Origin of the sequence: Photobacterium kishitanii (assembly GCF_003026355.1) — a bacterium.
Classification (GTDB): domain Bacteria; phylum Pseudomonadota; class Gammaproteobacteria; order Enterobacterales; family Vibrionaceae; genus Photobacterium; species Photobacterium kishitanii.
In genome coordinates this window covers 1-57,671 of record NZ_PYON01000020.1, presented here as the reverse complement: position 1 = coordinate 57,671, position 57,671 = coordinate 1, and the positions used below count along the sequence as shown (strand labels likewise).

Annotated in this window: 50 protein-coding genes (1 of these 50 running past the window's edge); 31 read left to right on the top strand and 19 right to left on the bottom strand. The window is 37.5% G+C overall.

Annotated elements, in window-relative coordinates; all coding sequences use genetic code 11:
- From adhP to C0W29_RS17980, 10 genes are all read left to right on the top strand, one after another.
- On the top strand, positions 1-305 hold the 3' end of the coding sequence (gene adhP / locus C0W29_RS18025) for an alcohol dehydrogenase AdhP (RefSeq protein WP_036790399.1). Its footprint begins 712 nt before the window's first position; the window shows 305 of its 1,017 coding nt (coding positions 713-1,017); its start codon lies beyond the left edge, outside the window; the stop codon is at positions 303-305.
- A gap of 343 nt (positions 306-648) precedes the next feature.
- On the top strand, positions 649-1,119 hold the full coding sequence (locus tag C0W29_RS18020) for a hypothetical protein (RefSeq protein WP_045044753.1): 471 nt from the start codon (positions 649-651) through the stop codon (positions 1,117-1,119).
- Positions 1,120-1,292: 173 nt separating this feature from the next.
- Complete coding sequence (locus C0W29_RS18015) at positions 1,293-1,952, top strand: hypothetical protein (RefSeq protein WP_373455686.1); 660 nt, start codon at positions 1,293-1,295, stop codon at positions 1,950-1,952.
- Between the two features lie 11 nt (positions 1,953-1,963).
- Complete coding sequence (locus tag C0W29_RS18010; RefSeq protein ID WP_045044751.1) at positions 1,964-2,653, top strand: ABC transporter ATP-binding protein; 690 nt, start codon at positions 1,964-1,966, stop codon at positions 2,651-2,653.
- Positions 2,650-3,909: an ABC transporter permease gene (locus tag C0W29_RS18005; RefSeq protein ID WP_045041297.1), complete on the top strand. Its 1,260-nt coding sequence runs from the start codon at positions 2,650-2,652 to the stop codon at positions 3,907-3,909. Before C0W29_RS18010 ends, C0W29_RS18005 begins: the two co-directional genes overlap by 4 nt.
- Entirely contained in the window at positions 3,902-4,702 is an 801-nt protein-coding gene (locus C0W29_RS18000; protein ID WP_080895353.1) for an outer membrane lipoprotein-sorting protein, read from the top strand. Before C0W29_RS18005 ends, C0W29_RS18000 begins: the two co-directional genes overlap by 8 nt.
- A 2-nt stretch (positions 4,703-4,704) precedes the next feature.
- A complete protein-coding gene (locus C0W29_RS17995) occupies positions 4,705-5,988 on the top strand; it encodes a hypothetical protein (protein ID WP_045044750.1) in 1,284 nt (427 codons plus the stop codon).
- Positions 5,989-6,008: 20 nt separating this feature from the next.
- The gene (locus C0W29_RS17990; protein WP_045044749.1) at positions 6,009-7,013 is read left to right on the top strand and encodes a sensor histidine kinase; all 1,005 of its coding nucleotides are present in this window, start codon (positions 6,009-6,011) and stop codon (positions 7,011-7,013) included.
- Positions 7,014-7,044: 31 nt separating this feature from the next.
- Entirely contained in the window at positions 7,045-7,836 is a 792-nt protein-coding gene (locus C0W29_RS17985; RefSeq protein ID WP_045044748.1) for a LytR/AlgR family response regulator transcription factor, read from the top strand.
- A gap of 98 nt (positions 7,837-7,934) precedes the next feature.
- On the top strand, positions 7,935-8,282 hold the full coding sequence (locus tag C0W29_RS17980) for a hypothetical protein (RefSeq protein ID WP_045041293.1): 348 nt from the start codon (positions 7,935-7,937) through the stop codon (positions 8,280-8,282).
- A 65-nt stretch (positions 8,283-8,347) separates the two neighbouring features.
- On the opposite strand, the gene C0W29_RS17975 is transcribed toward C0W29_RS17980, so the two are convergent.
- Positions 8,348-9,457, bottom strand: coding sequence for a hypothetical protein (locus C0W29_RS17975; RefSeq protein WP_235869048.1), 1,110 nt, complete (start codon positions 9,455-9,457; stop codon positions 8,348-8,350).
- Between the two features lie 239 nt (positions 9,458-9,696).
- On the opposite strand from C0W29_RS17975, the gene C0W29_RS17970 reads away from it, so the two are divergent.
- The 3 genes from C0W29_RS17970 to C0W29_RS17960 all read left to right on the top strand — a co-directional run bounded on the left by C0W29_RS17970 (position 9,697) and on the right by C0W29_RS17960 (position 12,288).
- Positions 9,697-9,978 (top strand): hypothetical protein, encoded by a 282-nt coding sequence (locus C0W29_RS17970; protein ID WP_045044747.1) that lies wholly within the window; start codon positions 9,697-9,699, stop codon positions 9,976-9,978.
- A gap of 243 nt (positions 9,979-10,221) precedes the next feature.
- On the top strand, positions 10,222-11,421 hold the full coding sequence (locus C0W29_RS17965) for an enoyl-CoA hydratase/isomerase family protein (protein WP_045044746.1): 1,200 nt from the start codon (positions 10,222-10,224) through the stop codon (positions 11,419-11,421).
- Between the two features lie 108 nt (positions 11,422-11,529).
- Positions 11,530-12,288 carry an SDR family oxidoreductase gene (locus C0W29_RS17960; RefSeq protein ID WP_045044745.1) on the top strand — a complete coding sequence of 253 codons (759 nt, stop codon included), beginning with the start codon at positions 11,530-11,532 and terminating at the stop codon, positions 12,286-12,288.
- 12 nt (positions 12,289-12,300) lie between these two features.
- Here C0W29_RS17960 and C0W29_RS17955 read toward each other — a convergent pair whose 3' ends face one another.
- Complete coding sequence (locus C0W29_RS17955; RefSeq protein ID WP_036790378.1) at positions 12,301-12,408, bottom strand: hypothetical protein; 108 nt, start codon at positions 12,406-12,408, stop codon at positions 12,301-12,303.
- 170 nt (positions 12,409-12,578) lie between these two features.
- Positions 12,579-12,935, bottom strand: coding sequence for a YibL family ribosome-associated protein (locus C0W29_RS17950; RefSeq protein ID WP_045041289.1), 357 nt, complete (start codon positions 12,933-12,935; stop codon positions 12,579-12,581).
- A gap of 153 nt (positions 12,936-13,088) precedes the next feature.
- On the opposite strand from C0W29_RS17950, the gene C0W29_RS17945 reads away from it, so the two are divergent.
- From C0W29_RS17945 to C0W29_RS17935, 3 genes are all read left to right on the top strand, one after another.
- Positions 13,089-13,451 (top strand): hypothetical protein, encoded by a 363-nt coding sequence (locus C0W29_RS17945; RefSeq protein WP_045044744.1) that lies wholly within the window; start codon positions 13,089-13,091, stop codon positions 13,449-13,451.
- 124 nt (positions 13,452-13,575) lie between these two features.
- The gene (gene cutA / locus C0W29_RS17940) at positions 13,576-13,893 is read left to right on the top strand and encodes a divalent-cation tolerance protein CutA (protein ID WP_036790372.1); all 318 of its coding nucleotides are present in this window, start codon (positions 13,576-13,578) and stop codon (positions 13,891-13,893) included.
- A 260-nt stretch (positions 13,894-14,153) separates the two neighbouring features.
- Entirely contained in the window at positions 14,154-15,167 is a 1,014-nt protein-coding gene (locus C0W29_RS17935) for a methylenetetrahydrofolate reductase (protein ID WP_036790369.1), read from the top strand.
- A gap of 110 nt (positions 15,168-15,277) precedes the next feature.
- On the opposite strand, the gene C0W29_RS17930 is transcribed toward C0W29_RS17935, so the two are convergent.
- The 3 genes from C0W29_RS17930 to C0W29_RS17920 all read right to left on the bottom strand — a co-directional run bounded on the left by C0W29_RS17930 (position 15,278) and on the right by C0W29_RS17920 (position 21,465).
- Entirely contained in the window at positions 15,278-16,753 is a 1,476-nt protein-coding gene (locus C0W29_RS17930; protein WP_045044743.1) for a DASS family sodium-coupled anion symporter, read from the bottom strand.
- 316 nt (positions 16,754-17,069) lie between these two features.
- Entirely contained in the window at positions 17,070-19,367 is a 2,298-nt protein-coding gene (gene pflB / locus C0W29_RS17925; RefSeq protein WP_045044742.1) for a formate C-acetyltransferase, read from the bottom strand.
- A gap of 421 nt (positions 19,368-19,788) precedes the next feature.
- Entirely contained in the window at positions 19,789-21,465 is a 1,677-nt protein-coding gene (locus C0W29_RS17920) for a phosphoethanolamine transferase (RefSeq protein WP_208019746.1), read from the bottom strand.
- A 318-nt stretch (positions 21,466-21,783) separates the two neighbouring features.
- On the opposite strand from C0W29_RS17920, the gene C0W29_RS17915 reads away from it, so the two are divergent.
- A complete protein-coding gene (locus C0W29_RS17915) occupies positions 21,784-23,352 on the top strand; it encodes a phospholipase D family protein (protein WP_235869047.1) in 1,569 nt (522 codons plus the stop codon).
- A gap of 47 nt (positions 23,353-23,399) precedes the next feature.
- Here the strand turns inward: C0W29_RS17915 and C0W29_RS17910 are convergent, their stop codons facing one another.
- Both C0W29_RS17910 and C0W29_RS17905 read right to left on the bottom strand, forming a co-directional pair.
- A complete protein-coding gene (locus C0W29_RS17910) occupies positions 23,400-24,068 on the bottom strand; it encodes a glutathione S-transferase family protein (protein WP_036790361.1) in 669 nt (222 codons plus the stop codon).
- A gap of 85 nt (positions 24,069-24,153) precedes the next feature.
- Positions 24,154-25,878, bottom strand: coding sequence for an electron transfer flavoprotein-ubiquinone oxidoreductase (locus C0W29_RS17905; protein WP_045044739.1), 1,725 nt, complete (start codon positions 25,876-25,878; stop codon positions 24,154-24,156).
- A gap of 581 nt (positions 25,879-26,459) precedes the next feature.
- Between C0W29_RS17905 and C0W29_RS17900 the strand changes: the two genes are divergently transcribed.
- Positions 26,460-27,842, top strand: a complete 1,383-nt coding sequence (locus tag C0W29_RS17900; RefSeq protein WP_036790355.1) for a peptide MFS transporter — start codon at positions 26,460-26,462, stop codon at positions 27,840-27,842.
- Positions 27,843-27,923: 81 nt separating this feature from the next.
- Here the strand turns inward: C0W29_RS17900 and C0W29_RS17895 are convergent, their stop codons facing one another.
- From C0W29_RS17895 to msrP, 7 genes are all read right to left on the bottom strand, one after another.
- Positions 27,924-29,285, bottom strand: coding sequence for an MATE family efflux transporter (locus C0W29_RS17895; protein ID WP_045044738.1), 1,362 nt, complete (start codon positions 29,283-29,285; stop codon positions 27,924-27,926).
- 210 nt (positions 29,286-29,495) lie between these two features.
- Positions 29,496-30,398, bottom strand: coding sequence for a metal ABC transporter permease (locus C0W29_RS17890; RefSeq protein ID WP_045044737.1), 903 nt, complete (start codon positions 30,396-30,398; stop codon positions 29,496-29,498).
- Positions 30,391-31,290 (bottom strand): metal ABC transporter permease, encoded by a 900-nt coding sequence (locus C0W29_RS17885; RefSeq protein WP_045044736.1) that lies wholly within the window; start codon positions 31,288-31,290, stop codon positions 30,391-30,393. The genes C0W29_RS17890 and C0W29_RS17885 overlap by 8 nt, the downstream gene beginning before the upstream one ends.
- 9 nt (positions 31,291-31,299) lie before the next feature.
- Complete coding sequence (locus tag C0W29_RS17880) at positions 31,300-32,124, bottom strand: manganese/iron ABC transporter ATP-binding protein (protein WP_045041276.1); 825 nt, start codon at positions 32,122-32,124, stop codon at positions 31,300-31,302.
- A complete protein-coding gene (locus C0W29_RS17875) occupies positions 32,124-33,038 on the bottom strand; it encodes a metal ABC transporter substrate-binding protein (RefSeq protein ID WP_080888808.1) in 915 nt (304 codons plus the stop codon). Before C0W29_RS17875 ends, C0W29_RS17880 begins: the two co-directional genes overlap by 1 nt.
- 148 nt (positions 33,039-33,186) lie before the next feature.
- Positions 33,187-33,858, bottom strand: coding sequence for a protein-methionine-sulfoxide reductase heme-binding subunit MsrQ (gene msrQ / locus C0W29_RS17870; protein WP_045044735.1), 672 nt, complete (start codon positions 33,856-33,858; stop codon positions 33,187-33,189).
- A complete protein-coding gene (gene msrP, locus C0W29_RS17865) occupies positions 33,858-34,871 on the bottom strand; it encodes a protein-methionine-sulfoxide reductase catalytic subunit MsrP (protein WP_045044734.1) in 1,014 nt (337 codons plus the stop codon). Before msrP ends, msrQ begins: the two co-directional genes overlap by 1 nt.
- Positions 34,872-35,071: 200 nt before the next feature.
- On the opposite strand from msrP, the gene C0W29_RS17860 reads away from it, so the two are divergent.
- The 3 genes from C0W29_RS17860 to C0W29_RS17850 all read left to right on the top strand — a co-directional run bounded on the left by C0W29_RS17860 (position 35,072) and on the right by C0W29_RS17850 (position 37,978).
- Positions 35,072-35,557: a hypothetical protein gene (locus C0W29_RS17860; RefSeq protein ID WP_045041273.1), complete on the top strand. Its 486-nt coding sequence runs from the start codon at positions 35,072-35,074 to the stop codon at positions 35,555-35,557.
- A gap of 90 nt (positions 35,558-35,647) precedes the next feature.
- Entirely contained in the window at positions 35,648-36,781 is a 1,134-nt protein-coding gene (locus C0W29_RS17855) for an acyl-CoA desaturase (RefSeq protein ID WP_045044733.1), read from the top strand.
- Positions 36,782-37,072: 291 nt separating this feature from the next.
- Positions 37,073-37,978: a L,D-transpeptidase family protein gene (locus tag C0W29_RS17850; protein WP_045041271.1), complete on the top strand. Its 906-nt coding sequence runs from the start codon at positions 37,073-37,075 to the stop codon at positions 37,976-37,978.
- Between the two features lie 252 nt (positions 37,979-38,230).
- Here C0W29_RS17850 and C0W29_RS17845 read toward each other — a convergent pair whose 3' ends face one another.
- From C0W29_RS17845 to C0W29_RS17835, 3 genes are all read right to left on the bottom strand, one after another.
- The gene (locus tag C0W29_RS17845; RefSeq protein ID WP_036790326.1) at positions 38,231-38,494 is read right to left on the bottom strand and encodes an Lpp/OprI family alanine-zipper lipoprotein; all 264 of its coding nucleotides are present in this window, start codon (positions 38,492-38,494) and stop codon (positions 38,231-38,233) included.
- Between the two features lie 458 nt (positions 38,495-38,952).
- Positions 38,953-39,546 (bottom strand): SCO family protein, encoded by a 594-nt coding sequence (locus C0W29_RS17840; protein ID WP_107174057.1) that lies wholly within the window; start codon positions 39,544-39,546, stop codon positions 38,953-38,955.
- Positions 39,547-39,722: 176 nt separating this feature from the next.
- Positions 39,723-40,643 (bottom strand): polyprenyl-phosphate transporter, encoded by a 921-nt coding sequence (locus C0W29_RS17835; protein WP_107174056.1) that lies wholly within the window; start codon positions 40,641-40,643, stop codon positions 39,723-39,725.
- A gap of 1,088 nt (positions 40,644-41,731) precedes the next feature.
- On the opposite strand from C0W29_RS17835, the gene C0W29_RS17830 reads away from it, so the two are divergent.
- Positions 41,732-42,154, top strand: a complete 423-nt coding sequence (locus tag C0W29_RS17830) for a hypothetical protein (protein WP_045044732.1) — start codon at positions 41,732-41,734, stop codon at positions 42,152-42,154.
- Positions 42,155-42,230: 76 nt separating this feature from the next.
- Here the strand turns inward: C0W29_RS17830 and nagA are convergent, their stop codons facing one another.
- On the bottom strand, positions 42,231-43,364 hold the full coding sequence (nagA, locus tag C0W29_RS17825) for an N-acetylglucosamine-6-phosphate deacetylase (RefSeq protein WP_045044731.1): 1,134 nt from the start codon (positions 43,362-43,364) through the stop codon (positions 42,231-42,233).
- A 987-nt stretch (positions 43,365-44,351) separates the two neighbouring features.
- Here nagA and C0W29_RS17820 point away from each other — a divergent pair.
- The 9 genes from C0W29_RS17820 to C0W29_RS17780 all read left to right on the top strand — a co-directional run bounded on the left by C0W29_RS17820 (position 44,352) and on the right by C0W29_RS17780 (position 57,280).
- Positions 44,352-48,464, top strand: a complete 4,113-nt coding sequence (locus C0W29_RS17820; protein WP_045066972.1) for an esterase/lipase family protein — start codon at positions 44,352-44,354, stop codon at positions 48,462-48,464.
- A 378-nt stretch (positions 48,465-48,842) separates the two neighbouring features.
- Positions 48,843-49,808, top strand: a complete 966-nt coding sequence (locus C0W29_RS17815; RefSeq protein ID WP_235869046.1) for a tyrosine-type recombinase/integrase — start codon at positions 48,843-48,845, stop codon at positions 49,806-49,808.
- A gap of 7 nt (positions 49,809-49,815) precedes the next feature.
- Positions 49,816-51,471, top strand: a complete 1,656-nt coding sequence (locus C0W29_RS17810; RefSeq protein ID WP_045041266.1) for a hypothetical protein — start codon at positions 49,816-49,818, stop codon at positions 51,469-51,471.
- The gene (locus C0W29_RS17805; RefSeq protein ID WP_045041265.1) at positions 51,468-53,267 is read left to right on the top strand and encodes a site-specific integrase; all 1,800 of its coding nucleotides are present in this window, start codon (positions 51,468-51,470) and stop codon (positions 53,265-53,267) included. Before C0W29_RS17810 ends, C0W29_RS17805 begins: the two co-directional genes overlap by 4 nt.
- Positions 53,260-53,667, top strand: coding sequence for a hypothetical protein (locus C0W29_RS17800; RefSeq protein WP_045041264.1), 408 nt, complete (start codon positions 53,260-53,262; stop codon positions 53,665-53,667). The genes C0W29_RS17805 and C0W29_RS17800 overlap by 8 nt, the downstream gene beginning before the upstream one ends.
- A gap of 134 nt (positions 53,668-53,801) precedes the next feature.
- Entirely contained in the window at positions 53,802-54,563 is a 762-nt protein-coding gene (locus tag C0W29_RS17795) for a hypothetical protein (RefSeq protein WP_045041263.1), read from the top strand.
- A 247-nt stretch (positions 54,564-54,810) separates the two neighbouring features.
- Positions 54,811-55,497, top strand: a complete 687-nt coding sequence (locus C0W29_RS17790; protein WP_045044730.1) for a VC0807 family protein — start codon at positions 54,811-54,813, stop codon at positions 55,495-55,497.
- Positions 55,498-55,653: 156 nt separating this feature from the next.
- Entirely contained in the window at positions 55,654-56,133 is a 480-nt protein-coding gene (locus C0W29_RS17785; protein WP_045041261.1) for a hypothetical protein, read from the top strand.
- A gap of 220 nt (positions 56,134-56,353) precedes the next feature.
- A complete protein-coding gene (locus C0W29_RS17780; protein ID WP_235869045.1) occupies positions 56,354-57,280 on the top strand; it encodes a cation diffusion facilitator family transporter in 927 nt (308 codons plus the stop codon).
- Positions 57,281-57,671: the final 391 nt, after the last annotated feature.

Below are 57,671 nucleotides of genomic sequence, written 5' to 3'. Positions count from 1 at the left end.
TAGCGGTATCTAAAGCTGGTTTTGAAAGTGCGTATGCATCGATTCGAAGAGGTGGAACATTAGTATTAGTTGGTTTACCGCCAGAGGATATGCCTGTTCCTATTTTTGATACAGTTATTAATGGAATAACATTAGTGGGTTCGATTGTTGGTACTCGTAGAGATTTAGCTGAATGTCTTGATTTTGCGGCACAAGGTAAGGTCAAAACAAACATTGAAGTTAGAAAATTAGAAGAAATTAATACGATTTTTGAGGAACTTGAAAAAGGAAGTGTTACAGGTCGTATTGTGATGGATTTTGAATAAAGAGAAATTCTATTATCTTTGTTCTATATTGTTGAAATATAAATAATAGCTGTTTAAAGTAATCAGTGATTGTAATATTTACATTACAACCACTGATTTCTTTTTATGTGAATTTTACTTACTTTAAAAAGTGACGTTGTAACTATGTTGGCTTGAGCTGTTACGCACTTAGTATTCATATAATCACATATACTTTAACTCATATAAGGATCCATCAGGTAAGGTTGAGTGATTTCTATGGGGGAGGGGGCTTCTGGAATGCTACTTATGAATAAATTTAATAATACTTAAGAAATTAAAGCCAAAATGTTTTATATTTATTTTTTTTGAATGGATTATTTAAATGAATACTCATAAGCTTATTCGCCAAATAGTATTTTATTCTTTATCGGCGGTTGTTTTTTTTAGTGCTTTAGAAGCAGCAAAATTTGTTTATTTGTTAGGCTCAAGTAAAGAACTTTATCCTATTTCTATTTTTGTTTTCTCTCTTTTCTATAGCACATTATTGCTTATTGTGTCATACATTTTGGGACAAAAATTATTATTTGAAGCAAGCCGTAGTAATCAATTATTCACCATAAAAAGAAATTCATACAGAACATTGTGTCTGTTGAGTCTATTCTCTGGCTTAAGTGTTATTAACGCGATTGTTTTATCAGAGTTTTCTTCTGGTAGGTTAATCTCATCTAGCTTAGATAACCTTTGTGTTTTATCGCTACAATATGGTGTACCCATTGTATTTGTGACATTTATTTTGCTCTTCGTTGTTATGGTAATTAATAATATTATTGTCAGCCGAATGAGTCATACTTAATCGTATTATGGTATATCAAAGGGATGCATTAGGCTCTCTTTGATATACACATATAACCTCTTTTTTAACTCGCTGGTTTCTTTATTACCGTTTATCTCGGTATATTACCATTGGTCGCTTTTTTCTGCGTCACCCCGAATTTCCTCATAATATGTCGTCATTGAGTTGCTAACATGGACAGAATGATGACTACCTCCGTATTAAAAGTATTATTTTTTACTTCGATAACACTTACTGCAATACCAGTAAATGCTAACCCAACCCCTAATATTATTTCAGAGTATAACGAAGCTGTTGTTGGTGACGACGCTAAGGTTGAATCTGCGTATCAATCCTTAGTTCAGCTCATTGAACAACAAGGGGCAAAACCATTATCGCTGGTTTATCTTGGTAGTACTCAAACCTTACAAGGTCGTGAGGCTTTTTTACCATGGAAAAAAATGAAATATACCGAGCAAGGGTTGGCAACAATAGATAAGGGGCTATCGATGTTAGATACGCTGCCGCTAGATGTTGATCAGCAGCAGCGAATACAGGGATTACCTGAAGGTTATTTATCTCAGGTAATGGCCGCGGTGACATATACGTCATTACCGACAATGTTTAATCATTTTGACCGTGGTTATGATCTCTATTTAACACTATTGAGTGAACCGACATTTATTCAACAGCCGTTTGGTGCTACGGCTTGGGTATATCGTGACGCTATACAAGCAGCATTACAAGCAGGGGATATGTCGCAAGCGCAGCAATGGTTAGCCGTGATGCAGCAGTTTGATAGTCATCATAACGAGACACAAATCGCGATGGCATTAATAGCTAAGCAATCATAAGGGGTGTGGAGATGATTTCTTTTCGTCATATTCAACGTCATTATCGCTTAGGTAATCAAACCGTGACAGCTCTTAATGATGTTACTGGCACCATTGCACAAGGAGAAATGATTGCACTTTGTGGGCCTTCTGGTTCAGGAAAAAGTACGTTACTGAATATACTTGGTTTACTTGATCAGCAATATACGGGCGAAATTACGTTTGCTGGCATGCCATATCCACAACAATCATTGGCTGCTGCTAAGTTTCGTCGTGAAAAACTGGGATTTATCTTTCAGAAGTTTAATTTAGTACCGGTGATGACAGCCTGCGAAAATGTGGCGTATCCGCTTTATCTCAATGGTGTGAATAAGGTTCAGCAACGACAGCGTGCAATCGCTATTTTAAATAAAGTTGGACTTGGGGAATTTGTTGATCATTTCCCCGATACGTTATCTGGTGGGCAACAGCAACGTGTCGCGATTGCACGTGCCTTAGTGCATCAACCATTATTGGTTATTGCTGATGAGCCAACAGCGAGTCTTGATAGTAAAACCGCTAACCTTGTGATTGATCTTATGAAGCAACTTGGTCATGAAATGGGGACGACTTTTATTATTGCAACCCATGATGTCCGCATGGCAAGCCGCTGTGATCGTACCATTGAATTACTCGACGGTACGTTACATTCTGTTCAACAACCACTCACGGTGATGGCATGATGATCATTGATATCCTCCCTAACGGGATACGCTTAGCTTGGCTTAATTTGCTGAGGAATAGACGTCGTAGCATGTTATCTGTATTGATTATCGCTATTGCTGTCTTTGCTCTTACCTGTGCTGGTGGTTTTGGTTTATATACCTACGATAGTTTAAAAGAATCGACTGCACGTGATACTGGTCACTTAACGATTAGTACGCCAGGGTATTTTACTAAAGAAGAACAAATGCCGTTAAGCAATGGTTTAGCAGATCCTCAGCACATTATAAAACGCATTATCGGCTTAAATGACGTTCGTGGTGTCCAGCCTCGTATTGAATTTACAGGATTAATATCTAACGGTAGTAAGTCTTCGATCTTTATGGCTAATGGTGTTAATGCACGTGAGTTTGATATGAAGGGGCCTTTTCTTGATATACGTGAGGGTAAAACCTTATCCAGCATAATGTCGCCTCGATATGATGCTAGTGAGCCTGAAGTGATGTTAGGTGTCGACCTTGCGCGGAATATGAACGTTGGTATCGGGGATTGGATCACTTTGTTGGCCACTACAACTGACGGGGCGCTTAATGGGTATGATTTTAAGGTTCATGGTATTTATTCGACAGGCGTTCCTGAACTCGATAAACGCCAGCTATTTATTAATATCCATAATGCACAGGAGTTATTAAATTCAGATAAAGTGAGCATGTTATCGGTTTTTTTATTTGATACTTCCAAGACAAATATAGTACAGCAGCAAGTTGCAACCATACTCAGTAGCCAATCACAGTCGGTTGAAATAAGCCCGTGGCAAGATCGCGCTTTTTTCTACTTAAAAGTTAAAGATCTCTACGATCGGATTTTTGGAATAATGGGAGCCGTTATGGCATTAGTGGTGTTTGTTGCATTGTTCAATACCATGACGATGACAGTGACTGAGCGTACTCGAGAAATAGGTACATTGTCAGCATTAGGTAGTTACCCGAATGAAATCATAATGGGTTTTCTGCGCGAAGCTGGTTTACTCGCTGTTATTGGTAGCTTGTTAGGTGGGCTATGTAGTGCAGTATTGTCTGTTGCACTGTTGTTTGTCGATATTCAAATGCCGCCACCGCCGGGTCGAAATGATGGTTATCCCCTTAATATTTATTTTTCAATTGAGTTAGTTGCAATGGCGACTGTTGGTGTGGCTGTTATTTGTCTATTAGCGGCATTTATATCAGCACGAAAAGCGGTTAATAAACCAATCACAGAGGCACTTATTTATGTTTAATCAACGTCAGCAACGATACTTATCATACTTTATTAAACTGAGTGTTTGTATTACTGGGCTGGTCAGTTCTTTGGCGATGGCAAGTAACACTTTTAGTGAGCAACAAGTACAGCAAATGCTGAGTACAGCTGATAGTTTTCGTTTGCAAGATGACGCCGCTAAAGTGGTGTCATTAGTAACGCTATATCAACATAATGAAGTGGATAAGACGCGCCAATATAATGTATACACACGTGCTAACCGTCAATCATTGGTTATTTTTAAATCGGCTGTTGAAGCGGGCCAAAAAATGTTGATGCTTGGTGATAATTATTGGCTGCAAATGCCTAAAACACGCCGTCCTATTCGAATAACACCAATGCAAAAGTTATTAGGTGAGGCGTCGGTAGGAGATATATCAACACTTGCGTGGCGCTATGATTATAAAGCGAGCTGGTATGCGAATGAAAACATTAGTGATGTAAGCGGAAAAAGCGTAGCGGCATACCAATTAAAATTAATAGCAGTGACGGCTGGTGTGAGCTATCAAAAGATCGATTTATGGATTGATAAATTAACCTATTTTCCACTTAGAGCTGATTTGTATTTAGCATCTGGAAAACTAGCTAAAAAAGCTGTTTTTTCTCAAGGTATACGTGATGATAAACCTGCTGTGGTAGCCATGACATTATTAGATAGCATTCAGCCAAGTAAAAAAACTGTGATTGAATATCAACAGGTTGTACCGTGGAAATTAGACGATAAATACTATACTCCAAGCTTTTTGTCTCGAAGTAATACTACGGAATTATAACGATGAAGTGCTTCATTTTGACGTTAAGTTTACTGGTTACTGCCAGTAATGCTTATGCAAATACGATCAACTTGAGTTGGGATTGGGCTACGAGTTTTATTTCTACATCACAACGTTCTACGTCTTTTAAGTATGAAAATCATGATGCGGTACAAAATTTTAATGGTTTGGTTGACGTTCAAGCTGACTATTTAGCTTGGCGAGGTGTGTTTTCCATTAAAGTCGATAATGCATACGTTAATGATCATTATGGTCGAGATTGGGGAGGACAAGCTGAAACGACATTTATAATACGTGAACTAGTATGGCAAGATGAAGTCACTATTTTTGGTCAAACATGGGATGCTACGGTAGGTAAGGTACAAATTGATTGGGGGGTGGGATATGGATATCGTACACTCGATTTATTTAAACCTTATCGTCAAAACGCATTGGATTTAGTCGCTGAAGAGGGAGTCACGGCAGTAGCATTATCGATGTTTGATGATAGTGGTGAATGGACGGGGTTATATACTAATTCTGGTTGGAATCAGCAATCACTAACGGATTTTGAAGCAGCGAATGAACAGCAAGGTGTTGGTGTACGTCGTTATGGTTTACTCGGATCGCATGAATATCAATTAGTTGCCTATTATGATGATATACGGCAAGGATTGCTTGGCGCCAGTTGGGTTACGTTATTAGATCAGCAATGGTCGTTGCATTCGTCCAGTGTGATTCAAAATAACTACTATGGTTATCAACAACCTCTATCAGTAATGGTGCCTGTCGTTTTAGAACAACAGGGGCATGCTTGGCAAACGCTGGTTGGTGTTAGTTGGGCAAGTGAAACGGGACATAAGTTGATTGCTGAATACTGGTACGATAGCCGAGCATGGAGTCGTTCACAATGGCAACAGGCTATTGCTCGATCTCAACAACTAATTGTAGCACCGGCAACTACTGAATTAGCGTATTCTTACGCGCAAGGTTTTCAACAGACTAATATTGTGCAACATAATTTAATGCTGCATTGGCAATGGGACTTGCAAGCATGGCTACAATGGCTGGGAAAGAATAGCGCGTTGTGGTTAGCTGATATTACTCCAACTCTCGATATTCTTTATTCTCCCCAAGATAATGGCATTATTGCAACCCAATGGTTAACTTACCAATGGTTAGATAGCGGTGATCAAGCGGTAGATTTGGAGTTTTCTGCACGTTTTTTTACGGGGGAAAACGATTCTGCTTATGCCCTAGTGAGTGATAATTATATGATAGCATTGACAGTGCGAGGACGATTCTAGTGATAACATATCTTACTAATATGCCAACGTTACGGAAAAATATATTATTTACCACAATGTTTTGTTTAGTGATTGCATTGACAACGATGACGGTGTGGAAGGGCGCATTTTATATTCATTTGTTGATTAGTCTTGGGTTTGGTTATAGCGCGATTGTCGCTTCTTTTTTGTTAAACACATTGTTACCTAAATTACCGCAACAGGTTGAGATCATTGTGTCATTGTCAATTTCATTGCTAGTAGGAACATTGAATGCGCAATTTTTGGTACAAGATTATTATGGTAAAGAGGTCGATGAGCTTAAATCGGTGATTATGTTGGGGTTGGTTTTTACCAGCGTCTGTTATTACTATTTTTATACTAGAGAACAAAAAGTATTAGCAGAACAAGCGATTGAAACGTTAAAACGAAAACAAGTCGAACAAGAAAAAGCGTTGTTATTAAGTCAATTAAAACAAATGCAAAGCCAAATTGAACCACATTTTCTATTTAATACATTAGCGAATATTAATGCGCTGCTACGTATAGATGTTGCAAAAGCAGAGTTAATGTTGGAAAAGTTAACCGCATTACTGCGAGTGTCGTTGACCAGTAGTCGTGAATCTTATACGTCTATCGCTAATGAACAAGAAATTTTAATGGCTTATTTATCTATCCAGCAAATAAGACTAGGTGAGCGTTTATGCTACGACGTTAATGTTGATGAAGATATTTTGGGCGATATCATTCCACCATTTTTGATTCAACCGCTGGTGGAGAATGCGATTAAACACGGCATTGAACCTAAATGTGATGGTGGGAATATCGAGGTTACAATAAAACGTTTAAATGCGAACATAGAGATTGAAGTACGAGATAATGGTATTGGTTTTCAAGTGCATAGTACAACATCTGGACATGGCGTAGGGTTAGAAAATATTAAACAGCGTCTCCATGCTTTATATCCTGGTCGTGGTGAATGCAATATTACAGAACCTATGAGTGGTGGCGTCTGTGTGCAGTTAACTTTCCCAATTGTTGATTAATAAGCTGTTTTTTTAGAGAGTAATATAGTTCATGGATAAACAATTAACGGCCATTATTGCGGATGATGAACCTTTGTTACGCCGACAGCTAGATAATATGTTGTCAGAACTGTGGCCACAATTAGAGGTTGTGGCGCGTACTGTTGATGGTGAACAAGTACTTGCTGCGGTTGAACGTTACCAGCCTGATATCGTTTTTTTAGATATTAATATGCCTGTATTAGATGGCATGACGACAGCGGTAACACTCAACCAACAGTTAAAACCACCGTTGATTGTATTTATTACTGCTTATGATCAATATGCAGTGCAGGCGTTTGAAAATAATGCAGTTGATTATTTATTAAAGCCTATTTCTGAGTCAAGATTGAACGCGACGAAAGATAAATTAATTACGCGGTGCCAGCAACCTCAATCAATACCAGATACGCAGCAATTAGCTAGTCTTATTTCTCAAATGCAACAGGCAGCAACATTGACACCAAAGACTTACCTTCAGTGGATAAAAGCGTCAGCAGGTGAGGATATTCATTTAATTGCAATTACTGATGTGCTGTTTTTTAAAGCAGAAGAAAAATATGTATCAGTATATGTGGGAAAAAATGGGGGATTAGTAAGAGAATTTTTGATACGAATGTCGCTTAAAGAAATACTGAGTCAGCTCAATCATAATGAGTTTTGGCAAATTCACCGTTCGACAGTGGTTAATGTATCAAAAATAGATAAAGTAAATAAAACCTTTACTGGTCAAATGTACGTTTATATTGGCAATGAAAAGTTACCAGTGAGCCGAGCTTTAAAAAGTTTATTTAAAGGTATGTAATCTAACTTACCGGTTAATTTATTGTATTAATATTCCAATAGGCGATATTGGGGTATGATTAATGACAGTGATTTAATCTATTTTGGTAAGGTAAAGATATGCGTTATTCATGGGCGATGGTCGGTGTGGTTGCACTTTTATCTGGTTGTAGTACTTCTGCTTTAACATCAACACCTTCTACAACTCCTGAGGCAAAGGCAGTATCAACCCAAACAGCTAAACCACTTACTATTAGTGAGCAGTTTATTAAACATGGCTACGATGATGGCTGTAAAGATGCATTAAATAATCAATGGCAACCATCAAAAATGATCCTTGATGATATGAAGGGTGTCGAAAAAATGAAATATATTGATGGCTGGAAACAAGGTTATAAACGCTGTGTCATTGGTTTAGGGCCGGTAGTCATCAATGATACAATGCCTATTTCTCATCAGAAAAAATAAAAAGACAATACCTTACACCTTTAAGTTACGGTAATTTTAGGCTTAGTGACTTAAAGGTGTTTGTATTATCGTGAGTTGTGGTCAGCAATGGTTCGCTGCTTTACTGGTTTAGGAATATAACGGCCTAATTCATCAATCTTACGGTTTTTAGAAAAGAACATTTCAAGTTCAATCATAATGCCAAGGTTAGCGCGATAATTGTAATCGCGTGGAAATTCAAGTTGTGGTCTCGCTGCGAGATAAAGCCAGTGCTTGTACATTCGACGTTTCCACTCGGTGGAAATCCAATAGTTCGTGACTTCCTTTATCTCATTTGTATCAGCACTTATTCCAATTGAATATTCAAATAAATCTTTATCCGTTGCGCGTTGATAAATATTGAGTTGTTGTACAAGCTCCCATTTATCACCGTCTTGCAAGTATTGAGCACTGGTTGTGGTTCTGAATATATTTTTATGATCTGGGGTCAGGGCGTAAAACCCACTCATTTGAGTAAGAGATCCAAGTCCTTTGGAATGGTAATAGAATAACTCTTGGTCGAATTGGGTGGTCCAATTTTGACTAATATTATCAACGCGTGAGAGGCTAGCTTTTGTAAAGGGATCAAGTGGTAATTTTATTTTAATACCAATATCGAAATCAGATGTCCAATTGCCAAATTGTGCATCTTGTAGCCTGAATCCTCCTATAGTATCGCCAGCTTTGGTTTTACTGCCAGATGCAATTCCCCGTTGTTTGCTTTCAAGACTATCATAATCACTTGGCTCTGAATCGAGGATCAGTTTCCAATCGCGTTTAACGTGCGGTAAATCAAGCTTGAAGTATACTTTGAAGTCGTTTTCTAACTTTCCGCGGTGGGAGTAGATTGCTCGATGACGAATTCGAAGATAACTGCGGTTAGTGAGCTTTTCTTCATCTTCATCTTTGGTAAGACTTTGATCGAGATACTCACCGATATTGTGTACTGAGTCACTCATTGATCGTTGGGAACTATCAATCCATTGCTTCATGTTATGCGATGTATCATTGAGTGGCGTAGCATGTGGTAATGAATTCGTTACGGTGTCACTTACTGTTGGCTCTTGAGTAATAGGTTCCGCGTAAATAGCTGTGGTATAGAAAAGACACAATGACAAAGAGGTGTAAAAGAAGGGGATGTGTTTTGAAGTATTCAATGTGATGTCATGTCCTTACTTTTTGTTGCGGAATTTTAATTTTTATATCATGTACGACAACTATACTGATTAAGAAATTAACGATGAATAATTAAAGTGTAGATTATTATGGTTATTGACATATTTAACATTTTATATTTATTGTTTACTTTTAGAGGTTAATACAATAAATGAGAGGCGGCAATTGTTTTTAGCTGATCGTTTTTGAGTATTATTATTGTAGTTTTTCAGGAGGTGATATGGATAGCTCAGAGTTTAAAAGTGTAAAACGAGAGATATCAGGAACTGTGAATGATATTTTTGATGATTTCGAAGAGTCAAATAGCCGCCTACCTACAATGGAAGAATTTCAAGTTATTATTGCCGATGCTGCGAGTCATTATTTAGGTCCTATAGATCAAAATGCTGTTGATGGTATTAATACAAATTTAGAACGCCAGCGGATACGTGAAAAATTATTGTGGGATGCTGCCGCTGAGCAGGAAGTGGCAATTCGTAAGCGTCGTGATAATGATGGTTAATTACTGTCGTATATTGCTCTGTGAGCGTCTAATATTAGTATTGTTAACTCGTTGATATTACGTGTAACAATAGATATATAACTTTATTTAAGACAATGAGACTATGAATAGTTGGGTTATTTGTATAATTAATGATAAAACTGAAAACTCTGTTTTCAACACTATTTCTTAACTATCAGCCAGATAGAGGCTATAAATAGCATATTATTGCTAAGTTGATGGATTATTCAAAGAGGTTTAAGGATGACTGGAAAAGTAAATATATCTGAAATTCGATGTGGCAGTGGGCATGCGGTTGGTGTATTGGAACTGGATAATGCGTCATCATTAAATGCATTGACACTGACAATGTTAAGGACGATTCAGCAGCAATTATTGCATTGGAAGCATGATGAAAACATTGTCAGCGTGATTATTCAGGCCGTAGGTGAAAAAGCATTTTGTTCTGGTGCTGATATTCGCGCACTTTACTATGCATTAGAAAATGATCCAGCAATTAATGTTACTAATCAAACCGCGAACGCGACAACAAATGATTATATTCAGCGTATAAACAATGAGCAAAGCTACTTAGCAAAGCCTTTTTTAATTGATTATTTTACAGTTGAGTATAGCTGTGATTACTTAATCCATAATTATCCTAAACCTATTATTGCATGGGGCAACGGATTGATTATGGGTGGTGGGCTTGGTTTATTTATTGGGGCAAGTCATCGAGTTGTTACCCCGTCAGCATTGCTTGCGATGCCGGAAGTGAAAATTGGTTTATATCCTGATGTTGGCGCAACGTGGTTTTTAAATCAGCTCCCAGCAGGGATTGGTTTATTTTTGGGTTTAACTGGCGCAGATGTAAATGCGAGTGATGCATTGGATCTGGCAATGGCTGATCATCTTATTGTTGATGGTGATCGTGAACATCTAATTAAACAATTAAAGCATTACCCTTGGCAAAATACAGCAGAAAATCAAGTTGCTACAGTTATAACTGAAATGTTAACTAAGATAGCTACAGACTCAGAGAGGCAGCGTCCGCCGAGTCAAATGATTCCGTATTTTCCTCAAATTCAAGCTGCTTGTGTTGCACCAACACTTGATATTGTTTATGAACAAATTAATGCTATTTCAGGGTTAGGATGTTGGCTTGAAAATGCTAAACAAACGCTTATGGATGGCAGTCCATTATCGGCTCATATTTGTTTTCAGCAAATACACCAATACCACCAAGCAAGTCTGGCTGATTGTTTCTTAATGGAACTATCACTTTCTGTTCGATGTGGATTGCTCGGCGAATTTAAAGAGGGTGTTCGAGCACGATTAATTGACAAAGACAACCAGCCAAAGTGGCTATATAAGACTATTTCAGAGGTTGATACACATCTGGTTGATAGTTTATTTATGCCTCTATGGCACAAGCAAGCAAATCCATTGACTGATTTGATCTAATTACACGAATAATTAAACGATATTGTGCTTTATCCATTTTTTCGCGTTGTTGATGTTAATCAGTGTCTTTGGAGTATATTTATAAAACAGCTTTAGGAGCTAATTAACGTGGACATTGAGAATAGTGTTGTTGTCATAACAGGAGCAAGCCAAGGGCTAGGACAGATGATGGCAGTAACGCTTGCACAGATGGGAGCACAGCTCGCTTTAATTGATGTGAATACGGCAGGGTTACGACAAACGCAAGATCAATGCCATATGCTAAATAGTCTGGCACGTATTTATGAAGCGGATGTGACGAATGAAATTGAAGTCGAACAAGCTTTTTCAAATATCATTGAGGACTTCGAGCATGTTGATATATTGATTAATAATGCTGGCATCCTTGATGATGGTTTGTTAGTTAACAAAAATCACAATGGCATTAGCAAAATGTCATTAGAACAGTTTCAAACAGTGATGGATGTTAACGTAACAGGTACATTCCTATGTGGCAGAGAAGCAGCTAAGTGGATGATAGAGAATGAAACCAAAGGCGTTATTATCAATATATCAAGTGCGGCTCGTGCTGGAAATATCGGTCAAACAAACTATGCTGCCTCGAAAGCGGCTGTAACAACGATGGCTGTAGGTTGGGCTCGAGAGTTAGGCCAATACGGTATCCGAGTTGCTGCAATTGCTCCTGGTCTTATTGATACACCAATGGCTGCACAAATTAATGATGACACGATTGAGCAAATGTTGGCGGAAGTGCCGCTAGCGCGTATTGGTGACCCAACAGAGATTGCCCATTCGGTGAGATTCATTATTGAAAATGATTATTTCACCGGCAGGGTACTTGAAATTGATGGTGGCTTACGATTGTAATCTAGCGGGTTGTTAAAAGTGGTTATACAGTGCAACTAATGCTAAAACACCACCAACGACAAACATTACCATCGATAAACCAAACGCGAATTTTGCCATATACGGCATTAGTTTTTCCATTAGAGAATCCAAAGAGCGGTGAAGAAATATATTCTACCTCATATTATGCACTAATAAGTAACACTATTGAGGTATAGCTGTATTCTTGACATAAAAAAAGATCGTCATTTGACGATCTTTTTATGCCGATTTGGCCATATTTGTTTATAAGTTACTTTACTAAACAGATATTAGAATGCTTTCGGTGCGTAACCTGTAACAGCTTTAATGCCCATACTACGGCCGAGTGCTGTCATTGGGTGAACAACAACAAGGTCTTTAACTGATTTTTTCAGTTTGCCCATATCAGCTTGTTCTGCTTTTGTTAACACGCGATTAAAAGCAAGAGATTTAACATCTTTACTTTTGTCTGTTACTACTGATGACTTACGGTGTTTAACGTTTTGCGCCTTTTTGTTCAGGCTAAGAAGCTCATCTTTAAACTGCTTGATGATAACTTTATCATCACGTTGAATAGCAGCAGCAAGTTTACGCTGGCACTTGTCCATACGGTTGTTAAGATTTTGAAGCTCTTGGTTTAAATTCATTTCATTACCTTTGTATTTACACTCGCAATACACTAAATCGTAGTGTTTACGATGAATAGGTATTGAGTTGCCGCTAGTATACATTATATTTTTGCTAACTGGATCGCTATCCGGCAACTATTTTTGTTAGAAATTGCATTTTTATGGACATATATGCCACATTCACTGTTTAGATATATAGCGGCTATCGAACATCACCAACAAAGTGGCAAGACAGACACAACTATTTCTTGCTGTACGACTGCTGATTTTTCGTATTCTGATGACGACGTTGATGTTATTCGAAAGGAAACAGAATATGACTTTGCTGATGGCGTACAAATTAAATATGTTATTGAATATGACGATGTTGCTATCGATGATAATGTTTGTCCAGAATGTTGGATAAATTACCAAGTTATGGTGGATCCTTTTGATACTATAAAACCATCAAAAAAATCATTTTATAATCGCTGTCAGCAGCAGTTTTGGCTAAAAACGATGATGATGGCTAGCAGTGATAACCACCATGATTAATTGGTTGTGGTTGCGCTTTTAGCGATAAATATTAATGATGGCAGATCGCTGCTCATTTTACGTACTTTAGTTATATGAGAGACAAGTGGTTTGATTTGTAAGTTTTGTAATGCGGAGAAATGAAATGTTAACAGATTATTGTGTCATTATTACCACGTTTGCAGATGATGATAATGGTCAAACAATCATTAATGCATTACTTGAACAGCAGTTAGCGGCATGTATTCAAGTGATACCGATTAAAAGTTACTATCATTGGCAGCAGAAAATTAATTGTGACCAAGAACATCAATTAATTATTAAAACTAAAACAGCGCTATTTGAGCGAGTAAAAGCGGAGATTGAGAAGCACCACCTTTATCAAACTCCTGAAATTATCCAGCTTCCTATCACCAATGGCTCGAAAGATTATTTAGCATGGATAAATCAAGTCTGCTTGTGATTTTATATTATTGAAAATAATACGAATATATTTTGATTTCTGCGTAGTGATTAGGTACAAGTAATTAGGGCTTTGTAAGGAAATAGCTAATTTACCATCAAAGTAATTAGCATCTGGTTGGAAGTTGTAATAGTTTTAATCCAAGGATGTAACAGTTACTAGATGCTATTTAGTGACTGTTAAGAAATATTTTTCAGAGTAGATAGAATGATTAATGGCTTTGCTTAAGCGTCTACTACAACACATGGAAGTGATTATTAATGGTAAATCAAGATCTAGTAACAAATACAGAATCAGAACTACGTGTACGTTATAACGACATTACACGCGGTGTGTACTTTATTGGTACAACCCCCCCTAAAACTAATACACCTCTAGACGAAGTTGAAACTATTGCTGATAGATTAGTGAATCGTATTAAAGATCTGGCTATCGATGGCCTTATTGTTTACGACATTCAAGACGAAGTTTCACGGACTAAAAAGCCGCGTCCATTTCCATTTAAATCCACGCATGATCCTCGCTATTATTCATCATTGCTTAATAAAAAAACGGGGCGTCCCGTCATTACTTATAAAAGTGTGGTGCAATCAGAAACTGATGCATTTGATGAATGGTTAAATGAAGCATGGCACGAATATCAAGTGCGTGACATTGTATTAGTTGGTAGTCCCTCAGCTAAAAATGAAGTGTCATTACCGTTATCAGCAGCTTATCAAGCGTTAGCTGAAAATAAGAATAACTTTTTTACTGGCGGTATTATGATTGCTGAACGCCATGCTAAAAAAGGTAATGAGCATGAACGTCTCATTGAAAAATACCAGCAAGGGTGTAATTTTTTTATCTCTCAGGCCATTTATGATACGCAAGCAACGATTGATATTTTGACCCGTTATGCGATTGAATGTAAACAAGATGGCATTAAACCACAGCGTATTTTATTGACATTTTCGCCATGTGGAAGTGCAAAAACATTAGAGTTCATTGAGTGGCTCGGTGTAAGCGTTCCAGAAGCGACTAGTTTACGTATTCTCAATGCCACCAACCCATTACATGAATCGATTAAAATGTGCTGCAATAGCCTCAATCAGATTTTAGATGCGGTAGTTGAATATGATTTGCCGTTAGGGTTAAACATTGAAAGTTTAACTAACCGTAAAGAAGAAATTGATGGTTCAATTTTATTGTATAAATTATTGCGTGCTTCAATGGATAGCCATCTAGCCAAACATGAGTTTCGTATGTTACAAAAAAATACAGTTACAGTGCTGTAGTTAATTAATGTTCAGATTATTTTGGAACTCTAGAATATAAATAATAAGCCCATACTCTTTCTTGCTGAAAGTGGATGGGCTTATTTGATCATTGGATATGTCTTAGATTGTTACATTAAGCCCAAAATAGACCACCATACAATTCCAGAAGTCATAAATATTATTGCGCCGCCAACGGAGATAATTAAACCAATTTGCATCCATTGTTTATCATTGTGGTATTGATAGCCCATTAATAATGGATTGCGTGCATGGCTATATGTTGTCAAGTTACACCCAATATTGGTGATGCCAGCCACGGCTAAAATGGAAATAAGTGGGTTAACCCCTAAAGCCATTAGTGAGCCAATAATTACTGGACCTAATGCAACCACTTTTGCTGTGCCTGAAGCAAAGAAGTAAGCGGTTATAAGATAGAAAACCATCATCACAATCAAAATTAACGTTGGACTCGCGTGACCCATATGTTGACTGATTAAATCTGATACACCATGGCCAACCCATGCGGTAAAACCAAGTTTCTTAAGTTGGCTTGCCATACCCATTAATACTGCAAACCAAATTAGCGTATCCCATGCGCCTTTTTCAGACTTCACATCATTCCAGTTTAAAACCCCTAATACTAATAGGGCAGATAAGCCAATAAATGCTGATGTGGTTGAATGTAAATGTAGAGATTGTCCACCTACCCACATAACAATCAATGCGATAAAAACAGCAATTAACTTCCACTCTGCAATACTTACTGGACCTAAATGCAGTAAAGCTTGTTTTGCATAAGCAGGAGCTTGTGGTGTGTGCTTGGTGTCTGGATTAATAAATTTAAACAGAATAAATGGAATAGTAAGTAGTAAGATCGCCGCCGGCATCAGCAAATAAAGCGCCCAGTGGCTAAAGGTCATATTAATACCAGCAACAGAAGCTGCAATACCGACTAAAGCGAGATTACCTGCAAATCCTGTTTGGAAACCTACTGCTGATGCATCGTTCATTGCACTTACTGAAGAAATTAGGTATTGACCCAACTTGCGATCATCTTTATTGATGACTTTTGCCAGTGAGTCTGCAATAGGGGAGATAATTGCTGAACGTGCAGTGTTACTAGGCGTTGCTGGTGCGATAAGAAAGTCAGCAATACCTAAACAATAAGCAATACGTAAAGAAGATTGACCAAACCAACTTAGTAGTATGAGTGCGATACGTTTTCCCAATCCTGTTTTAGCAAAGGCACGCGCAATCATAAACGCAATGACAATAAGCCAAATAAGGACATTATTAAAATTGCTGGTAGCAGCCATAATAGCTGCTTTTGCTGAGGTTTCCCCGCCAGCATGGAGTATTGCATAGGCTGAAACTGCAATAATGGCAACGGCACCTGTTGGTAAGACATTAGTCACGATAGCAACGATGGTAGCAATAAAAATAATAGCGGTATGAAATGCTGCCATATTTAATGTTGGTGGTATGTTGATATAGTGCCAACAAAGGGTACTTAATAATAAAATAATCAGTGTAGGAATAATTTTGATAGCAAAGATTGGTTCGTGTTCTGATGGTGATGTTTTTTGAGCGGCAGTTGTTGTCATTATATTCTGATTGCTTTGTTTCATATACTTATATGGTATATAAGATTTAAATAATTCACACCAATAAGTTATCTAATATCTATATTAATCATGAAATATATATCTAATATCAAAAATAATGTGTTTTCTGATAAAAAGGCAGCCAATAAGAGCTGTTTTTTTAGACTACTTAACAGCGTAGGTAGATGAAAAAAACGCCACTTTCAACTCGTTCTCGTTGAAAATGGCGTTTAAAGAGAACAAACAAAACTAGGTAGTCATGCCATTTTGTTTGTTATTACACTCTTCTAAACTGTTATATTTATTATTGTCGTCGTTATATTTTGTTCGTAAATGTGCGAGTAATTACATCCTGTTGTTGTTCACGAGTGAGTGAGTTAAAGCGCACAGCATAGCCAGAAACACGAATAGTTAACTGCGGGTATTTCTCTGGGTGCTCAACTGCATCTAATAATGTATCACGGTTAAGTACGTTAACATTTAGATGTTGACCGCCTTCAATGCCGTCTGTTGCGCCTGCCGCTTCGTGGTGGAAGTAACCATCCATTAATGCAGCAAGGTTATTTTTTTGGGTATCTTCATCTTTACCTAGTGCATTAGGTACAATAGAGAAAGTATAAGAAATACCGTCTTTCGCATAGGCAAAAGGCAGTTTTGATACTGATGTTAGCGATGCAACCGCACCGTTTTCATCACGGCCATGCATCGGGTTAGCACCAGGACCAAATGGCATACCAGCACGACGACCATCTGGCGTATTACCGGTCTTCTTGCCGTATACAACATTCGATGTAATCGTCAAAATTGACTGTGTTGGAATTGCTTCACGGTACATGTGCATAGTTTGAATCTTCTTCATGAAGCGTTCAACGAGATCACAAGCAATGTCATCTACACGTGCATCATTGTTACCGAATTTAGGGTAATCACCTTCAATCTCAAAGTCGATAGCCACGCCATTTTCGTCACGAATCGGTGTTACTTTAGCAAACTTGATCGCTGCTAATGAGTCAGCTACAACAGATAGACCTGCAATACCGCATGCCATAGTACGGCGTACATCGCGATCCATTAATGCCATTAGTGACGCTTCATAGCTGTAACGGTCATGTGAGTAATGAATAATGTTGAGTGCAGTTACATATTGGGTTGCTAACCAATCAAGCATTTCATCATAACGTGGCATTAGCGTGTCAAAATCAAGAACTTCATCATTAATTTTAGCAACTTGAGGGCCAACTTGTAGTTGTGATTTTTCATCAATACCACCATTGATGGTATACAGTAGTGCTTTAGCAAGGTTGGCGCGCGCACCGAAGAATTGCATGTGTTTACCAACAATTTGTGGGCTCACACAACAGGCAATAGCATAATCATCATTGTCGAAATCGGGACGCATTAGATCATCGTTTTCGTATTGAACTGATGAAGTATCAATTGAGACCTTGGCAGCATATTGCTTAAACGCAATCGGAAGTTGCTCTGACCAAAGAATGGTCATATTTGGCTCAGGAGCAGGACCCATTGTATGTAAAGTATGCAAGTAGCGGAATGTAGTTTTAGTCACTAAAGTACGACCATCAACACCCATACCTGCCATCGCTTCAGTTGCCCAAATTGGGTCACCAGAGAACAATGAATCATATTCAGGCGTACGTAGGAAACGTACCATACGCAGTTTCATGATGAAATGGTCGACCATCTCTTGCGCTTGTTGTTCAGTGATTAAACCGTTAGCAATATCACGCTCAACGAATACATCAATAAATGTTGATGTACGACCAAGAGACATTGCTGCGCCATTTTGTGATTTAACTGCGGCAAGGTAACCAAAGTAGGTAAACTGAATCGCTTCTTGCGCTGTTTTGGCCGGTATAGACATATCTATGCCATATGAAAGGCCCATTTGACGAATATCTTCTAGTGCTTGAACTTGATCAGCAAGTTCTTCACGTAGACGCATGGTTTTTTCTAAATCTTGGCCTTGCTCAAGGAAAGATTGAGTTGAGTTATACTGTTCTAATTTATCAGCTTTAAGAAAATCAATGCCGTATAGTGCTAAGCGGCGGTAATCACCAATAATACGTCCACGGCCATAAGCATCAGGAAGACCTGTGATAATGCCTGAACGACGACAAGCTAAAATTTCTTTAGTGTATAAATCAAAACATGCTTTGTTATGTGTTTTACGGTAATCAGTAAAGATTTTTTCAACCATTGGGTCTAATTCACGACCGTAAACTTCACATGAATTTTTCACCATGCGAATACCGCCATTGGCAATAATTGCACGTTTTAATGGTTTATCAGTTTGAAGACCAACAATTGTTTCAAGATCTTGGTTAATATAGCCAGCACCATGAGAGGTAACTGTTGAAGGTAAGTCTGTGTCAAAATCAACCGGTGCATGAGTGCTGCTTTCTTGCTTAATGCCTTCCATTACATCATTCCATAATGATGTTGTCGCATCTGTTGCATCGGCTAAGAAAGACTCATCGCCCTCATAGGGGGTGTAGTTAGTTTGAATGAAATCACGCGTATTAACGCTAGTCTGCCATTCACCTTTACTAAAACCATGCCATGCTTCAAGCATGTCAGTTGTTGGGATTGTCATAATACTTACCTCTAACTAAAAATTTGAATGCAGTGATCAGGGGTGACAACTGATCGCTATTTGATTGAGTACGGTTCATCCAACCTTGTAAGTGTTGAATCGAGGTGCTGATTATTACTTTCTATATTAATAAGTTGGCTTTTTTTATTGCTGCAAAATTAGACCTAATTTAGGCGTAATATGCTGCCTGTTTGCCTTGAGCTAATAGTATGACTAATACCATAATGAGTAAAATGAATGCTTTTCATTTTTAAAATGCATGATGTGCATGTATTGGTATGCGGGTATGCGGGTATGCGGGTATGCGGGTATGTGGGTATGCGGGTATGCGGGTATGCGGGTGTAAAGATCAATAATAGGCGTTTGCAGCGACCAAAAAGGGCGCTGCAAATAGGATGGTTAGTTCGTTAATATTGTCAAATTATGCGTCAGTACTGCATTTCTTAAACATATCTAACGATGGATTGTATAGTTTCGTGGATATATGCATAAGCCCTAGCACGCTAGAGAATAGATTATCTTGAGATAGACCGCTCTTTTCATTGAGTGCCATTTTGTTTAGACAAGCCATATCGATACCACGTTGTTTAATGAAACCATCACCAAACCAAGTGATTAAAGGGACATGCTTCTGATATTTAGGTGCAAACATATACGGTGTACCGTGTAGATAAATTCCGTCTTCACCGAGGCTTTCTCCATGATCACTTAAGTAGAGTAAAGCGACATTATATTTAGGTTCATAGGTTTTCAATTTGTCAATTATCTTTGACAGAACGTAATCCGTGAAATGGATAGTATCGTCGTATTGATTCACCAATTCTTTGTGCGTACAGTTTTGAATGTCACTGCGATTACAACGAGGCGTAAAAGTTTCCATATCTTTAGGTACACGCTCGTAATACGTTGGACCATGACTACCGACTAAATGGAATGCAACGACTTTAGATCCAGTTCCCATGTCTGTGATTCGTTTATCCAGCCCTTTTAATAACACAGTGTCATAGCACATTTCGCCATTACAATATTTTGGATTGTCTTTGGGATTTATTGCAACATACGAAATACGTTTAGCAACCCCTTTTGAGCCCCCATCATTATCTATCCAGAGTGTTTTAATACCTGCTATGTGTAACATGTCCATCAGGTTGTTTTCATGATGGGCAATATTGGCATCGTAGCCTTTTCGAGTCATATTGCTAAACATGCAGGGTACTGAAAGTGCCGTATAAGTACCACAGGATTGCACCATACGGTAGCTTTCTAGATTTGAAAGCGATTGTGTATATGAATTGGTGTCGTTACCTTTATAGCCATTTAAAGAATAGTTATAAGTACGTGCTGTTTCCCCAACGACTAAGAAGAATAAAGTGGGTTTTTTACCTTCATCTGCTTTAACAACATGAGAATCTGTTCCGATATCTCTGAATTTGATTGGCTTGGTAAAATAGGTCTCTTTTATATATTTTTCTAGCCCATAAATAGGGTAAGTAGGTACGATCATTTTTTGGAGGTAGTGATTATTACGTCCAATGCTAGCAAAATCTTTGTAATGAGAAAAAGCCAATCCACCCGCGATTACAAGTGATAATACGCCGACCAAAATATTCTTTAGTGTCGATAATATATAATGTTTGGGGCCGCCAAATTGATGTTTGTGAAGGCAAATCAAAATAACTGGAATAATACCGGTGATAACGACCCAAGAGATAACAGAGACATTCAGATATGACAATGCCTCACCTTGATCGGTTGAGAAGATATTTAGCCACATTTGATCGGTAAAGAGTACGTCATAGTTTAATGTTTGAAAACTAACAATACTCGAAATAAGTGTGATAACAGATAATATCGTTTTCGTTAAATAGGGTATATATACTGAGAATATGATCGAGAAGATGCTATTTAGCGCAAAAAATAAGAATAATCCACAAATGACTTTGAGAACGATCCCATGTGTATCGACAGTATCAACAATGCTATTGAACTTCGATAGCACTGGATGATTTAAGACCACTGTGAAATACAATGATAGTAAAGCGATCATCCAAGTATAGGATGTACGAATTCGCTTTAAAGGAGAAAGATTTTTATTCAAAGGTGAAAAACTCTATTTAATAAGTAAGGACGTTTGTTGATCGGATATTATCCAAACATTAACAACTTGGCTTTTTTTATTATAGATATATTAGATTTCATCTTCGGTTTTATATGCAGTGTGTTTTCTATGGTTTTTATTATGATTAATATCACCATGGAAAAAATGAACAACTCTAATGATATATTTTATGTATGTATTTTATGCCTGTAGTATTTAAACACAGTTATCGTTGACAAAATGTTATAAAATAGGCACAGCTAATAATGATAGATACTTGATGAAGTATTGTGTTTTTTATCACTGCAAGGAGAGCGCGTGGACGAGAATCAAGTAGACAATAAATCAAGAAGTCGATGGCGCTATCGATTAATGTATTTGTTAGGGTTTAGTGCAGTTAATGCATTATCCGGCTGTAATTTAGTCTATTGGGATGAGGATTTTGACAGTTATCATAACCTGTCAAAGACAAACCCTTATCCATATCATAGTGTTGCTGTTTATGATTCAAATACCGATCAGAATCGTAATGAGATACAAGTTTTAAATAGTGGTGTTGCAGCATTACAGATGCGTATTGACATGATTCGACGCGCGCAACGAAGCATTGAAGTTGAGTATTTTATTTTCTCCCCTGATTTAAGTGGCAAAATAATTGTTCGAGAATTGGTAGCTGCAGCTAAACGTGGCGTTAATGTACGTATATTAATCGATAAATCAGCAACTGTATTTGAGTTTGATGAGTTTTATGCTCAAGCCTTATTGCAGTATGGTATTGAGGTTCGTTATTACAATGCCGCACCGCTTTATTATATTTCTACGATTAATTTCCGAAATCATCGTAAATTGCTGGTGGTTGATGATCGTGAGGCGATCACTGGTGGGCGAAATATAGAAAACGATTATTTTGATTTATCTACTCATTATAATTTTTTAGATCGTGACTTATATGTTGAAGGCTCGATTGTACCTGTGATGCGTGCTTCTTTTGATGCTTTTTATGAACATAGCATTAGTGAGCGTTTTCAAGCGCCTCAACAACCGACTTACCGAGTTGAATTACAAAAATATGAACGACGAGTAGCACAAGTGGCTGATTTTTTGGAGCCAAGTGAGGTAGAACAAGCTGCTCGGATTAAAATTGAAGCCATCGCTCGTCCTCTTTTATTACAAAAAAAACGTTATTCTTGTCCTGAAACTACATTTACTACTGATGCACCAGGTGGTTCTTTTTGGACACGGTTTAAAGACCCTTATAGCGATAACTATCGATTTTTACGTAAAACTATTTTTGATAAAGTGATGTCGGTTGATCAAGAATTGATATTGGCATCACCTTATTTGCTCAACAACCGTAAATCTGAGCATTTAATGCAAACCATGTTAAATAAGCAGGTTAAATTAACCCTCTATACAAATTCATTGTCATCCACAGATGCTTCTTATGTTGCAGCACAATTGTACCAACATGTTTATGATTGGCAAAAACTGGGTATTACAACTTATGTACATGCCGGTGAGTGGATAGCTGAAACGGAAGTGGTTTTTCCTGAAACTAGACAAGCTCGATGGGGTATGCATTCTAAAACACAGATCTATAAACGTAGTAACGGTAATGAAGTCATGGTCGGTACATACAATATAGATAACCGCTCTAATCATTATAATACTGAGATGGGGTTATTTTGTAAGGGTAATGACGAACTAGTCCAAGCTGTCGAAGCGAGTATTTTACAGCGGGCTCAGCAAGGTTATAAAATAGTTGAGAATGAGGAAGCGGTTGATCGTAATGGTAATAAAGTAAATGTTTATGGTGCAGGGGAACCTGATACAACCAAAATGAAATATATGTGGTTGCCATCATGGATGTTTAACTTTTTATTATAACGATTACTTTTTGCAGCGACCAAAGAGGACGCTGCAAAATAGATTAACTAGTTTGTTAACATTTTTTGAATTTGCGCTGCTCGTTCTTGGTCCGAAAGTTCAGCTTTGGGAGGTATGGTAATACCTTTTTGGCATGCAGGGCGTTGTTCAATGAGGGCTAACCAGCGTTGTAAGTGCGGTAATCCTTCTATATCGATACCGCTCCACTCATGTATTCGAACCCAAGGCCAAGTCGAGATATCAGCAATGGTATATTCATCACCAGCTAAATATGTATTTGTAGCTAGCTGTGTATTCATTACTTCAAATAAGCGACGGCCTTCATTTTGATAGCGTGAAATAGCGGCTGGAATTTTTTCAGGGAAATAACGGAAAAATACATTAGCTTGTCCCATCATTGGACCAACGCCACTCATTTGAAACATTAGCCATTGCATTACTTGCGAACGCTGTTTGATGTCTGTTGGTAGAAATTTCCCTGTTTTTTCTGCTAAATAAACGAGAATCGCTCCAGATTCAAATACAGCAAAGTTGTCATTGTCACGATCAATAATCGCAGGAATACGACCGTTAGGATTAATCGCTAAAAAGGCAGGTTCTTTTTGTTCTTTTTCAGATAAATCAATTGGGTGTACTTGATATTCTAGTCCTAGCTCTTCAAGCATTATTGATATTTTATAACCATTAGGGGTTGCTGCTGTGTAGAGATCAATCATCCATTTATCCTTATATGGTGGCGTATATTCAAGTATCATACTGTATTCATGTTACCATTAATTAGACGTAATTGATCGGTTATGGTTACATATCTGAATAGTTAGGACCGCTACCGCCTTCTGGTGGTATCCAGCTAATATTGATTGACGGATCTTTGATATCGCAGACTTTGCAATGAAGGCATTTGCTAGCATCAATCTTAAATATTTTCTTGTTTTCTTGTTCTGTAATCGTAAATACGCCAGCAGGACAATAGCGTAAACTTGGCTCGTTAAAGTAATTAAAGTGCTGTTCTATTGGTAAATTTGAGTTGTGTAACAGCAGATGATTTGCTTGATTTTTGCGGTATGAAATATTAGCTAAAGCGACTGATGAGGCTATATCAAAACTGAGTTTTCCATCTGGTTTTTGATAATAGATCGGTTGTGTTTGTGTTGTAGTTAATAGCGCTGTTCTATCTGCAATTGAGTGGGGGAGTGTCCACGGTAACTCGCCATCAAAATATTGTTGTTCAATATAATTCGCAATATATCCAGGAATTTGGCCGAAATGATGAGTATTTGCAGCAGTATTTCGAGTCTGACTTAATTCGGTATATAACCAACTACTTTCAAATAATGTTTGATAAAGTGGCTCAGTATAAGATTCATTATTTGTTAATTCAGTATAAATCGTTGCAGCAGCTAACATGCCTGATTTCATCGCGGTATGGCAACCTTTAACATTATTGTTATTGAGCGTACCTGCATCGCAACCCACAATGACACCGCCAGGAAATGCTTGTTTAGGTAATGAAGCTAGACCTCCCTTAGTGATAGCGTGTGCGCCATAACTTATTCGAGTACCTCCTTGGAGTACTGATGCCCAAAGGGGATGGTGTTTTAGCCGCTGAAATTCATGGAAAGGGCTCATATATGGATTACGGTAATCTAAATCAGTAATTAATCCTACTGCGATTTTATTATCATTTAAATGGTACATAAAACCGCTACCTGTAGAGTGAGATTCATTCAATGGCCAACCTAGAGTATGTACGACTTTACCTGTTTGATGCTGTTGTTGCGGTATTTCCCATACCTCTTTGATCCCTAATGCATAATGCTGGCTTTGACTATGTTGATTAAGTTTAAAACGATGTATTACCTCTTTACCTAAATATCCTCGGCTGCCTTCCGCCAAAATAGTATAACGAGCATGAAAGTTAACACTCTCTTTATAATCATCTGATGATTTTCCATGTTTATTCATGCCACTGGCTTTAGTTTTTACTCCCGCTACATATTTTGTGCCATTTTTTTCATAACTCACTAATTCATCAATGGATAAGTTTTTTTTGTCACATATAGGGTGCGTACCATAAATGATTGTATCAATACTGACGCCAGTAAAAATATCAACATTTAGTTGTAGGGCTTGTTTCGCTAACCAACGGCAGAAAAGGCCGAGACTGATAACATAGCAACTGTGTGTATCTAATGTCTGTTGAGTTACAGATTGAGGCAGGGGGAGTGCATGTTTTTCACTTATTAGCCAATGGGTTGTAGTGTCAGTAATTGCTGTTGTGACGGGACAATCTGTTTGCTGCCAATCAGGAAATAGTTCGTCAAGAGCACGGGTTTCAAATAAAGCTCCTGAAATGATATGTCCTCCTATGGTGTTACTTTTTTCGAGTACACAAATAGAGATTGGATTATCTTTACGTAATTGGGCTAATCGGCAGGCAGCCGCTAATCCAGCCGGTCCTGCGCCAATAATAACAACATCATATTGCTGGATCTGAGAGGTATGGTTATTACTCTCCTGCTTCATATTACATTCCTTGTCTGACTTAGTTTAAATATAGTTGAGTTGCTAGAAACGTAAATAAAAGCAGGCATTAATAAGTGGCAATATATAAAGCGGCGAGTAGCAATAAAAGAACGATTATGATGGTGAATATATGGCACTTAAATATCATAAATAAAGAGAATATGAATAGTTTATGCATACTGTTTTATTGGTGTTTCGTGGCATTATTTTATGTTTAAGGGCATATTAATAGTAACTATTATCATTTGGTTGATATTTTATGGTTATTTATTGACCTGTTTTACGTCTTGGTCTTATTGTTCAGTAAATATTTACAATTAAAGTATATAAGTCTACATATGGTTATTTTTGTGAGGTTTTATATGGCATAAATCTGGTTTTCGTAGTTTTTAATTTCAAATTATTAGTGTAACTAAATGTTTCAATTTGTTTGTCATTATTTCAAGTTTTGTTTTTATTCAATACGTTATCTCTATGACTTATTGTTTTGAAAATAGCCGCTATTGAAAGATATTATGTTGTCCTTTATAACTGGAAGGGTATTTATATTTTGAATAAATAGTGAAAAATAAGGAATAATTATGAGCAGGGACATGAGTACTTTTATGGGACATCCAAAGGGGTTGTTCTTGCTGTTTAGTACTGAACTATGGGAGCGTTTTTGTTATTACGGCATGCGCGCCATTCTTGTATTGTATTTAACAGATAAAACAATGGGGGGAGGTTTTGGTTGGACAACCAAAGATGCCCTTAGCTTATACGCAACATATACTGGTCTGGTTTATTTAACACCGCTTATTGGTGGCTGGATTGCTGATAATTTCTTAGGTCAACGCCGTTGTGTCATTCTTGGCGGTATCTGTATGGCCGTCGCTCAATTTATCCTTGCGCTACCTAACTCTGTTGTAGGCTCTTTTGCATTAAGCGCATTTTATGGCGGTTTAGGTTTAATGATCATTGGTAATGGTTTGTTTAAAGCCAATATCTCAACGATGGTTGGTGATCTTTATCCTGAGGGTGATAATCGTCGTGATGGTGCATTTACCATTTTCTATATGGGTATTAATTTAGGATCTTTACTGGCTGGCGTTATTGCGGGTACTGCCGTGAGTATGTATGGCTGGAAAGCGGGTTTCGCAGCATCTGGTATTGGTATGTTAGTAAGCTTACTTCTACAGTTGGTATTTGCTAAACGTTTACTTGGTAATATTGGTATAGAGCCCGCAGCAAAACGCGATGCAGCGAAGAATGCTTCTGGTAAAAAAGAGCCATTAACCGCTATTGAACGTGATCGTCTAAAAGTGATTATGTTCCTAGGCTTATTTGTGGTGGTTTTCTGGGCTGGCTTTGAACAGGCTGGTGGCTTGATGAATATCTTCACTCAAGAATATACTGACCGTATGATTGGTAGTTTTGAAGTTCCTGCGGCTTGGTTCCAATCATTAAACCCATTCTTTATTATTACGTTAGCACCTATTATTGCATCATTTTGGATCAAGCTAGGGCCTAAAGAGCCAAGTTCACCAATTAAGTTTGTGTTTGCGTTATTGTTCCTTGCTGTTGGTTTCTTATTTATGGTGGGAGCCGCGATGCAGCAGGGTGGTGATTTAAGTGTGAAAACATCAATGTTGTGGTTAGTTGGTGCATATTTCTTCCATACACTAGGTGAGTTGTGTATTTCCCCGATTGGCTTATCAATGGTAACTAAACTAGCGCCACTGCGTTTATGTTCATTATTGATGGGGGTATGGTTCGCATTTAATGCATTAGCAAATTATGCAGCTGGTATTGTTGGTTCACATGTTGGTGATGCCGGTGCATTAAACATCTTTGCAGGTATTGCGATTGCAGCAGTTGTTTCAGCAATTATTCTATTTTTGTTCTCAAATAAACTTATTCAATGGATGCATGGCGCTGAAGGCCATCTTGTTGAAAAGAAAGAAGCGATTATTGCTGAGGTCTAATTAATTACCAAAAACTGTAAATGAAAAAGCCGATGGCAGTAATGTCATCGGCTTTTTCATTGTTTTTAAGTCTATTATTATTTATTGCTGAGGTTCAGTATCGACGTTGCTCATTGAGAGCTTTCTTAACCTAAATACCATCCATAAGGTAAGTGCTGCGCTACAGATTGGTAATGCAAGCCAAACGCCATTAACCCCGATGCTATGCGCGAGTACAAAGATTGCTATTGATATGAGAATTAATTTACCTCCCGTTAGTAGTGAGGCCTCTTTAGGCATGTTAATTGCCTGAAAGTAGGTTGCTCCAACAAGCAATAAGCCTTCAAAAGGCAGACCCCAAAAGTATAACGACATGCCTTTTATCGCTTCAGGTTGCAGTGCAGCATTGTCTCCTGCAAACATATATACCACAGCTTCTGGAATGCTATATAAGGTAACAACGCCAATTACACCAATCAGTAATGTGATCATAAATGCGAGGTTGCGAATTTTAGCAACACGATCTTTCAGACCTGCACCTGTATTAAAACTTACGAGTGGTTGAGTGCCTAAGGCAATACCTTCAAAAATTAAATAAAAGAATGCTTCGGTGTAACTAACAATGCCATAGGCAGCAACATGAATCGGTTTGCCAACCATTAGAAATGCTTTGTTGTGTAGGATTAATACTACTGAGAGGTACATGTACATTAATAAACTTGACGTGCCTAATTTGAGTATTTGCAATACAGTATCAAATTTGATTTTTAGGCTATCCCATCCAATACGCAGTTGCGTTTTATCAGTAAAGAAATGTTGTAAACATAAAATACATGTAACAGCTTGAGATAGCATGGTAGCAACGGCAGCACCGGTTAATCCCCATGGAATAACGACAATGAATAACCAATCTAAAAAGATATTTAATACGCCACCTAAAATCATTATCAGAGTAACGCGATTAGGCTGTCCATCGTTACGTAGTAATGCTGAAAATGCCATAGAAACAATAGCAAAGCTGCCCATGGTGAAATACCAAAAGAGGTACTCTGATGCCATTGCTAGAATATGGTCTTTAGCACCGATCCAAATTAGAATATCGTGTCCAAATACCAAGCCGAAACTACAAAAAATAATGGCAGCAATAATACACAGTGTTAAGGCATTACCTACTATATGGCGCGCCTGTTGAGTATTATCTTCCCCCATTTTTATAGAAACTAATGCCGATGCCCCCATACCTATCATGGCACCAATAGCATATAGAATAGAACCAATAGGATAGCCAAGCATAATCGCGGCAAGACCATCTTCACCAATAAAGTGACCAACAAACATTCCGTCGACGGCAACATAGATACCAGTGATAAGCATGGCGGCAATTGTTGGCAAGGTATAGCGCCAAAAAAGACGGAAAATTGAATCATCACGTAAAGATAATGGTTGAGTTGTTGATACTGTCATTGGACAAATTCCATGTGAACCGCAGAAGTAGATGCAAAAAATTGTGCGCATTGTCTGTGCATTCAGTAGGTTAGTCAATCCAATAAACTGTATTTATGGCGAAGAGATCACGTGATTTGAGTGTTAATTATGTAATGTGTAAATACGCCAAGGAGTGACGATAGTGTTCCTTGGCGTATTGTTATAGGAATAGAGCAATGTGGGATATGGTTATGTTGGATTATTAAGTGGTGTTATCGGATGTTTATCATCATCTATTAAACGTGTTTTGATATTTTGTTGTTCTACATATCGGTTTTTTATTGTGGTGTATGTAAAGACCCCAATAAAATTAGCCGTTAATAATAAAATGATGGTTGGTCCCGGCGCGCTATCAATAAAAAAGCTGAGATACATGCCGAGAAAAGCATTAGCAACAGAAATGAATAATGCCAATACCACCATAGTTTGAAAACGGCGGGTTAGCATAAAGGCTGTAGCTCCTGGTGCAATGAGCATCGATATCACTAAAATCATGCCTACTGCTTTTAAGGCTGCGACAATGGTGAGAGAAAGTAAAGCAAGTAAGCTGTAATGCAACACTTTTGTTGGTAAACCAATGGCTTGTGCATGTTGATGATCAAAGATAAATACTAATAAATCTTTACCTTTAAATATAGAAAATAGAATAACAGCCAATGTAATTACTGTTGCTTCACCAATATCACGCCAACTAACACCTAAAGGATCACCAAATAGAATATGATCTAAATGGATATTACTCTGCACTTTGGTCATTAAGACGATACCGAATGCAAACATTGATGAGAATACGACTCCCATAATAGTATCTTCTTTAATACGGCTATTCTCTTTTAAATAGCCCGTTGCTAAAGCACAAAACATGCCCGCGACAAATGCACCTAACGTAAAAGGGATGGCTAATACATAAGCAATTACAATTCCAGGTAGTACAGAGTGGGAGATAGCATCTCCCATTAATGACCAGCCTTTAAGTACTAAAAAACATGAAAGTAATGCAGTTGGAATAGCGACCAATAATACAATCAAAAATGCTTGCTGCATGAAAGTAAAACTAAAGGGAGATAGCAGTAAGTCTAAAAAATTAGCCATGGGACCCAGCTCCTGTTTCGATCTTTGATATATCTTTTAATAAGGATGGATGTGGGTGCTTAGCGTTGCGAATGCTGGCTAATTTGCCGTGTTTAGGGGCAAAAAAGAACGCCATTAAAAAACATGTGGCTTGTAATAAAACAATGACGCCACCTGTTGCTCCATCGATAAAATAGCTTAGATATGCACCGATAAATGAACATCCCGTACCAAAGCTAACGCTGTATATAATAACGTGTGAGAACTTATCACTTAGTAGATATGCAGTTGCTCCGGGAATCACAACCATTGCGATCACTAAAAAAGCGCCGACAGTTTGTAGTGCTGCAACGGTTGATGCACTGAGGAGAGCAAAGAAAACGATTTTTAATGCTGTCGGATTTAAACCAATTGATTTAGCGTGGTTTTCATCAAAAAAAACCACCATAAAGTCTTTCCACTTCACTAATAAAACAGCTAATGATACGCCACCAATAATAACAATTTGTAATGTGTCGACTGGCGTTATTGCTAAAATGTTACCCATTACAATGGTCTGAATATTAACGGCAGTTGGATAGAGGGAGACTAAAAATAACCCTAATCCAAAAAATGAAGTAAAGATAAGTCCGATGATAGCATCTTCTTTTAACTTACTACGTTGGCTTAAAAAAAACATAGCGGCCGCAGCTAAACCACCAGAAATGAAGGCGCCAAAGGCAAAGGGAAGCCCTAACATATAAGCCCCCGCAACCCCTGGCACAATCGAATGTGATAATGCATCACCAATTAATGACCAACCTTTAAGCATGAGATAGGTTGATAGAAAGGCACAAACCCCACCAATTAATGCGCTTACCCACATTGCGTTAATCATGTAACTATATTGGAAGGGTTCCATTAAATAATCCATGTTAGTTCCTTAACTGTTACCGTACATGACAATGGGACGTTTATGATCCGACAATACATTCACTTGACGTTGATCATCATCATGATGGAGATCTTTTCCTCCTAAAATGAAATGTCTAAGTACACCGCCAAATGCAATTTTAAGGTTTTCAGGTGTGAAAATGTCTTTTGTGAATCCTGATGCTAAAATTGTTTTGTTTATTAGTACGGTACGATCACAAAAATCAGGTACGCTACCTAAGTTATGAGTAGAAACTAGCATTACTTTACCTTCGTCACGCAGTGCGCGCAGCAATGCCATGATTTGCTCTTCTGTTTGTACATCGACCCCAGTAAATGGCTCATCGAGTAGAATGACTTTACTTTCTTGGGCGAGTGCTCGAGCAAGAAAAACGCGTTTACGTTGCCCACCTGAAAGCTCACCAATTTGACGCTTTCGATAAGACACCATATTGACTCTCTCTAATGCTGATGTGACTTGCTGATGATCTTCAGCTCGAGGAATTCGAAACATATTCATATAGCCATAACGACCCATCATTACTACATCTTCAACGAGAACGGGAAAGTTCCAGTCTATTTCCTCGCTTTGCGGTACATAAGCCACAATATTTTGTTTTAAAGCACGTTTTGCTGCCATACCCATTATGTTAACTGTGCCTTGGCTAACAGGGACGAATCCCATAATAGATTTAAATAAGGTTGATTTACCGCTGCCATTGATACCGACCAGTGCTGCTATTGAGCCTTGTGGAATACTAAAGCTGGCATTGTGTAACGCCGTATGACCATTACGGTAAGTGACAGTTACGTTATCGATAGTTAATCCAGACATTATTGGTTCAATCCTTGCGCGATAGTGGTTGATGTAACTGCTAATAAATCAAGATAAGTCGGTACCGGCCCAGTGCTATTACTCAGAGAATCGACATATAGCACACCAGCGTAGTTAGCACCTGTTTCCCTTGCGACTTGTTGTGCGGGTTTTGCTGATACAGTACTTTCACTAAAAATGGCATCAATATTATGTGCACGTACTTGGTCGATAACATGGCGTACTTGTTGTGGTGTACCTTGTGCGTCGGCATTGATTGGCCATAAGAAAAGTTCATTAAGGTTAAAATCTCGGGCTAGATAGCTAAATGCTCCTTCACTGGTGACTAACCATCGTTTTTGGGTTGGAACTTTGTCGATTTGAGCACGTATAGGATCAATAGTTTGTTGAATTTGTTGTTTATATTTGGCGGCATTATGGTTATATGTTGCGGCGTTTTTAGGATCAAACTTAACTAGCGCTTGTCGAATATTTTCTACGTAAATAATGCCATTCGTGGGTGACATCCATGCATGAGGATTAGGTTTACCATCATAAGGACCTTGAGTGATATTTAAGGGAGAGATATTGGTTGATACGACAGCAGAAGGTACATCATGCAAATTGTGAAAAAATTTCTCAAACCATAATTCAAGGTTAAGTCCGTTATATAAAATTAAATCAGCGTCTTGTGCTCGGCGAATATCGCCAGGTGTTGCTTGGTAATTATGAATTTCAGCATTGGGTTTTGTGATTGATGTCACTATAGCGGCATCACCAGCAACATTTTGTGCCATATCTGCAATGATGGTGAAAGTGGTGACGACTTTAAATTTATTGTCAGCATGAGCTTGAGTGCTAATGCCTAACATTGAAAGTGAAAGTGCGATTATAGAAAGAGGTTTTGCAAAAGGTGGTGTTAAAAAGTTGATCATTGAATTGTCCCTATATGAAGATCCTATGTCTTATTAGAGTTATAACAAAGCAATGAATTGAATGCAAATGATAATCATTTGCATTCTTTGGTTTGTTTGAATTTATCTGAGATTAAAGGTAACGATAGAGTTTTCGTCTTAATCAACTTTAGTTATTAGATATCTTTGAGGCAGGTTTAGTTGAGTATTGATTGTTAGTTTTAGTAAACCATTTGCTTAACTTTTGTTTACGGCAATAAAGTAAGCAAGTACAGATTAACAGATAAATTGAGGGCTCGATAATGTCTGATTTTACAGACCAGTAATAATGAATTGGACTCAGTATAAGCGCCAGATAAACCCAATTGTGCAATTTTTGCCACGACTTACCTAAGCGACGTTGTACTGCTTGGGGGGAGGTTAGTGCCAGTAGTAATAAAATAATTCCACTAACAGCACCAATGGCAAGGTAAGGACGTTTAATAATTTCACTACCTAATAAAGCCCAATCAAAATTAAGATCTAGAGCAAGGTAGGCACTAAGATGCAAAGCAACCCAAAAGAAACTATATACTCCTAATAATCGTCTTAAACGTATTAGTCCGCCTTGTTTATATTTTTTGGCTAATGGTGATAATAAGAGAGTAAGGATTAGAGTATTTAGTGCAGCTTTGCCCGTAAAATGTTCAATACCTTTGACTGGATCTGCGCCAAAACCACCGTTGAGAGTGTTATAAACCAATAGCGTAACAAACAATAACGAAATAGCATGAATAACTACTTTCATTATTAAAATACGTGTGGGTGTAAGGCGGTATTGTTGAACATGTCGAGTGAGCATTAATAGTTCCTTTTTAAATCCATACCTTTATATAGCGACGCTACTTCTTCAGCATAACCATTAAACATTAAGGTTGGTTGGCGGCGACTACTAAATACATTACCTTCACCGATAAACCGTTCACTTGCTTGACTCCAACGAGGATGATCTACCTGGGGGTTAACATTGGCATAAAAGCCATATTCACTGGCTGCTAACCGATTCCAAGTTGTTGGTGGTTGTTGATCGGTAAGGTGGATCCGTACAATAGATTTAATACTCTTAAATCCATATTTCCATGGCACAACGAGGCGTAGTGGTGCGCCATTTTGCGGTGCTAATGTTTTGCCATATAATCCAACCGAGATCATCGTCAGTGGATGCATTGCTTCATCAATGCGAAGTCCTTCTACATAGGGGTAATCAATACCACCACCAAGGCGGGATGATGCTTGCCCTGGCATTTGTTTTGGATCGTACAATGTTTCAAAGGCAATATACTTAGCCCGTTGTTGAGGATCAGCCTTTTTTATGATGTCGCGTAAACTAAAGCCTATCCAAGGAATATTCATTGACCAAGCTTCAACACAACGTAAACGATAGATACGCTCTTCTAAATTAAATTGATTGAATAAATCATCATAATCAAGTGTGAAAGGCTTATTGACTAGGCCGTCGATGGTGACGTTCCAAGGATCCGTTATAAACTTTTCTGCACGTACAGCAGGAGAAGACTTATCTGCACCAAATTCGTAGAAATTATTGTAATGAAGCACTTTATCTTCAGGTGTAAGCGATAATGCCGAGTTTGATAATGGTGACGTCGCCCCGATAAGTTGCCGACGATGATCAACTGCTTGCTCTTCTGGCGATGAAATAAAATCAAACAATCCAGCCTGGGCATTGGTTGATAGCGGTAGTCCTACAGCAGCAATGCCTAGTTTTTTTAAAATATCTCGACGCTGACGATAAACGGTCTCAGGAGTTGCTTGGCTTTCTGATAGTGCCCAACGGGGGCGTATTTTTATTTGCATAAGGTACCTATTGTTGTATTTAAACGAATAACTATTGTCATTTGAGTAGACCGTAATCTGATTATAAAAATTTCAGAGTCAGATGATATTTATTGTGACTAATGAAATAAGCCAATAAAAACAATTAAATAAAAAAGGAGTTTATATGGTTATAATAGTATTTAGATTATAAATTTAATGTGAAATCAGGATTAAGAGCGATGAGTGCTATTAATAAATTCAATGCCAATATTGAATTACAGCATATTTACCTAGAAGTATATTCTGAACGTTATTGTCACTTACGGACGTTTTTAGAGTCTTATTATTGTTATCAACATGGACTAGTGACTAAACAAGGTAAACCTGATTGGATACAAATATTTGATGCTGGTAAGCGAACTGTCGCAGCAAGCCAAATTAAGGAACGAAAATTGCTTGTTAGAGAGATGGTAATGCCATTATCGGTGATTACAGGGCATTTTAAAGCATTAGTGCGTGATGATGAGGCAACGATTGAGAGCATTCAAGCTATTATTGATAATTGTCTTGAGTATATCATCATGACACGCGAGGAATACAACGTGGTAGCACAAGCTGGATTAAAAGAGACTATGCCTGCGAGCTATTATCAACCATCACATAAAGATTATCGTTGCATTACTGCTCGTTTTGATGCGGCAGGAATCACATTATTGATGCTGTAATAGCGTTTAATATTGTTGGTTAGTTGAATCACCCTAAGTACCCAGTGTAGTGTGGCTTACATGTGTACGCTGAAAATAAGGTGAAAAAGGATGATACCTCAACAGCAAAAACCACCACTAATTTGGTTGAATGTGATTCTATTTACACTAACGTTTGCTATCGCAACCATTGGTGTTCCACTCTATTGCTACTTTTATAAACTTGATCTTACGCTTGTCATTATGACTATCGTGGCATTCTGCTATTGTGGTATGTCAATTACTGCGGGTTATCATCGCTTATGGGCGCATCAAAGTTATCAAGCAAATTGCTTTTTGCGATTGATATTTGCACTTGGTGGGGCATTTGCGTTGCAAAATAGTATTCTACATTGGTGTTCAGATCACCGAGTGCATCATCGCCATGTTGATAATAACCTCAAAGATCCATATTCAGCTAAAATGGGGTTCTTTTATAGCCATATTGGTTGGATGTTACGGCAATATCAAGCTAGTCGTTATCATGACTATTCAAATTGTATAGATTTACAGCAAGACCCTATTGTGGTTTGGCAACATAAATATTATTTATTCTTAGTAGCAATAATGAATATTGGAATACCTGTAGCAATAGGGTTGTTATTAGGCAATATGTGGGGAGCTATATTGTTTATTGGGGTCTTGCGGTTAGTATTAAGTCATCATACTACATTTCTTATTAATTCATTGGCGCATAAATGGGGTTCTCAACCCTATACAGATCGTAATACAGCTCGAGATAACGGTGTTATTGCATGGTTAACATTCGGTGAGGGGTACCATAATTATCATCATATCTTTGAAAACGATTACCGAAATGGTATTCGCTGGTGGCAATTCGATCCTACTAAATGGTTAATTAAAGGTTGTTCATTACTAGGATGGACGACAAATTTGAAAGTAACGTCTGCTGACAGAATTGAAAAAACCCGCGCAAAAATGGAATTTATACGGTTGCAATATAAATTGAAAACACTGCCAAATAATAGTGTCCGTTTATTGCAACTACAATATGAGTATGAAGCGTTAATCAGCAAAATTTCCGATTATTACCAAGTAAAAAAGCGCTTAATAGACTTGCGGCAGAAGAAGTTAGTCAATAATTATGAGAGCTTTGAGTTTATGCAACAGTATGAGTCTATTCGGCAGAAATTAAAACAACAACGACGTGATTGGAAATATTTAGTACAACAATACACTGTTTAATATTCAAAAATCGTTATTGAGCTGTTAGGTCTTACCAAGATTTAACAGCTCTTTTTTATGAAGGGTTATAGTTATATAGCGTCATCATGCTATTAGTTAGCACGTCGCAACTAATATTAATGTAGATTTACTGTTACCGATAAGCTAGTAGATTAAAATGATATCAAGTAGTATGGCAGTAGAGCTTAAAAACACATGTAATAATTAGATATAGTTATTGTATGCATAATTAATTACAGCGTTTTACATCCATGATTGAATGTTTGTAAGATCTTAACCGGAGATATTGTCGTGTACCGCGCATTACTTTTGTCACTCACATGTTTAGCCTCATCCGCAGCGCATGCAATAGAATATAAGCTACCTACTGATGGTAGTAATATCGTTGGTACAACAGAATATTATGAAGTAAAGCAAGGTGATAGCCTTGCTGATATAGCTAATAAGTATAACGTGGGTTTTCTTGGGATGATGGATGCTAACAAAGGTGTTGATCCATTTTTACCACAACCAGGAAAATTATTACAAATACCTACTCAAGTTGTACTACCAGATGTAGCACATAAAGGTATTGTGGTTAATCTTGCAGAATTACGTCTTTACTATTTTCCTAAAGATGATGCATCTACTGTTTATGTTTTTCCTATTGGTATTGGTCGAGTTGGTCGTGAAACACCGAATATGATTACATCGATTAATGAAAAAGTGAAAAATCCAACCTGGACACCACCTGCATCTATTCGTAAAGAGCACGCCGCAAAAGGGGATATTTTACCTGCAGTTGTACCTGCGGGACCAGATAATCCGTTGGGTGATTATAAAATGCGATTAGCTTATGGTCATGGCGAATATCTTATTCATGGAACTAATAAAGATTTCGGTATTGGCATGCGAGTGAGTGGTGGGTGTATTCGTATGAATCCTTGGGATGTTGAGTGGTTATTTCCACAAGTTCCTCTAGGTACTCAAGTACAAATTATTAATCAACCTGTAAAAATATCTCGTGATCCTGATGGTGAGTTGATCGTGGAAATTCATTCGCCATTATCTAAAGATGAATCTCAAATTGGCGTTAAGAAAAGTGTTGAAGCACCTAAAGTCTTATTGGATGACATTGAAGGTGATAAAAAGGCGACACAACGATTGTACTCAGAGTTAGATAAACAATCAGGTCTTCCTGTTATCCTAAAATCTTAAATAATAGATAGATTGCCATAAAACGAGATATAATTATCTCGTTTTTTTTGTGCATTGAAAATCACAATAAGACGTCTAATCATTATTATATTGTATAGGTTGGACGGTATTGTGCCGCTATATTTATTTTTTATTGAATATAATATGGTAGAGGTTTAATTAAGGTCACTTAATAATGAACAAGATTCGTTAGTATAAATAAAAAGAGACGGCATGAGCCATCTCTTTAGGTATTTTACGACTAAGTATTGATTACTTAGTGTATGAACCAGCAATGTTATCAATACGCTTATTAGCACGCATTGCTTCTTGGTATGCTGCGTCAGATGCTGCACGAGAATCATTTACTGCGCCTACGATTTGGTCTTGTTGACCTTGTAGTGCACTAACTTGCTCAGATAGTGTGTCAACTTTGTTAGTTAGTTGCTGCATTTGACTTACTTCATCAGAGCTAGAACAACCTACAAGTGAAGCACTTAGTAAAACACCAGCTAAGATAGATACAGTACGTTTCATTTTTATATAATCTCCATATTGATTTAGCCACTACAACTGTTAAGTAAAGTTTGAGTTGGCAAATTCATTATGGCATAACTTGTTATAATTGCTCATTAATTTTTTTTGGTTGAGAAAAAAAAATCCGATTAAGTTCGCTTTTTTGAATAAAAAAAGTACATATTTAACCGTTTTTTTGCATTTATATTTAATTTAGAACAAGCATAAACCCGCTTAATATAAGGAGTTACAAGTAATTTCTCGTTTTTAGTAATGGGTAAAGTCAGGGTAATGTAAAATTTTGCCAACACTCAAATAAATAACATAATCGATTAAAAAATGAGCAAAAAATAAGTAATGAAAAACATTGCGAACTTATATTAGGTTATGAAAAAAAAGCGTGTTTAATTATAAAACACTGCATATGTGAGTCTTGTTTGATATGTTTGTTCACTTGTTAGTTATCTATATATCATTAATTAGTTATTTATCTCTGCTGTTATTATCGGAATAGTAGCGATTAATTGAGAAGGACTAGCCATGTGCGGAAGTTTTTTAATTAGCTCACCACTCGGTTTTAAAAAATAAAAATAAGAATTGTGATCTATAACGTATTTTATTTCAGAATTATCTAATGTGTTTTTAATATAGAGTACGCTATATGTATCAGCCAATGCTTTAATTTGTTGTTCTGTTCCTGTAGCACCTGTAATAGTGGCATCAAAATAGGCAGCATATTGAGCCGTTATATTGGCAGTGTCACGAGTAGGATCAAGAGATATAAAAATAGGCCATAATTTGTCACGTTGTTGTTGGGGAATAGCTTTTAAAGCCGCTGACAATACCGCTAGCGATGTCGGACATACATCTGGGCATTGTGTATAACCAAAATAGACCAAACGTATACGCGGGTCTTCTTGGTCAAATAAGTCTATGACTTGTGTACCAGACTCTAAAAAGTTCATTGGGTAGTAAGGCTCACGTGCAATATCTGGATCGTTACTATCCATCATGTAGCGAGTAAATAGGCCTGCGACTAAAGCAAGAGCAAGGATAATCCATTGGTATTTCATTCATTCGTCCTTAAATGTTCCCAGATAATCTAGTTGGGATAAATGAATTATGAATACAGATGTCTATAAAAGGTAGGCAATGAATGATTTTTTGTGATGTAACAACATAGATTGTAAGAAAAGCATAAAAAAAGCAGCCACATGGGCTGCTTCTATGTATTGTCTGGTATTCGTAATTAGTCGTCGTTATGTTCAGCGTATTTTTCAAGACCCCATACAACAGCTAGTCCTAAAATCATGGCAAAGATAGCATAGCCTAACAACGCAGGATGCCCTGTAACATGCTCATAGCTAAATGGTGAAAGGTTATGCTCAATTAGTGGTACTTGCTCACCATGTGAGTTTGTACGCCATGAGATAACTTCTTTCCACGGCCAAATTTTACCTAGGGTACCAATCATTAGACCGGTTAGTAGTGTAAGTGCAATATCACGATAGCTGCGTAGAATCCACGAAAGTACATGTGAGAATGTTAATAGCCCAATGACACAACCGACAGCAAATAACCCTAATGTAACTACATCTACTGATTTTGCTGCTGCTAAGATAGGGGCGTACATACCAAGAAGAAGTAAAATAAAACTTCCGGATATGCCAGGTAGAATCATTGCACAAATCGCAATAGCGCCGGCAATAAGAATATTTAGTGGTGTTGGATCCATCGCCACTGGGTGCAGAACGGTAATACCATAAGCAAAGGCGATACCAAAAATAATGGCAATAAAGCGGCTAATACTCCATTTATCTACTTGTTTAAGCATGTGAATAACTGAAATGATAATTAAGCCAAAGAAAAATGACCAAAGTGGAATTGGATGAGTATGAAGCATCCAGGTAATTAATTTAGCAAACGTAAAGATACTCGTTAAAATACCGCCAAAGAGACAGATTAAAAATGTGCCGTTAACGTGCTCAAATGCTGCTTTAATGCCACCTTTGCGTATTACCCCGATTAAACTAGGGTTTATACGACGAATACTTTCAAGCAGCGTATCGTAAATGCCGGTGATGAATGCGATCGTACCGCCTGACACGCCAGGAACAACATCAGCTGCGCCCATTGCCATGCCTTTTAAAAAGGTTGATATTTTACTCATTGGATTCCGTACTGTGATAGCTGAATAATTAAGGTTGAGCATTATACAGCGAACTACTAAAAACCACTATTAAATCATAAGTATAGTATTTTCTTATGTGTAACAAAATAACTATGCGAATGGTGGATGGTATTGAATTAATTATGATGCCACAACATGCAGATAATAGTGTGGTTTTTATGTCAACTTAGCGTGATAGTTTATGCGTAATTAACGTTGTTTGTAACATTGCCATTAATACCAATTATTGCGCCATCATGGGCTAATGAAGATAGAGTATTAACCATTTGAATTATAGATAAATGGTGAGTTTATTGTTTTTTTAGTGATGATGATTGAATTACAGTGCAGTTGTTGATGGTAATAGACCAATAGTGATGAGTCATGGCGCGTAATATGAATTAATAGAGTAATTAATCTATTGGATGAATATCTATACGATTTTCAATATTCAGCGGTAGGTTGTTCAGCTAATATTTAGCATTGATAGCTATACTATTGTTCTAGAAACAAAGGGTTAATTCCTCAAGCTTATTATAAAAGCAGATGGTATTTATTGACTGCAATAAGTTACAGTGTAGCTGAATCAGTGGTGTAATATGCCAAAACATATCTTTGAATTATTATTGACCGTTGGTGCAATAGTGCTTGCTGTCAGTATATTTATGCTCATCGTTATCCATTAGTTTTTTTAAGCCGTTATAAGTACACAATACTTATAGCGGTTTTTTTGTTGTATTTTAAAAATAAAAAAAGCCACCACATTATTCGATATTAAATAGGGATTTATTGATGTAGTGTGGGATGGTTAGTTGTATAAAACGCTGGTTATTGTTGTTTTTTGAGAATTAAAACCTATAAATGGCTATTTTTACGATCGCGGATATAGTTGCTATTAAGTATATTATCATTGGATTCCTTGGCTATACTTATTTAGTAACAATGACTTAAGGTTTTTTTATATGATTGATTATTTTAATTTCATAAGTGAAATCTTTTACTCCATATATACAAAATGGTATTTAGATGAGAAAATACCTTCAGGGACTACATTGAGCTGTTCTAACATATTATAAGTGAGGGAAAATATGATCTTTGGGTTGATTATGTTGTTATCCGTAGTGGCAGGTATACTATCAGGTGAGCATTTTCATTCATTTGTAGCGGGCTTTGGTATTGCAGCTATAGCGATAGGAACTGCGTATTGGTTGGCTTTTCGTGCAACGCGTTACCCACAATTAGCCTTATTGATGTTACTTGTTGCGATGACGGCTAAATTAGCGGTTACTGTTACTGGAGTGATGTGGGTGGTTCAAACAAACATGATGAGTTCACCGTTTGTGTTTTCATTGTCTTATTTGTTTTTCTCTATCGTTGTTAGTTACTGCTACTTTAAGTTGAGAGAATATCAAATGTCTGTTGCAACTAAACGAAATACAGTTGTTTTTTCTACATCGACACAGCAAGAATCAGCATTGATGACATCTACGGCTACAGCCACGAAGATTTAATTAAAACGAATATTATTAAAAAAGGCTGCTGTTTAAAGAACAGCAGCCTTTTTGCTTTTTGAGATATTAACTTAAATTAGAATGCTTTTTTACCCATTTGGTAAACATGCTTAACTTGGTTATCGTCAGATAGCAAGGTGATATTAGCTTTGTAGCCTGCTTTTAATAAGCCGTATTCATTATCAACATTGATTGCTTTTGCAGGGTATAGCGTTGCCATACGTAGTGCTTCTTCACGAGTAAGACCAACGTGGTCAATAAGGTTATTTAGACCTTGAATCATAGTAACAGCTGAACCTGCGATAGTGCCGTCTTTATAATGACATTTGCCATCAGTTACGTAAGCGTGTAAACCAGCCATATCAAATTCAGTCATGTCTGTACCCGCTGGAGCAACCGCGTCTGTTACCATAAATAGTTGCTCGCCTAAAATATCGTGTGCGATACGTACAGATGGGTAAGAGGCATGAATACCATCAACAATGATGCCGGCATGCGGTTTTTTATCAAAGATGTAACCAACAACGCCTGGCTCACGAGAACCTAGTGGTGTCATGGCATTGTAAAGGTGAGTAGCCATAGTTAGGCCTTCTTTTTCTGCAACTTGGTCGTAGCTTGCATTAGTATGGCCTAGAGATACGGTAATACCTGCATTACGAATAATATCAATCACTTCTTGTGATGTATTTTCTGGTGCTACTGTTAATACACAGATTTTATCTGCATTATCCGCTAAATATTGGGCTGTTTTCTTATCTAGCTCACGAATGAACTCTTCACGGTGTGCGCCTTTCTTTTCTGTACTAATGAAAGGACCTTCAAGGTGTAAACCTAATACGCCTTGCTGGGCTGGATCTTCAATAGCATCTACCATGTTAAGCACTTCAACCATAGACTCCGCATCGCTGGTAATGAAGGTAGGTAAAAATTGCGTAGTACCACTTTTTAGATTTGCTTGGTTCATAATATCAAGCGTTTCTTTACTGATGGCAGTGTTTAACAATACGCCACCACAGCCATTTAGTTGTACATCAATAAAACCAGGAGATGCTAATAAACCTTTAGCATCAAATGTTTCTGCGGGTAACTCATTTGCTGCGACAGCTGACATTGGAACAATATGTGAAATAAGATCGTTTTCAATAAAGATGGCTTGGTTTTCTTGAATTGTTTTACCATCAAATACGTTGGTGTTAATAATTGCAAACATCTGATTACTCACTTTAATTTTAATAGTCTGATGATTAATCAGCAGACAAAGTAGTGACTTTACTCTATGTTGAGTGGGCCTCATCAAAATGAGAGCGACACTATGTCAGTGATATAGAGTACCGAATAATTGGTTTGAAATAGGATTTAACACTGCACGCCAAATCTTATTTCACTATAAAAAATAAGATACCCGTTTCAATCATCTTTCGTCAATCTTTTATCCACCTAAATCCCAAAAATCATATGATCATTGCTTTTTTTTATACATATATCATACAAAAGTAAATTTTACTCTGGTCAATGATATTTTTTAGTTATCTGTTTTGTTTTATATACTCTCAGGGTAAATGGCTTATTGTTTTTTTGCTCTATGGTTTTGATTAATACCGACAGTGATTATTTTGATATGCAAATTTGTTTTTTTGTATCAAAGACTTTTGCACTAGTTCAGACAATTAGGCAAAATAGTCTTTTGTTAAAATACGTTATGGCTTAGGCATTGATTTTATTTGTCTATTTGTTATGTCTAGAGTAAGACTGTATTAGGAGTTAAAATGTTATGTATCCCTCGAAGTGTAACGTTAGTTATAATGGTTAATATCTAAGATTGTGCGGATGAACTGAAAGAAAGCATTGTTATTGTAGGAGACGTATTTTTTTGCTGATAGAGATCGAATAAGGCAATGTTAGCAAACTCATTTCTGCCCCAAAATGAGTTGAGTATTCATTTCACTTACAGTCAGTTCACAGTTTTTCACCCTACAAAAACTAATGTGGTAGGTGAGAGTTTAACTATCCTTCTTACTATTAAACAATTCAAGTTAGTGATCTAATATCTTAGCTGATGACTAGCCACGATTGTACGCACTAATACTAATGTTTAGCCTTATTTTTATTATATGCAACCTATTGAAATAAAAGCTATTAGATAATTAATATTTGGGATAAAATTTGAACGATAATATTTATACCAATAGAGGTTTGCATGGCTGACTTGCGATTGATGTCTGGCGATTCTTTAGCTAGAAAACATGTTGTGTTTATTCATGGATTAGGTGGTGATGTTGAAACAACATGGCAATCGAATAATTCAGAAAAAGTCTTTTGGCCTAAGTGGTTACATGAAGATATAGAAGATACATGTATCTGGTCGGTTGGTTACGAGGCTCCTAAGTTAACTGTGCGAGATTCGGGAATGGGTCTCCTAGATAGAGCACAAAACGTACTAGAGACACTCTTAACCGAACAGCAACTAAGTAAGGGCGAGCTAATACTAGTAGGTCATAGCCTAGGCGGACTAATTATTAAACAAATACTTAGATTAGCAAGCGATCAAGGTGGGCGTAGGGGGGCGATTGAACTTGTAAATAGAGTTACTGGTGTGGCATTTTTAGGTTCACCTCACACTGGTGCAGATCTAGCACAAACAGGTAACTCTCTTTTGGTAAGAATATTCCTCAAGCTGTTCTTGCATCAACCTTCAGCGGCAACTGCTTCATTAGAGCGAAATGATGCCACACTTCGGGAATTGAATACTTGGTATCGAGGGTGGTGTAACGATAAAGGAATTAGGCATCTAGTTTTGGTTGAAACTAAGCCATATCTGATGTTTGGAAGGATAGTTAAGCTTGATAGCTCTGATCCAGGTTTAAAGGAACGGGCTATTCCAGTAGATACTCATCATATTAATATAAGTAAGCCATCCTCAAAACAAGACGATATATATAAACATATTTTGAAGTTTGTGGCAGAAGATACTTTATCCAAACAAGCCTGCTGGTTACGAGCTAATTTTGGAAGGGAGTATAGTGGCTGGGAGGAATACGACAATTGGGCTAAATGCCCAAAGGGAATTGAGGAAGAATACATATTAGATAAAGCTGTACGCCTTCATAGTTCTTCCTCTACAGACTCTGAAGGTTTAGCTACAGTTGATGCATTGAATTTGCTCCGAGGGCGTTTACTTAAAGCTGGCGCGTCTATACGGTTAGTCGGGTTGTCAGGTGTAGGTAAAACACGTTTCGTTCAAGCACTGTTTGATGAGCGAATCGGAGAAAGTCCTCTTGATAAAGAGACCGTTTTCTATTCAGATATCAGCTTATCCCCTTCACCTATTCCACGAGTCATAGTAGAGCGGCTTGTTAAAGATAATACCAAGTCCATTGTTATAGTGGATAACTGTGCCCCCGATTTACATCGAGAACTAACTAATTTATGTAAAAGTAACAATAGTAAAGCTAGTATCCTAACTATTGAGTACGACGTTAGGGAAGATCAGCCAGAGCAAACTGAAGTCTATACTTTAGAGCCAAGTTCTAGTGAACTTATTGAGGTGATGGTTTCGTCAAGATTTCCATATTTAAGTAAGCAAACTGCTGGGATAATTGCTAAGTTCTCAGGAGGTAACGCAAGAGTAGCTAATGCACTTGCTTCTACCGTTGAAAAAGATGAAAACATATCCAGACTAAAAGATGAGGAGTTGTTTAAACGGCTATTTTACCAACGTCATGATTCTGACACTGGCTTAGAAAAAGCCGCTGAGGCCCTATCATTAGCTTATTCGTTTCAGTTGGAAGCGGAAGATGATTTTAGTGAAGAGCTAAAGTTGCTTGGTGAAATAGTGATGCTTCCTCCTAATGAAATGTATAAGTTTGCCAAAGAGTTAAAGCGACGAAACTTAGCGCAGGAACGTAGTATTTGGATGGCTATATTACCTCACCCTATTGCAAATAGATTAGCCCGCTTAGCATTACAGAATATCCCACATTCAAATGTTTTAAAGTTTATCAATAGCGATACGCAACCTAGATTGCTTAAATCATTTTCACGTCGTATTGGGTATCTAAATGATAGTGAGGAAGCGGTTAAACTATCATCAATATGGTTAAAACCTGATGGGGTGTTAGATTTACTCTTCAATAAAGGTGAAGATGATTTATCGATCTCATTACTGGTCAATATTGCTCCAATTATTCCAAATGAAATACTCACTTATCTAGAGCGAAGAGCAGAGCTAAATGCTACTTTCTTAACTCGGAACAATCCACAGTATATATCAATTACAAGGCTTCTACGTTCTCTTGCGTATGAGGATGAGTTTTTCAGTCAATGTTTTGCTCTTCTTTGTGGTTTTGCATTATCTGAAAAAAGTGGCGAAAACAATAACTCAGTTAGAAGCTTACTTTGTAGTTTATTTCAGCTTTATCTCTCTGGTACGCATGCGACGTTGGAACGACGAGTGACTTGTATTAATAGTCTCGTGAATAGTGCTAATGAAAGCGAAAGAGAATTAGGGTATGAGTTGCTTGATAGTACTTTAAAAACCTCACACTTTTCATCAAGTTATGAGTTTGATTTTGGAGCCAAATCAAGAGATTTTGGTTACGAACCTCAAAATCGAAGTGAAGTGCTTTCTTGGTATCATGAATACTTAATGCTGCTTCATAATCTTGCTTCGTCAGGTCATGTTATTGATGAGCGTGTAAAAGAAATTTTTGCAAATCACATCAAAAGGCTATGGCGAACTCCTGAACTGCATGACGCTCTCGAGTCCATCTCAAAAAGTTTCTGTAGCAGTGGAGGTTGGCCACGAGGTTGGTTGGCTTTAGGGGAAATATTGCGGTTTGACGCTAAATCAATGACGAAAGAACACAAAGAGCGACTTGAATTGTTGAGGGCTAATATTGCAGCTACAGATCTAGACTGTCAAATGGATCTATATGTGTTTTCTAAAAACCACAGTTTCTACGGTCTTGATGAAATAGATGAAGAAGGTGAAACTGTAAAGTGGGGGTATGAAAAAGCTCAAGAGCTAGCAGAAGAACTAGGTACACATGTTGCCCAAGAACATTATGACTACCTTATGAATCAGTTAGCTAAGCTCCTGACAATAAGGACTAATAATCATCATCTCTTTAGGTTTGGTTATGGGGTCGCGAGTGGAATAAATGATATTGAAAAGGTTTGGGCTGATATAATGACCTGCCTAGAAACGCTAGAAATAAAAAACGTAAATTCAAGCTTTATTAGTGGTTTTGTTAAATATATTTATAACAGTGCCCCAGACACAGCACATATTCTTTTAGAAAGTTTGCTAAATAATGATAAGGTAAATTATATATTCCCATTGGTGCAGTTAGATTGCCCTTTAGAAGCTGATGCAGTGAGTAGGCTCATAACATCATTAACAAATAACACATCTCCAAGTTGGATGTATCAGAACATGGCAGGTGGTAGGCGGCATGAATTAATATCAGACTCTGACTTAATTAGTATATTGGATCTGCTTTGGCTACAAGAAAATGGGGAAATAGCAGTTATTGATATACTAAACATGCGGTTTCATGGCTTGGAACAGCAAACCGCTTACATCCTTAGTGGCGATTTGATTAATAAATGCAGAAAGTTTTTACTTAAACATGATTACAGCCATGATAATCGGGATCACGGTGGTCGAAATTATTCTCTGACACAGATAGCTAAAATATGTTTTAGGGGAGATAAAGCTGGCGAGGATGCCAACATATTGTTCCAAAAACTATTTGAAGAAATTTCCAACAATAGATGTTATGCCTTTGACTACAGTGAATTTCTGACAACTGTAATTGAGTTGCAACCGACTCAAGCTTTAGATGTCTTTTTAAAAGATAACAATGTATTAGAGCAAGTTAAAACTAGTCATTTATCTGAAGAAATGAGTCCGTTCTCGAAGATACCGATTGATAAGGCTATAGAATGGTGCCAAGAATCACCAATACATAGATTTAAAGCTCTAGCATCGTCGATCACTCCATATGAGAAGAATGGTGAGCATTTTAAACTAACCAACTTAGCAAAATTGCTAGTTAGTAAAAGTTCTGAACCATGGTTAGTGATTGAAGCTTACGAAAGGGCTGCTATCCCAATGTCTTGGGGGGGGTCACGTGCATCAATAATTGAACAAAGAGCTGAAATGTTTGAGGAACTTCTTTTTCATGAAAATACTGATGTTGTAGAAAGCACCCAAAAGATACTTATCAAGCTAGAAAAAAGGGTGAAACGAGAAAAGGTCGACGAAGAGTTAGAGTCAAGGCAATCAGAAGAACGATTTGAATGGTGACTTTAGAGTGATAGTCGCCAGCTCTTACTCATTAGAGAGTTAGCCATATATTTCCTAATCCAAACCTCAAAAGCTAAAGTAAAGACTCTAACTCATTTCTGTCCAGAAACGTGTTACATGCCCATGTACGCATAAAAATCGTTTGTTTTGTAGCAAAGCATGAATTGCACGATTATACTGTATTTACATACAGTATAATATTGAGCGCTTATGCTTTGCATCAAATCCACATCTGACTTTGAGATAGACTGCGTTAAATTCGCTAACTTTCCTTTACTAACTTGGGAAGCTGACAATCCAGAATTAGGAATTGAATCTGGGATGCTTTGTGTAGAGGCAATGCAGTTTTTGATATATGAGTGTTTAAAACGAGGTCGAGTGAATAGTGAGAATACTTGGTGGACGTATGGTAATCATTTAAGCCAATTCCTGACTTTCTGTGAACAGAATAATTTAGATTGGCGAGATATTTCCGAAAACAGTGAAGATGAAATGTTAGTTAGTGCCTATCGTGATCTTTGTGTTGGTGAATTTGGTATGTCCGTTAATTCAACCAATCAAAATTTAAGAACGATAGTACGTTTTTACTCTTATGGTGTTGGTAAGTGGTGTGACTCATTACCTTACTCTCTAGAGTCCGTTTCAGTGAGCAAAAGCCAACAGTTTCTCGCTCATACCGAGAGAAATGGCGGCAAGAAATACAGCTCTGATTTGATGATGAAGACTTTTGAGAAAAAAGCACAGTTTTTATCGGCTATTGAAGTTCAAGAGCTGTTATCTGCGATAGAGAACCCAACACTAAAACTGATGGTTCGCTTATGTCTACAGACAGGAATTAGACGCAAAGAGTTGCTGCTTTTCCCTTTGCACTTAATACGAAAACCTACTGGAAATCGAACTTACTACGAAGTTAATATCTCACGAACCAAAGGTGAAAAAGAGCGCAAGATACACATTCCATCAAGACTGATGGAAGACTTGTGGCGTTATGCCAATGAGGCTCGATTTCAGAAACAACAAGAATCAGGAGTGGTGTCAGATTGCCTGTTTTTAACGTCTGATGGTCAAGAGTGGACTTCTCAAGGCTCAGCCTTTGGCAAGGCACTCAAGTTGCTTGATTTACCCTTTCATGTATCCCCTCACATGCTAAGACACACTTATGCAACGCACATGCTCAAAGGGTTGTTGGAGCGCAAAAGCAGTAAGTTTGAACCGTTGATGTACCTACAGGCTCGACTTGGGCATTCGAGTATCACAACAACGATGAAATATTTGCACTTGGTTAATGATTTAGTCGATGACTTGTCGATTGAATATCAACAACAAATTGATGCGATTGTGTAGGTGAAGCATGGCGAGACAACGAAAAAATCTGACGATTAACAAAGACAAGCTCAAGAAAACATCGGTGGTTGAACCAACAATTGATGCAGCTCAAAATCAAGAGTCTGTTCGACCAATCAACCCTGTTGTGAACTATCCCAATCTCGGTTCAAAAGGTGGTAAAGGCTATAATGTCGATTTTACCCCTCACTATGGCAAGGGTTATGACGACATCACCAATCGAGTGTTCTACACCGCTAAAGCCTTGCTGAAAAATACCGATGCTTTTACAGAGCAAACTCAACTAAATTATCTATCTAGCGGCTTTACCAATTTTGCTGAATACCTTGCGCTATTTCGCTGTGCGACTGGTGAGGACTTAACGCAGGCGGATATTACTCCAGAGTTAATCGAGCAGTATTTGCTGCACCTTAAAGGCAGCGAATTAGGGTATCGTTCTCAAAAAACTACTTATACATTTATCAAGTCACTGCTGGTATGCATGAAAGAAAAGGGCTACTGGTCGGCTGTTGGTGACATCAATCTAAACAGTGATTTCTTCCCAAAGAACCCATTTCCAAAATCAAACAAGCGTGGTTTCGGAGGGCAAAAGCCACTTACTGAACATGAAAAAAGACAGGTGGTGGTTGCGCTAAAGCAAGCGATTAAGCCTATTTATAATAAGACTGAACCACTGTCAGGTTATGAATTAACGGTGTGCTTATTGGCTGTAGCGATTCAAACGGGTATCAACACCTCACCGCTTCTCAATATGACAACGGAGGCATTGAGTGACCATCCACTCAAAGACAACCGCAAGTTGTTAACTGTATTCAAAAAACGAGGCAATGCAACGCAGTTACATAACTTGCGTAAATCAGAAGAACTTGAGGTAGTGCAAGGGATTAAGCTCGATGTGGCTTATCTGATTGAGGCTATTATTGAGCGCAATGCCCAAATAAGAGAGACTACCGATAGCGATTTAGTGTTTACCTATGAGATTACAAGGGGGGGCAGAGGTACAAAGCGAGGCTGTGCTACTTCCTTATCTAAAGAGCTACTTCTAGTAAATATCAACAGATTCGTCAAACAGTACGACCTAAAAGATGAAGATGGACGGACGATGAAGCTCAATGTAAGTCGCTTTCGCAAGACGTTCATTAATGGCATCTACGAGCTAAGTGGAGAGAGCTTACTGGTTGCCGCACAGCAAGCCAAGCACAGTGGAACTGGAACGCTTGATCACTATTTACAAGCCCCTGAGCAATCAAAGCGCAACTTAGGCTTAATGGGCGAGATACGAGTCAAAGAGTTGACCAGTGACGAAACTAGAAGCCCTGTGGGGCGTTGTAAAGACCCAAAAAATGGTGATAAAGCACCGAAAGATGGCATGTTTTGCAATGACCTTCTAGGGTGTTTCCGTTGTAAGAGCTTCGTTATTACAGGTGATGATTTATATAAGCTCTTTAGCTTTTATTGGGCGATTATTCGCAACCGTGATGAATTTGGACGTAAAGATTGGAAACGCCATTTAAAGAATGTTCTCAGAATTGTGGATGAAGAAGTTGTCCCTGAGTTTGCAAAACTTGGTCAATTGCAGCGTGTAGCGGCTGAAAAAGAACGTGCAAGAACCAACCCACATCCGTACTGGCAAAATCTAGATATGTTAAAGGTGACACAATGAGTTCAATTGAGTTAATACTCACGCAAGCTGAGTTCGCTACTCAGCAATGCCCAAAGCCAAGCGATAGCACACTAGAGCGAGCCATTGATGGTAGTCTGACGGGTATCGTGACCTACATTAAACTCGCCAATGGTGAGTATCAAACCTATTCTCGATTTGAGGAAGATGAATGGGTGTTTCCAGCCAGTCAAGGCACTAAAGCCGTTGTAGCGAGTCACTTGAAACTTAACTTTGCCACTATTTCAGATACTCAAATGAAGCGCATGGCAAAATGGGTAGTGTGGAGCAAGATGAAAGAGGATTTGGCGATTGCCTCTCTGCGAGGTATTTTAAAAAATTTGAAAACTTATTTTCAGTGGGTTTTGAGTTCAGATACCACAGTGACACATGGACTCACCGCTTTTACGTCCAATGCCTATGTTAAATATGTAAATACCCTTACCTCAAAGCGAAAGGGTGAAATTAAACCACTGGCGGCAGGCACTAAAGCGAATAAATTTATTGCCCTAGATAACTTGTATCGTTATTGCAAAGCGTTTGATTTTGTAAAAGAACACCCTTGGTCTGAATCAAGCGCCACCGAACAAGCGGGAAATGTTGGTGAGGCTTATAAAGAAACAATCAGTAAGCCCAAAACGCCTATTATTCCAGATGGGGTGTTAATTCCACTGTGCCAGTTTACTAAGTCATACCTAGACAGAACTGATGAAATTCTGGCATCAACAGGAAGCAAAGAATCATTACTACTGCGAGATAGCTGTATCTTTTGGTTATTGCTTACTACAGGTATGCGCATCCATGAAGTGCTAGGTATTAAGCGTGGGGCGTATCGCTCTGAAACGCGAGATGACATCATCTATTACTATATCGAAACGGTATCTGAAAAAACGCATACAGGGTTGGCAGAGTGGATTGCCCCAGAGATTGCTACTCAAGCGATTGATATCCTTGGTCAACTGAGTGTGCCACTTCAAGCGCAACTTGAGCGTAATTTAGTGAAAGCAAAAGCAAGCAATGACTATGTAGAGGTGCATCGCCTTGAACAGATTTCAGACCACATTTGTCTAGCGAAATCCGCGCAGACTAAGATTAGCATCCTGTCTGGACAGTCCATTACAGATCTTAGGTTGCCAAATTTATGCAAGCAAGTTGCTAGTGATTGGAATCTATCATCGCATCAGTTTAGACGCACCTTTGCTAATTATGCAGTGCATTCAGAGTTAGGTGATTTGAGAGCATTAAAAGACCACTTCAAGCACTGGTCTATCACCATGACCGCCTTATATGCCTTTAACGATGATCTGGACTCTGAGTTATTTAAAGAATTGCTCCAAGAGAAATATCTGGTTGAAGAAGAAATTAAGCAAGATTGGTTTGAGCTAGATACACCCATTACAGGGGGAGCTATGGCTCAAAAAATCATGCAAGTCCGTGAAGATGGTGAACTGATTAAAGTCTTTGGCTCTCTCAGTGATATGGCTAAAGCCTACTCTAGCTCAATTCCCATCCGTTCAACAGGCATTGGATGGTGTACCAATGATGACGAGTGTAAATGCGGTAAACCTGATAGTTGTGAAAGTGGCATTGTGGACAAGCGGCATCAGCCTTATTGGGAGGGAATGTTGGTTCAACAAATGAAGCTGATGCAGTTGGATGACATTGGGGAGATTGGCAGAGAGTCCATTAGAAAAGGTATGGGGCGCTGTGAAAAGGTGCTAACAGCTTTGGGGGTTGATGTTGAAGCCATGAAGCAAGAGATTAATCAGAGAGAGCATATTGAGGTGATAAATGTCTAACCAAAAAGAAAAAACGACACACAAAGCAGTTCGACTTGCCATTATTCGTATTGAAAAAGCTCGCCCTAATATTGTCTCTGACAAACGTAAAATGAGTGTAGCAGCCGTTGCCGAAGAAGCTGGTGTAAGCCGAGCGTTGATTCATCGTGATTGTCCTGACCTGTTAGAGCGCATTAAGGGTGGTGTTAATAAAGGTGTTCGACAACAGCGTGATGCCAAGCACACTGAACTCAATGAATATAAAGAGCGCAACCGAGAGCTTAGAAGCGAGGTTGCTGAGTTAAAAGCAATGTTAGCCAAGGTTCAATCGCAAAATGCCACGTTAATACGGAAAAATATGGCATTAAGTTGTGGAAGTGCAAAAAACAGCAATATTACTCAGATAGTTTATAGTAAATAGCTGTATTAAAAGGTAATAATATTAAACTTATGGCGATTTATTGATAGTTAAACATCAATAAATCGTAACAACAAACAAAACAATGTAAAACAGCTAGTTAGCTGTAGTTACATGTAACATGGTATTTATAATTTATGCAGTGGAATGATTGGTCGATATTGCTGTCGGAAGTACTAGAACAATTTGCGATAGGTGCGTTCATCATTATTGGTGGTGTAATGTTATCGGGTAAATTATGTTTTGGGCAGCATGACCGTGTGATAAAGCAATTACCTTTGATCAGTTGGTTATTAATTGCTTCGCTATTAATTCGTGAAGCCACGTTGATGATGCAATCGAGCATTAATGTCACAAATTCTAGTGCTGTTGTGTTTGTATTGGTATTTGTCGCATTAACGTTAATTTATAGTTTGTGTGAAAATCGTTTACTTGGTAAAGAGAGAGCTCGAAAAGCAATCGTTGTTGTAATGTTGCTATGGAGCATTGCTTATATCATTGATATTTTAAGCTTTAGTGCTAACAGCGGTAATATTGGTGCCGTGATGACGATTATTTTTAGTGTCGGCTTTGGCGGTAGTCTATTAGCACATACGATGTTAGTGAAAGCACAACATAAGGTGGAGCCTCTAAATTTAGCCTTACCGGTCTTGGGGACATTTATTGGGTTAATCGTACTTATCGTTGCAAGTTTAGATGTAGCGATGCTTATCGAACAAACCCATCATGGTATTTTATTACCTTTTATCTTGCGTGTTGTAAGTGTTGGCTGTTTGTTAGTGGCGACAGGATTATGGTTAATGTCATTACTCACTAAAACAAAACCCGTGTTAGCGATGTTAGCATGTGCATGTACTTTGGCTATTATCGCAAGCTTAACGGTCAATGGTAGTTTTTAATCATTACCTGTAATCGCATATCGTTACATTGATTATAATTTTTAATGGTTTGTAACGATATTGTTCTTTACAGTCATATGGATAAACGAAACAATCAAAATAGAAAAATAGCAGATCTTTAAGCTTTAACTAGAATAACTATTGTACTAGCAATAAGTTAGGGAGTAGTTGTTCAGTATTACGAGATATTGTTATTGCGATAAGTTCAAAGTGACATAATTATGAATAAAGGAAATTATTAGGAATTATGGCCGAAAAGAAAACCAATCCGTTGAATGAAATTATTTTTAACGTCGTAGTTCCATCAATCATTTTAATGAAAATGAGTGGTGATGACCGTCTAGGATCGGTAGGGGCACTATTAGTTGCTTTAGCTTTTCCTGTGGCATTCGGTGGTTATGAGTTATTAAAAAAGAAAAAATTTAACTTTATAGCAATACTCGGTATTGTGAGCGTATTACTTACTGGTGGAATTGGTGTATTAGAGCTTGATACTCAATGGCTAGCTGTTAAGGAAGCTTTGATTCCAGGTATCATTGGTGTTGTTGTACTTGGGTCCACTTTTACTAAATATCCTATTGTTACAAAAATGATTTTTAACGATAGTATTTTGAATTTGGGCCTTATAAAGCAAAAATTAATGGAGTTTAACCAACAGCAAGCATTTGATCGTTGCTTAGTTCAATCAAATTATTTATTTGCGAGTACTTTTGTTTTCTCATCGATCATGAATTACATTCTAGCGACTGTTATTGTAACAAGTCCTGCTGGGACTGAAGCATTTAATGAAGAACTCGGAAGAATGACGTTATTAAGTTATCCTGTCATTGCTATTCCATCAATGCTCATGATGATGGGGATCTTCTATTTTGTTTGGCGTCAAATTCGTAAAATGACTAAACTTGAAACTGTTCAAATATTTAAAACGCAATAAATAATAATGTCTTAAATAAAGTATAGCCAGTGATGTTATTTAACATCGCTGGTTTTTATATTTAGAAATCTTAATTATAAGATATCTTACATTATTAAAGCGCTCCTATAATGAGTACGTCATAATGATGTTAATACTTATTATTTGGAGGGTAATATGAGGCCATTCTCGTTACTCTGCACATTGTTCCTCACAATAGCATGCTCATCTGCTGATGTTGCGGAACTAAATAAAAGTGCCAATATTCGTTATGATAATCATTGTGATAAATACTTAGCGACACAATCTAACGATTATTTTAATAATTTTATCTCAATGCAATTACAACAAGTTAATGCATTAAAAGGTAAAATAACTGATGATAATATGGATCAATTACATAATGCGTTATATCAATTTGAAGCACATTGGTTAACGTTAAAAGAAGATCGTTATAATGCTTGTCAGCGTTATGCTAATTGTACGGAATTGGAACGACAATATAATCGTAACATTGAACGACAACCTCGAAATAGAATAACTACCTCATCGCAAGAAATGTGTCAGAAAAGCAGTTTTGAATATGCTATAAGTCGTATAAAAATGGTGACATTTTATACTGATGTTGAGCGTTTAGAATTGATTCGACAAGAATAACCAAATGAAACGCACTTCTTTTATTAATTAACATTATGATTGTTAATGATTTAATAATTTCTTTTTTCTTATCTTTAGAATTATTTATCAACGGTAAGACTTAATTTGTATTAAATACTATATTTAATAGAATGATATTTATATCGTCGTTATCTATGATAAATATTTTTACGGCGTAATCAATAACCAATCACCTTAAATATAGTAAGGATATTATTTTATGGAGGATATTATGGTTACTCACCGTAAAGTTAGTAAAGAACGTGCAGCGCTTAAATTATCCCTAGTGGGGACGGTTTTTGTTGCAACATTAGGTATTAGCTATGGGTTTTACGTTGGGTCTAATGCGATTTTACTTGATGGTCTGTTTTCATTATTAAGCATGGGGATGACAGGGCTTAATTTATATACGGCTTATTTAGTGACTAAACCGGATGATGCACAATTTCAATTTGGTTATGCTCATTTTGAGCCATTGATAAGTGTAGTTAATGGTGTAATTATTCTAGTTACATGTATGTTTGCTTTTATAACTGGAATTCAAACTATCTTAAATGGTGGTCATGATATCATTCTTAAAGATGCACTTATATATGCGGTGTTATCAACAATCAGTTGTTTTAGTATTTATGTAATTGAAAGTCATATTGCATCTAGTGTTGACTCTGAATTAGTTCGTATTGACTCTCAAGAATGGTTAATTGATGGTATTTTGAGTGCCGCTATTTTAGTGGGCTTTGTTTCTGTCGTTATTTGTAATGGGTTAGGGTACAGTAAATGGAATGCCTATATCGATCCTATCTTGGTGACAGCTTTAGCTTTATTTGCGTCTATCTTACCGATTAAAGTTCTATGTCGTAATATGAAAGAAGTACTGTTAGTTGCTCCTCAAAATGGCGCACAACGGCATGTTGACCAAGTTATTGCGGCACTATCGAAAGAATATGGTTTTGATGATTATACCCATCATTTTGCAAAGATAGGGCGACAATACGATCTAGAGATAAATATTTTAGTGAAAGATGATCATAAGTGGCCAACAAAACGACAAGATTATATTCGGCAAAAGATATGGGATCAGCTTTCCGATGAGTTAGGTGAAACATGGCTTTCTGTGAGTTTTACCGCTCAAGAACGATGGTTGTAGTGTGACGTTTGTGCAAATTTTTAAGATTGTGTAAATTTTAATTGTTAATTATCACAATTTTATAACTTAGTTGAGGTATTATGAGTTCAATCATGTAAGTTGTTGGTGGGTTTGTATTGTAATCAAATCCCAGCCACTTATTAGGTGGACATATTCAGTTAAATTTGTTTTAAGATATAAAGGTCAATTATGGAAATTTTACTCATTCTAGCGTTTATTGTTGGTGCATTTTATATTATCTTGAAAGAAAAAAAGAAATGCTCAAAATCAGTCGATTATTCAAAAGATAGTTTATAACATATATTTATATAAGTAAGTATTATAGTTGTTATTAGTGAATAATATGATAAAAGTGCCGAATGGTACTTTTATGAATCGGTATACATAATAG

What these genes read in the sequence shown, in the direction of transcription:
- C0W29_RS17910 (WP_036790361.1), bottom strand. Translation starts at nt 24,068, where the DNA reads ATGATTGATCTCTACACAGCAGCAACCCCTAATGGTTATAAAATATCA.
- msrQ (WP_045044735.1), bottom strand. Translation starts at nt 33,858, where the DNA reads ATGCTCACTCGACATGTTCAACAATACCGCCTTACACCCACACGTATT.
- C0W29_RS17950 (WP_045041289.1), bottom strand. Translation starts at nt 12,935, where the DNA reads ATGAATTTAAACCAAGAGCTTCAAAATCTTAACAACCGTATGGACAAG.
- C0W29_RS17835 (WP_107174056.1), bottom strand. Translation starts at nt 40,643, where the DNA reads ATGAGTAAAATATCAACCTTTTTAAAAGGCATGGCAATGGGCGCAGCT.
- C0W29_RS17880 (WP_045041276.1), bottom strand. Translation starts at nt 32,124, where the DNA reads ATGTCTGGATTAACTATCGATAACGTAACTGTCACTTACCGTAATGGT.
- C0W29_RS17985 (WP_045044748.1), top strand. Translation starts at nt 7,045, where the DNA reads ATGGATAAACAATTAACGGCCATTATTGCGGATGATGAACCTTTGTTA.
- C0W29_RS17990 (WP_045044749.1), top strand. Translation starts at nt 6,009, where the DNA reads ATGCCAACGTTACGGAAAAATATATTATTTACCACAATGTTTTGTTTA.
- C0W29_RS17795 (WP_045041263.1), top strand. Translation starts at nt 53,802, where the DNA reads ATGCAGTGGAATGATTGGTCGATATTGCTGTCGGAAGTACTAGAACAA.
- C0W29_RS17810 (WP_045041266.1), top strand. Translation starts at nt 49,816, where the DNA reads ATGGCGAGACAACGAAAAAATCTGACGATTAACAAAGACAAGCTCAAG.
- C0W29_RS17830 (WP_045044732.1), top strand. Translation starts at nt 41,732, where the DNA reads ATGATCTTTGGGTTGATTATGTTGTTATCCGTAGTGGCAGGTATACTA.
- C0W29_RS17930 (WP_045044743.1), bottom strand. Translation starts at nt 16,753, where the DNA reads ATGACAACAACTGCCGCTCAAAAAACATCACCATCAGAACACGAACCA.
- C0W29_RS17905 (WP_045044739.1), bottom strand. Translation starts at nt 25,878, where the DNA reads ATGAAGCAGGAGAGTAATAACCATACCTCTCAGATCCAGCAATATGAT.
- C0W29_RS17885 (WP_045044736.1), bottom strand. Translation starts at nt 31,290, where the DNA reads ATGGATTATTTAATGGAACCCTTCCAATATAGTTACATGATTAACGCA.
- cutA (WP_036790372.1), top strand. Translation starts at nt 13,576, where the DNA reads ATGTTAACAGATTATTGTGTCATTATTACCACGTTTGCAGATGATGAT.
- C0W29_RS18005 (WP_045041297.1), top strand. Translation starts at nt 2,650, where the DNA reads ATGATGATCATTGATATCCTCCCTAACGGGATACGCTTAGCTTGGCTT.
- C0W29_RS18010 (WP_045044751.1), top strand. Translation starts at nt 1,964, where the DNA reads ATGATTTCTTTTCGTCATATTCAACGTCATTATCGCTTAGGTAATCAA.
- nagA (WP_045044731.1), bottom strand. Translation starts at nt 43,364, where the DNA reads ATGTTTGCAATTATTAACACCAACGTATTTGATGGTAAAACAATTCAA.
- C0W29_RS17840 (WP_107174057.1), bottom strand. Translation starts at nt 39,546, where the DNA reads ATGAAATACCAATGGATTATCCTTGCTCTTGCTTTAGTCGCAGGCCTA.
- C0W29_RS17895 (WP_045044738.1), bottom strand. Translation starts at nt 29,285, where the DNA reads ATGACAGTATCAACAACTCAACCATTATCTTTACGTGATGATTCAATT.
- C0W29_RS17965 (WP_045044746.1), top strand. Translation starts at nt 10,222, where the DNA reads ATGACTGGAAAAGTAAATATATCTGAAATTCGATGTGGCAGTGGGCAT.
- C0W29_RS18015 (WP_373455686.1), top strand. Translation starts at nt 1,293, where the DNA reads ATGGACAGAATGATGACTACCTCCGTATTAAAAGTATTATTTTTTACT.
- C0W29_RS17890 (WP_045044737.1), bottom strand. Translation starts at nt 30,398, where the DNA reads ATGGCTAATTTTTTAGACTTACTGCTATCTCCCTTTAGTTTTACTTTC.
- C0W29_RS17955 (WP_036790378.1), bottom strand. Translation starts at nt 12,408, where the DNA reads ATGGAAAAACTAATGCCGTATATGGCAAAATTCGCGTTTGGTTTATCG.
- C0W29_RS17785 (WP_045041261.1), top strand. Translation starts at nt 55,654, where the DNA reads ATGAGGCCATTCTCGTTACTCTGCACATTGTTCCTCACAATAGCATGC.
- msrP (WP_045044734.1), bottom strand. Translation starts at nt 34,871, where the DNA reads ATGCAAATAAAAATACGCCCCCGTTGGGCACTATCAGAAAGCCAAGCA.
- C0W29_RS17800 (WP_045041264.1), top strand. Translation starts at nt 53,260, where the DNA reads ATGTCTAACCAAAAAGAAAAAACGACACACAAAGCAGTTCGACTTGCC.
- C0W29_RS17780 (WP_235869045.1), top strand. Translation starts at nt 56,354, where the DNA reads ATGGAGGATATTATGGTTACTCACCGTAAAGTTAGTAAAGAACGTGCA.
- C0W29_RS17995 (WP_045044750.1), top strand. Translation starts at nt 4,705, where the DNA reads ATGAAGTGCTTCATTTTGACGTTAAGTTTACTGGTTACTGCCAGTAAT.
- C0W29_RS17980 (WP_045041293.1), top strand. Translation starts at nt 7,935, where the DNA reads ATGCGTTATTCATGGGCGATGGTCGGTGTGGTTGCACTTTTATCTGGT.
- C0W29_RS17820 (WP_045066972.1), top strand. Translation starts at nt 44,352, where the DNA reads ATGGCTGACTTGCGATTGATGTCTGGCGATTCTTTAGCTAGAAAACAT.
- C0W29_RS18000 (WP_080895353.1), top strand. Translation starts at nt 3,902, where the DNA reads ATGTTTAATCAACGTCAGCAACGATACTTATCATACTTTATTAAACTG.
- C0W29_RS17935 (WP_036790369.1), top strand. Translation starts at nt 14,154, where the DNA reads ATGGTAAATCAAGATCTAGTAACAAATACAGAATCAGAACTACGTGTA.
- C0W29_RS18020 (WP_045044753.1), top strand. Translation starts at nt 649, where the DNA reads ATGAATACTCATAAGCTTATTCGCCAAATAGTATTTTATTCTTTATCG.
- C0W29_RS17790 (WP_045044730.1), top strand. Translation starts at nt 54,811, where the DNA reads ATGGCCGAAAAGAAAACCAATCCGTTGAATGAAATTATTTTTAACGTC.
- C0W29_RS17900 (WP_036790355.1), top strand. Translation starts at nt 26,460, where the DNA reads ATGAGCAGGGACATGAGTACTTTTATGGGACATCCAAAGGGGTTGTTC.
- pflB (WP_045044742.1), bottom strand. Translation starts at nt 19,367, where the DNA reads ATGACAATCCCAACAACTGACATGCTTGAAGCATGGCATGGTTTTAGT.
- C0W29_RS17945 (WP_045044744.1), top strand. Translation starts at nt 13,089, where the DNA reads ATGCCACATTCACTGTTTAGATATATAGCGGCTATCGAACATCACCAA.
- C0W29_RS17860 (WP_045041273.1), top strand. Translation starts at nt 35,072, where the DNA reads ATGAGTGCTATTAATAAATTCAATGCCAATATTGAATTACAGCATATT.
- C0W29_RS17855 (WP_045044733.1), top strand. Translation starts at nt 35,648, where the DNA reads ATGATACCTCAACAGCAAAAACCACCACTAATTTGGTTGAATGTGATT.
- C0W29_RS17805 (WP_045041265.1), top strand. Translation starts at nt 51,468, where the DNA reads ATGAGTTCAATTGAGTTAATACTCACGCAAGCTGAGTTCGCTACTCAG.
- C0W29_RS17875 (WP_080888808.1), bottom strand. Translation starts at nt 33,038, where the DNA reads ATGATCAACTTTTTAACACCACCTTTTGCAAAACCTCTTTCTATAATC.
- C0W29_RS17970 (WP_045044747.1), top strand. Translation starts at nt 9,697, where the DNA reads ATGGATAGCTCAGAGTTTAAAAGTGTAAAACGAGAGATATCAGGAACT.
- C0W29_RS17845 (WP_036790326.1), bottom strand. Translation starts at nt 38,494, where the DNA reads ATGAAACGTACTGTATCTATCTTAGCTGGTGTTTTACTAAGTGCTTCA.